A 43,125-nucleotide genomic window follows, 5' to 3' on the forward strand; every position below is an offset into this window, starting at 1 on the left:
GCTTTAGTAAACAAAGAATTTTATCTCGTTTATCAACCACAAATTGATACGACAACAAATAAAATTATCGGTGCTGAAGCTTTAATACGTTGGAAACCCCCACTATTAGGTGACATTTCACCATGTGAGTTTATTCCAATTGTAGAAGAGACGCCACAAGTAGTCCCACTTGGACATTGGGTATTACAAGAAGCTTGTCTCCAATTAAAAATATGGCATACCTTTGGCTACCAAAATTTAAAAATAAGTGTTAATTTATCCGCAAAAGAATTCCGGCAAGATCAATTAATCGAAAACATTTCACAAATATTAAACGACGTGCAAGTCGATCCAAAATATGTAACACTTGAGTTAACAGAAAGGATTGCAATGATTGACGAGAAAGAAACGTTATTGAGACTGAAGCAATTAAAAGAATACGGTATCCAAACTTCCATTGATGACTTCGGTACTGGGTATTCTTCTCTTGCTTATTTATCAATTTTTCCAATCGACACATTAAAAGTACCGAGAGAATTTACACAATTAGCTGATCATCGTCCTGAAGAACGAGCCATCGTTTCTACAATACTTTCCCTCGCAAATACTTTAAATCTTTCAGTCGTTGCCGAAGGAATTGAAACCGAAAAACAGCTTAAGTTTCTGCAAAAACATAACTGTAAATATATGCAAGGTTACTATTTCAGTAAACCACTTACTAGTAATCAGTTTATAAAATTTCTACAAAAAACCCCCAGTATGAACAAATAATTCATACTGGGGATTTTATAATGCTAAATATTTTTCTCATAATATTCTTCTGCGATCTCTTCGTAAAAAGCTGCAGATGTCGTATAGAAATATGGAATTAACCACAGGAATCCAATTCCTAATGTAATACAACTTAATATAAACCAGCCAATAAAACTTAAACATAAAATGAAATACTCCATCTTATGTCCATCCATCATACGACGACTTTCTGTAATAGCTTGGTTCAGTGAATACTCAGGATGATCGTTTATAATAAAGTATGTCATCGCATAAGAAAAAGATTTAATAATACCTGGAATAATGAACAATAACGTCCATAAGAAAAGATAAAGATTTACTAATAAATATAATAAAAATGATTTTAGAAATCTCTTTCCCTCTGAAAACCAAATGAATATATTACCAATACTAGCTTGCTTTTCACGAAGGATATTTAAACCAAGGTAATAGCCACCTAAAGTTAACGGTCCAGTAACAAAAAATGTAAGAATATTCGTTGAAAGTGAACCATTTGTTTTTTGCCAACCGAAAATTAAAGAAAATCCCCAATCAACACTAAAACTAAAAGCCGTGATAAGAATTGAAATGAGTAGTGTGGCTCCAACAGCTAATCCCCATTTCCCTTCTAATGAATCTAGTGCTTCTCCTTTTAAATCACTGATCATGCGTAGCCTCGCCTCCTATACACAATAATTCTATTAGTATAGCATGTTCCTATTGAAATTCACCTTTTGAAATATAGCGATAAAAGTGTGCTGTCGTCGTACTCATATACGGACTAAGCCAAAGAAATCCTATTCCAAAAGTAAGAAGCGCTAAAATAGCCCATCCTATGAAGCTCAGCCATAAAAGAAACAAATCTAACTTATGACCCTTCATAAGATTCTTACTTTCCTTCATCGCCTGCGAAACACTATATTCTGGATTTTCAATCATCACATAGTACGTCAGTGCATAAGAAAAATACATCACAATCATACCAACAATTGAAATTGCTAATAGTACAAAGAAAGCTATTGCAAATGACGTATTCCCTTCTTCACCTAACAATGCAAATAAGCCTATTAACAGCATCGGAATCCATGTACCTGTATATAACAAAATCGCAAGCATTGCCCACATTGTTTTCATCATTCTTTTAAAGCCACGAAATCCTTCAAATAAGTAATCTACTTTAGCATCTTCTCGTTTACTAATCTGTAAAAATACATTTGTATAACCATATGACGTGATCCCATACGATGCGTTACTCAAAATTATTATAATGCAATAAAAAATTCCAAAGGTAATACCTGCTCCAATTGACATCGTTTCCTCTTCAAATGATCCAGTTAAGCTTGCAACTGAGAGAAATATAATAATTCCTGGAATTAATAGTATAAGCATTGCAGCCATCGAAACGACATAACTTAAAATAAAATATAAAATTGTTGATCCAACACCTAGTCCCCATTTTCCCTTTAAAGAGTACAATGCTTCTCGCTTCATTTCACCAATCATTGATTCATCCCCTTTATGAAATATAAATTGTTGTACACTTCTACTTATACAAGCATCAATATAATTATACCAGTTTTGTAAAATTATCCATAAAATACACAAAAAAAATCCGTAAAGGCAAAGCCCTTACGGATTTTTTTACTTCATATCGGAAACGTTTAAACGGTTCACGGCACGTTGTAATGCCATTTCTGCACGTTTAAAGTCAACATGTGCTTGTTTATCTTGCAGACGTTGCTCAGCGCGACGCTTCGCTTCATTTGCGCGATGGATATCGATATGGTTTGCTTCTTCAGCAGATGATGATAATACAGTCACTTTATCTGGACGAACTTCGATAAAGCCACCGCTTACTGCTACATAATCAGTGTGTCCACCATTTTTCAGACGAACTGCACTAATTTTTAATGGTGCAACAGTTGGAATGTGACCTGGTAAGATCCCCATTTCCCCACTCTCTGCTTTTACACTTACCATTTCTACCTCTTTTTCGTAAACCGGTCCATCAGGAGTTACAATACTGACTGGAAATGTCTTCATACTTCGTCCCTCCTAAGGCCTTACGCCATCATTTTCTTCGCGTTTTCAATAACTTCTTCAATGCCACCTACTAAGCGGAATGCATCTTCTGGAAGGTCATCATATTTTCCTTCTAGAATTTCTTTGAAACCACTAACTGTATTCTTTACAGGTACGTAAGAACCTTTTTGACCTGTAAACTGCTCAGCTACGTGGAAGTTTTGAGATAAGAAGAATTGAATACGACGAGCACGATGTACAACTAACTTATCTTCTTCAGATAACTCATCCATACCTAAGATAGCGATGATATCTTGAAGCTCTTTATAACGTTGTAAAGTTTGCTGTACTTGACGAGCTACTTCATAATGTTCTTCTCCTACGATTTCTGGAGAAAGTGCACGAGATGTAGATGCTAATGGATCTACGGCTGGGTAAATACCCATTTGCGTTAAACGACGCTCTAAGTTTGTTGTTGCATCTAAGTGAGCGAACGTTGTAGCTGGTGCTGGGTCAGTATAGTCATCGGCTGGTACATATACCGCTTGGATAGACGTGATAGACCCTTTATTTGTAGATGTAATACGCTCTTGTAATTGACCCATTTCTGTTGCAAGTGTTGGTTGGTAACCTACCGCAGATGGCATACGACCAAGAAGGGCAGATACTTCAGAACCCGCTTGCGTGAAACGGAAGATGTTATCGATGAACAGAAGTACGTCTTGTCCTTGCTCATCACGGAAATGCTCAGCCATTGTTAAACCTGTTAATGCAACACGTTGACGTGCTCCAGGTGGCTCGTTCATTTGTCCGAATACCATCGCAGTTTTCTTGATTACGCCAGAATCGCTCATTTCGTGGTATAAGTCATTACCCTCACGAGTACGCTCACCTACACCAGCGAATACAGAGATACCACCGTGCTCTTGTGCGATGTTGTTAATTAATTCCTGAATTAATACTGTTTTACCTACGCCGGCACCACCGAATAGGCCAATCTTACCACCCTTAATGTAAGGAGCAAGTAAGTCTACTACTTTAATACCAGTTTCAAGAATTTCTACTTTAGTAGATAATTCTTCGAATGCAGGTGCTTGACGGTGAATTGGATCACGATGTACATCTGCAGGAACCTCACCATCTAAGTCAATTGCATCACCTAATACGTTAAATACGCGACCAAGTGTTACATCACCAACTGGTACAGAGATTGGTTTACCAGTATCTTCTACTTCTGTGCCACGAACAAGTCCATCTGTGGAAGACATTGCAACTGTACGAACTGTATCATCACCTAAATGAAGTGCAACTTCAAATGTTAAGTTAATACTTCCGTTTTCGTTGCTTTGTTTTACCGTAAGGGCGTTGTAGATTTCTGGTAGCTTTCCGCCATCAAACTTAACGTCTACAACCGGACCCATGATTTGCGTAACGCGCCCTTTATTCATCGGGTTCCCTCCTAGCTTTCTTTTAATTAGCCAACTTTCTACGAGCAGCTAGCTTTTAATTTTTTATTGGTTTATAGCTTACGCGACTCTTTTGACAGAGCCGCTTCCGCTTTTTATTTAATCTAGCTCCAGCGGTTAGAATGTTCGGTGGCTTCGCTTTTTCCTACGAGGCACAAATCGCCTCTACGTCAAAAGCTCCATCCCCCTCTCATTCTGAACGAACCGCTTCCGCCTTTTAATACTATTCTAACGCTGCTGCTCCACCAACGATTTCCATAATTTCTTGCGTAATCGCTGCCTGACGCGCACGGTTGAATGAAAGTGTAAGTGAATCGATAACTTCCATTGCGTTGTCTGTAGCACTCTTCATTGCTGTCATACGCGCTGCGTGTTCACTTGCTTTACCGTCTAGTAATGCACCGTACACTAAGCTTTCTGCGTATTGTGGCAATAGTACTTTTAAAATTTCTTCTTCAGAAGGTTCGAATTCATAAGCTGTCGTCGGTTTGTCAGACGCCACATCAGTAAGCGGTAAAATTTTATTTTCCGTTACCTCTTGTGAAATTTTACTTACGTAATGGTTGTAGTAGATGTACAGCTCATCATAAGCACCATCTGCGAACATCGCAATTGCTCGAGAAGCAAGGTCTTTAATATCAGTAAATGATGGATGGTCAGATAATCCAACTACTTCATCAATAATGTTAAAGCCGCGACGTTTTAAATAATCACGTCCTAGTCGTCCAAGCACAATAATAGAATATTGGTTTGAATCCATATTATGACGTTCACGAATTACGTTACTTACTGTACGTAATACGTTACTGTTATAACCACCTGCTAGTCCGCGATCAGACGTAATAACGATGTATCCTGTACGCTTTACAGGACGCGCATTTAGCATTGGATGATTAATCCCTTTGCTTCCTTGCGCAATGCTCGCTACTACTTCTTGAATCTTTTCCATATACGGAACGAAAGATTTAGCATTTTGCTCTGCACGGTTTAATTTAGATGCAGATACCATCTCCATCGCTTTCGTAATTTGACTCGTTTTCTTTGTCGAGTTAATCTTCGCTTTTATATCGCGTAAAGATGCCACAGGTTTTCACCACCTTTTTTCCGGAAGTTGGCACGATTAGTAAGAATCCTCTTCCTAATCTACGTTGCAAGATATTCTTGCTCATGATTGAAGGAAAAGAATAGGTGCACCTACTCTTTTCCTTTACATGACCTTTAGCAATCTCAGAGCCCGAGATGCCTTTTATATATACTATCTAGCTCCAGCGGCTTGAATGCTCGGTGGCTTCACTTCTTCCTACGAGGCAAACACCACCTCTTCGTCAGAAGCTCCATCCCCCTCACATTCAGAACGAGCCGCTTCCGCTTTTATTATTCAGAAGCTACAAATACTTTTTTAAATCCATTGATTGCTGCTGCAAATTTGTCGTCATCCGCAAGTTTCTTAGTTGTGCGGATTTCTTCTAATAAGTCAGTCGCATTAGAATCTAACCAAGCATGGAATTCTTCTTCAAAACGAGTGATATCTACTACTGGGATATCATCTAGGAATCCACGTGTTAAAGCGTAAAGAATGATAACTTGTTTCTCTACACGTAATGGTTTGTGTAATCCTTGTTTTAATACCTCAACAGTACGAGCACCACGGTTTAATTTCGCTTGAGTTGCTTTATCAAGGTCAGAACCGAACTGAGCGAACGCTTCTAACTCACGGTAAGATGCAAGGTCAAGACGAAGTGTACCTGATACTTTACTCATTGCTTTAATCTGAGCAGATCCACCTACACGAGATACAGAAGTACCCGCATCGATCGCTGGACGTACGCCAGAGAAGAATAGGTCAGATTGTAAGAAGATTTGTCCATCCGTAATAGAAATTACGTTTGTTGGGATGTATGCTGATACGTCCCCTGCTTGTGTTTCGATGAAAGGTAGTGCAGTTAAAGAACCGCCGCCTTTTGCATCACTTAATTTTGCTGCACGCTCTAATAAGCGAGAATGTAAGTAGAATACATCCCCTGGGTAAGCTTCACGACCTGGAGGACGACGTAATAGTAATGACAGCTCACGGTAAGCCGCTGCTTGTTTTGATAAGTCATCATATACTACTAATACGTGTTTACCATTGTACATGAACTCTTCACCCATTGTTACACCAGCGTAAGGAGCTAGGTATAATAATGGAGCTGGTTGAGAAGCAGATGCAGTTACAACGATTGTGTACTCTAATGCACCGTGCTTACGTAGTGTTTCTACTACGTTACGTACAGTTGATTCTTTTTGTCCAATTGCTACATAGATACAAATCATATCTTCATCTTTTTGGTTAATGATTGTATCAAGTGCAACCGCTGTTTTACCAGTTTGACGGTCACCGATGATTAACTCACGTTGACCACGGCCAATTGGTACAAGAGCATCGATCGCTTTAATACCTGTTTGAAGTGGCTCATGAACAGATTTACGATCCATTACACCTGGTGCTGGACTTTCAATTGGACGAGTGTTTGTTGTATTGATTGGGCCTAAACCATCAACTGGTTGACCTAATGGGTTTACAACACGACCAATTAGTTCTTTCCCTACCGGTACTTGCATGATGCGACCAGTACGACGAACTTCGTCACCTTCACGAATTTCTGTGTAAGGTCCTAAAATGATAATACCTACGTTGTTTTCCTCTAAGTTTTGTGCTAGTCCCATAACGCCGTTAGAGAACTCTACAAGTTCACCAGCCATAACGTTATCAAGACCATGAGCACGCGCGATACCGTCACCAACTTGGATAACTGTACCAACATCACTAACTTCGATTTCAGACTGATAGTTCTCGATTTGTTGCTTTATCAGTGCGCTAATTTCTTCAGCTCTGATGCTCATGTGCTTCACCCCTATCTATTCTTCATTAATTCACGCTGAATACGTGCTAATTTTCCTTGTAAACTTCCATCATAAATGCGATTTCCAATACGTACTTTAATGCCGCCTAGTAAATCTTCATCTACAACATTTTTCACGCGAATTGCATCTTTTCCTGTTCTCTTCGCAAATGCTTCTGCAATGTTAAGCTTCTCTTCTTCTGATAGAAGACGAGTAGAATATACAGTTGCGTCCGCTACGTTACGTTCTTCATTAGCAAGAACAACATATTCATCTGCAATTTCAGGTAAGATATCAATGCGTTTGTTATCAATTAAAATATATAACGTATTTAAAATAGATTCAGAAACAGATCCGAATACGTTTGCAAGAAACGTTTTCTTTTGTTCCTTTGAAATGTTCGGTTGCGTTAAAAAGCTATGTAGTTCTCCGTTCTTTACATAAACGTTTTGTACAAGGCGTAATTCCTCTTCAAACATTTCTAATACGTGTTTTTCTTTAGCAATTTTAAAAAGAGCGACAGCATAACGTTTTGCTACAATCCCATTGCTCATCGCGCTTCTCCTACTTCTTTAATATAATCGCGAATTAACTTCACTTGATCTTCTTCTTTTAACTCTTTTTCAATTACTTTAGAAGCAATTTGAACAGATAAAGAAGCAACTTGTTCTTGTAAAGCAGCAATTGCTTGCTCTTTTTCGCGTTGAATTTCTTGTACAGCAGATGCTTTAATTGATTCTGCTTCTTCTTTCGCAGCAGCAACAATAACATCTTTTTGATCTACAGCTTGCTTTTTCGCTCTTTCGATTAACTCTTGTGCTTCAACACGTGATTGTTTTAACATTTCACGTTGTTCTTCTACTAATTTCTTCGCCTCAGCATTACTTCTTTCTGCAGCGTCGATTTCATTAGTAACATGCTCTTCACGTTCTTTCATAATTCCCATTAAAGGACCCCACGCAAATTTGCGTAGCATTACTAATAGAAGTAAGAAAATGAACAATGTATAAGCAATCGTTCCAAATGGAATGGCAGCACCTAATAATAAAGTTGGCACAAGGATTCACTCCCTTCAAAATATCTAAATTGATCATATGAAAAAAAAAGACATACGTTTCATTCATAAAGCAATGGCGAAGAAAGTTCGGAAAAACACTCTTCGCCATCTATGTAAGGGGAGTCTCCCTTATTTGTTCATTACGATGAATGCAATAACTACACCGATGATTGGAAGTGCCTCAACTAAAGCAACCCCGATGAACATAATTGTTTGAAGTGCGCCTTTTAATTCTGGTTGACGAGCAACACCTTCGATTGTACGTGATACGATAAGACCGTTACCAATACCTGCACCTAATGCTGATAAACCAATTGCAATTGCAGCTGCGATTACACCTAAACTCATTTAATTTGTCCTCCTTTGTATTATAAAAAAATAAATTTTTTCTTACTTAAATTATATTAATGGTCATGGCTTACTTTATGAGCCATATAAACCATCGTTAACATAACGAAAATAAATGCTTGGATTGATCCAACGAATACACTGAATCCCATCCACGCTAACATTGGTACAAGCGCACCTACTGCCCCAAGGACTGATGCTCCGCCCAACTTAGCAAGTAATCCTAATAAGATCTCACCTGCATAAATGTTACCAAATAAACGAAGACCTAACGTTAATGTGTTAGCAAACTCCTCAATAACCTTTAATGGGAATAAGAATTTCATAGGTTGGAAATAACCTTTTACGTACTCTTTCGTACCCTTCATCTTAATTCCATAATAATGGGTGAGGGTAACTACCATCACGGCTAATGTTAATGTAACTGCTGGATCAGACGTTGGTGATCTCCACCATGCAATATGTTCGCCAGCTTCAGTTGCTGAATACATGAATGGTAAACCAAGGAAGTTCGATACGATGATAAACATGATAAGCGTAACGCCAAGCGTTAAGAAACGTCCACCTGTTTTCCAGTCCATCGTACTATTGATAATCCCTTTCACGAAGTCAAACACCCATTCCATGAAGTTTTGCATCCCGGTTGGGCGAAGAGCTAAGCTGCGAGTTCCGATAACAGCGATTAAGAAAACAATAACTGCTGCTACAGTAACCATCATAACTGATGACAAATCGAACGTTAAACCTAGAAATTCAACTAATTTACCGTGTTCCACTAGTAATTCACCTCTCTTCCCTGCTCTTATACTCTAAATAAAGAAAATCTATGATCATGACAAGGTATCCTGTCAGCAATCCTACACCTAGGCCCCACATCGCGATTAACTCTTGATATTTGGCTGCAAATAAAATTAATAACCCAATCGTGGCGAATCTTGAATATGTACTTACCGCTGTTGCCTTGAACTTCACGTTTTCTCCATTTGTTACGCGATCTAGCAGCTTGTCTGTTCTACGTGCAATGATGCGCAAACTAAGAAAACTGAAAATCGTCCCGATAATCAGTCCAAGAAATACATCCTTGTAAGAGGTAAATCCCCATCCTAGCACTAGAAGCGCAAGCAAGTAGTACATATATTTCTTTTGTCTTTGGACAAGTCCATGTACGTCTATCATCATTGCTCTCCCGAATAGTAATGTCGAATGAGTCGAATCATTGCGTATACCCCTGTTCCTAGTCCGAGTAATAACCCTATAATAAGAAACAACGGAAACGTTCCAACCTTATTATCAATCCACTGCCCACCAAAGATTCCAACAAGAATAGAACCGACTAATTGAGCAAGAATACCTGACATTAAAGCATAAGCTTTTATATGGCTGCGATCGTTTTTTTGCAAGGATTCATCCCTCCAATATGTAACCCTCATTCACGATGTGTTAATAATAACTCATTTTTTTGCATAAATCCTATACAAAACAAAAAGTTTACATTTTCGTCACGGAATAGATGTAATTTTGTCACTGAAAGCCCTACCATCTATCCCCGTTGTTAGCATACAATAGGGTATTAACAGTGTCAACGAGAAATCGTAAAAAATCTAAAAATTTGAGTATTAGGCATTTCCTCCCAAAAATGAAAACGTTCCCCTTCTAAATACTGGTTACATATATGCAATTTCTAACAGTTTTCTCTTTATAATAGAAGGAAATGTTCACAAGTTTGTCACTATTATATTTTCGAGATATAACGCTTTTCTTCCATAATATAGTGTTCCTCAGACGTAAGACTTCTATATTATATGTGAGGTGTATGCAACTTATGTTGTATATACGATGTATATTTATCCTCTCCCCCTCCCCTACTTGCTTACAGCAAAAAAGACGAGCTGGGGAATCTCCCCTGCTCGTCAGTTGTCTTACTTCGTTCCGAATAAACGGTCACCAGCATCACCAAGACCTGGCACTACATATCCGTGGTCATTTAATTTCTCATCTAATGCTGCTACATAAATATCAACATCAGGATGTTCTTCTTGTACTACTTTTACCCCTTCTGGAGCTGCAACGATACACATTAATTTAATTTGTTTCGCACCGCGCTTTTTCAGAGAGTTAATTGCTTCAGCCGCAGAACCACCTGTTGCTAGCATCGGATCTAGTACGATAAAGTCACGCTCTTCTACATCCGTTGGAAGTTTCACATAGTATTCTACCGGTTGCAATGTTTTAGGGTCACGGTATAAACCAACGTGTCCTACTTTTGCTGCTGGAATTAATTTCAGAATTCCATCAACCATTCCTAAACCTGCACGTAAAATCGGAATTAAACCAAGTTTTTTACCAGCGATCACTTTTGTTGTCGCTTTGCTTACAGGTGTTTCAATTTCAATGTCCTTAAGTGGAAGGTCGCGAGTAATTTCGAAAGCCATTAAGCTTGCTACTTCGTCCACTAATTCACGAAAATCTTTCGTACCTGTATTCTTATCGCGAATATATGTAATCTTATGTTGAATTAACGGGTGATCAAATACATACAGTTTTCCCATGTGAATCTCTCCTTTAGATGATATTCATGCGTTTGCACGCTTTTTTACACTATTTACGATTGTAAAGAAAACGCTACTAATATTCAAGGGCAAATTTGGCAAAATCATGATTTTATGATGAATCTATCTAGTATCTTTACCAATTATGGGAGCTGTATCCTTCATTATATCGCCAAAATTTATTCATCATTTGTATACATACTTTAAAAATAATATATGTCCATAAAAAAGACCGCCAAAACAATTAAGTCTCGGCAGTCTTCTTCAATCTATTATAGATTTGGATACATTGTGAATTTGCTAGTTAACGCTTCTACACGCTTACGTACTTCTTCTAATGCAGCTTCATTTTCATGATTTTTTAATGTATAAGCAATAAGTGACGCAATTTCATCCATTTCTTCTAAACCGAAACCACGAGATGTTACAGCTGCTGTACCGATACGTACACCACTTGTTACAAATGGGCTTGCTGTTTCAAATGGAATTGTATTTTTGTTCACTGTAATACCAACTTCATCTAATACGTGCTCTGCTACTTTACCTGTGATTTCTAAGTTACGAACATCAATCAAGATTAAGTGATTGTCTGTTCCGCCAGAAACAAGTGTAAGTCCTTCTTTTTGAAGACCTTCAGCTAAGCGGTTCGCATTGTTAATGATATTTTGTGCATATGTTTTGAAATCATCTTGAAGTGCTTCACCAAATGCAACAGCTTTTGCAGCGATTACGTGCATAAGTGGACCACCTTGAATACCAGGGAAGATTGATTTATCAATTTGTTTTGCAAATTGCTCTTCACATAAAATCATACCACCACGCGGACCACGTAACGTTTTATGTGTTGTCGTTGTAACGAAATGTGCATGTGGTACTGGATTTGGGTGTAAACCAGCAGCTACTAAACCAGCGATATGTGCCATATCAACCATTAAATAAGCGCCCACTTCATCTGCAATCTCACGGAATCGCTTGAAATCGATAACACGAGGGTATGCACTTGCACCTGCAACGATTAATTTTGGTTTATGTTCTTTCGCTTTTGCTAATACATCATCGTAATTAATACGGTGAGAGTCAGCATCCACGCCATATTCTACGAAATTATATTGTACTCCACTGAAGTTAACAGGGCTTCCGTGTGTTAAGTGACCACCATGAGATAAGTTCATACCAAGTACTGTATCGCCTTGCTCTAAAATCGTAAAGTATACTGCCATGTTCGCTTGTGCACCAGAGTGTGGTTGAACATTTACGTGCTCTGCGCCGAAAATTTCTTTCACGCGATCACGTGCGATATCTTCTACTACGTCTACGTGTTCACAGCCACCATAGTAACGTTTTCCAGGATATCCTTCAGCATACTTATTCGTTAAAACAGAACCTTGTGCCTCCATTACTGCTTCACTTACGAAGTTTTCCGAAGCAATTAACTCAATCTTTGAACGCTGTCTTCCTAGTTCTGCCTCAATTGCAGCAAATACCTTTTCATCTTGACGTTTTAAATGATCCACCAAAATCCCCCTTTTCTGAACGAATTACATCGATTCCCAACAGTTTTTTCTTATTTATTCAGAAAAAACGAAAATTCAGGTTGTAATTCTTTCGAACCTTCATGTTTTCAACTACATTCTAACATGACTTTCTATATCATAAAAGAAAAAAAAGACCGAAAATCGGTCTTTTCTTTCTTCTATTATAAAGTCAGACAACATACCTTTTATCTTATGATAAACAGTTACTATATGACTTCCTAATTTCTCATATTTAACGGCAAGTGGTAGTCTCTTCCACTGCCGCATAGACAGCACGCGCTCCACCAATTAGTTTTCCACGTGTTTTGGCCATCGTTACATGCGCACTTCCAATTGCCTTCACACTTGTACGAACCGGAACAGCTACATGCTTTAAATGCATACCGATAAATGTATCACCAATATCCATTCCTGCATCAGCTTTAATAAACTCAACTACTACCGGATCTTTCAAATTGTGATACGCGTATGTCCCCAATGCACCACCTGCTGATCTAACAGGCGTAACTGTTACAATTTCAAATTGATATTTTATCGCTACTTCTCTCTCAACTACTAAAGCACGGTTTAAATGCTCACAACATTGAAACGCTAATTCAATACCTGTTCGCTCTTGAAATTGTTTTAACTCAGAGAAAATCGCCTCTGCTACTTCCATCGTTCCTGATGTTCCAATTCTTTCGCCTAGCACTTCGCTCGTGCTACAACCCACTACAAAAATTTGACCGCTTTGTAATGAAGCTTGTTCTTGGAAATCAGAAAGCGACATTTGTAGCTGTTCTCTTACCTTTACGATTTCTGTCATTACGCCTCTTCCTTTCACAGGTTGGTTCACCAAATTATATTTCACACTACTGATAGTTAGAATCTATTACTTTGTTTCGTATGTTTTAATTTTTCCTACGCGGTTTTCGTGACGACCACCTTCATAGTCAGTTGTTAACCAGATTTTCGCGATATCACGCGCTAGACCAGCACCAATTACACGCTCGCCCATCGCTAGCATGTTAGTGTCATTATGCTCTCTCGTTGCTTTCGCGCTGAAAGTATCATGAACTAACGCACAACGGATACCATTTACTTTGTTTGCTGCGATTGACATACCAATGCCTGTCCCACAAACTAAAATACCACGATCTACTTCACCATTCGCTACCATTTCAGCTGCTGGAAACGCAAAGTCAGGGTAATCAACAGAACCAGCTTCACATTCACAACCTAAATCAATATATTCAATATTTAACTCTTCTAATAAACTTACAAGTTCTTTGCGGATATTCATACCGCCGTGATCAGATGCTATTACTACTTTCATTTTTACCCCTCCAAATTTTCAATCAATTATCTTCATTTCACACTCGCTACCTCACATAGGAAGAAGTGATCTCCAATATCGTATTATACACGAAACATCAACCTACTGAATGTTTTTTCAGTAAAGTTTGTACAAGTTTTTCCATCTCATCTAACGTTTCTTTATAAATAGAAAGCGAGCCTCCAAATGGATCTGAAATGTCCTTGCCTATACCTTCAGTTAATCCATATAACGTATTTAATTTCTTTTCAACGCTCGGATAATGCCCAAGTACAATTTGTTTATGGTTTTCTGTCATCGTTACAACAATATCAGCCCAATCAAGCAAAGTTTCATTTACTTGCTGCGCCGCATGATCAATTAAAATTCCTTTTTCAGCTAAAGCTTCCTTCGCATGTACCGATGCATCGCTCCCAGGATAGGCGAAAACACCAGCAGATTGCACTTCAAACTTATCTCCTCCGTGATGACGAAGCAACGCCTCAGCCATTGGACTACGACATGTATTGCCAGTACAAACAAATAACACTCGTTTCATTCAAACCCACCCCTATATTCGATTTCTTACCATTCATCATAACTTACATTAGAATAGAACAAAAGAAATGTGAATATACAAAAGGCGCATTTCTCTTATATTTTTTCTAAGAAAAATGCGCCTTATCCACATATATGTGAAACCCTATTTCCAAGTGCCTAGAGTATTTTAACATACATGCTGAACATGCAACAAAAATAAGGAATCCATTTCATACGAAACGGATTCCTCTTATATTGCAATTATTTCATTGTAACTTTCATTACTTCTGTTGAACCTTTTGTAGCTGCTACGCCTACAGTTGTCTTAATAGACTCAGCTGCATCTGTGTTTGTAATAACAATTGGAGTAATTGTGCTTTTCGCTTTTTCACGGATTAATTCTAAGTCGAATGAGATTAATTTATCTCCAGCTTTTACAGCTTGGCCTTCAGAAACGTGAGCTTCGAAACCTTCGCCTTCCATTTTTACAGTTTCTAATCCAACGTGGATTAAAATTTCTGTACCGTTTTTCGCTTTAATTCCGATAGCATGTTTTGTGTGGAATAATTGTACGACTTCACCATCAACTGGAGATACAACTACACCTTCAGTAGGATCGATTGCAACACCGTCACCCATCATACGACCAGCAAATACTGGATCTGGTACTTCTTCAATATTTTTCACTGCTCCAGTTAATGGAGCTACGATTGTTTCTTCATTTGTTTTTGAACCAAGACCGAATAATTTTTTAAACATAGGATAGTCCTCCTTATAATTTACCTAAAAGTTTATAGGGCAATCCCTAGTAAAGCTCGGGATACATGTAAGACTTCATACTTCGAATATTATACTGTAAAAACGCTTTCGAAATAAATTACGTCATTACTAATAGACTCTTATTGTAGCGCTTCACAAAATTCCAGTCAATTCTGATTGTCTGAATAACAATTAGAAGTTAACTTCTATTTATATTTTCTCTTTTTTCGCCCAACTTGTCTAGAGGTCTTTACTACATTTTATTTTTTGTTGTTAATTTGTAAAATTTAATTCAAACTTTTTTCGATATCCACTTGACTAAAGTAAGTAACTATTTTATTATTACTTACGTAAGGTAAGTTAATAACTTTTAGGAGGTTTTTAAAAATGATGGATTTCGGTCTACTTATTATTCGTCTTATTATAGGAATTACATTCATGGGTCATGGCGCTCAAAAATTATTTGGTTGGTTCGGCGGTTACGGTTTAAAAGGAACAGGTGGCTGGATGGAGTCAATCGGTTTACGTCCTGGTGTATTTATGGCATTTATGGCTGGCGCAACTGAATTACTAGGTGGTTTCTTATTTGCATCAGGTATTTTCATTGTAGTTGGTTCATTATTTATCGTTGGAACAATGTTAATGGCTATCTTCACTGTTCACGGAAAAAATGGTTACTGGGTAACACAAAACGGATATGAATATAACTTAATGTTAATCGCTGTCGCTGTTGGTGTAGCTTTAATCGGACCTGGCGCATACGTTTTACTTTAATTTTTATCTCAAATTTGAGATTCTTGAAAAAAGAACTTACTTCATTACAATTGAAGTAAGTTCTTTTTATGAAACAAAATATTATTTCCAGCAGGATTTTCTCATCGTTATCTTGTAAACAAACAATAAGTATTCATATTTAGAAAGGGGATTACAAGCATGTTATCCATTAATCCAAATGAACAAACTGAAAAAGATAATTACAAATTACTTACTGGAAGTATCATCCCTCGTCCTGTCGCATTCGTTACTTCTGTAACAAAAGAAGGCGTACTAAACGGAGCACCATATAGTTATTTCAATATTGTGGCTGCTAATCCACCACTTATCTCAGTATCTGTACAACGAAAAGCCGGAGAAAGAAAGGACACTTCCCGAAACGCAATTGAAAAAGGAGAATTTGTCGTACATATTTCTGACGAATCATATGTAGCAGCAATTAACGAAACAGCAGCTAACCTCCCGCCAAATGAAAGTGAAATTGAACTAGCAAAACTAACACCAATTGAAAGTGAAGTCATCTCTGTTCCAGGTGTAAAAGAAGCAAATATTCGAATGGAATGCGTATTAGAACGTGCAATTCCACTTGGCGGAACGGAAGACTCACCAGCTTGTGATCTACTAATTGGACGCGTCGTTCGTTTCCACGTTGCCGAACATCTATATGAAAAAGGGCGCATTCACGCCGAAGGACTCAAACCAATAAGCCGCCTAGCAGGACACAACTATGCAAAATTAGGAGAACAATTTGAATTGGTTAGGCCAGTTTAAAAGTGGAAGTGGCCCGTTTAGCTCTGACCAGCTAAGGTTCTCTCGCACAAAAGGTGCTTTTTACCTTTCGTGCGGGAGGTTCTTAGATGCGAAGAGCTGGCCACTGGAACTGGATAATATCTAAAAGCGGAAGCGGCTCGTTCAGAATCGCAGGACACTTCAAGCTCTTCGCATGAAGCGCTTTTTGCTTCATGCGAAGAGCTTGCCGCTGGAGCTGGATATATTTAAAAGCAAGGCGGCTAGATTCCTCCCATCACTCAAATATAAAATCCCCTGCTTTTTAGCAGGGGATTTTCTCATTGTAATTCTTCCTTCTTTTCCTCTAAAGTAGGCATTTTCTCTTTTTTCGTCTTCCCTAGCTTAATTACGAAGAAGTATAGGGAAAGCAATGTGATAAGAAAAACAATTAAAAACGGGTACGGAGAGTAAAAGGCACGCGCCGCCTCAGTCTTTCCCGCAACAAATTTCAATGACTCAATATCTAAAAACTCAGCAAACATTTGTACACCGAGCATACTAAACCAAAAAACAAAAAAACTAATAATAATACCAAAAACTTGCTTCAATCTCTTCATTCATCTCATCCTTTCTATATCTGTAATTTTTAGTGCAATAAATATAGTACAAACAAAATATTCACAGAAAGGAACTATCTCACCATTCACGAATTAACTTAATCCAACCTAACATCGAAATTTGCAAAATAATACCCCAAATTATAAGTCTTCTTAGCCATCGAGGATAGAAGGTCAAAAATTTAACATACCATTCCAATAGCTTGTTCATAATTCCCTCCTACATAAAATTATATAGGAAAAAGGATATATAATCCAAACCCAACCAAAATGATACCACCTACTATCTCACCATATGTACCGAGCATATCTTTCGCATGTCTCCCAATTAATAAACCCATCCACGCTAATAACATGCTAACAAATCCAAAAAGTAAAATCGTAATAATTGTTTGTGCTCCATAAATACCAAGACTAAGTCCTACTGAGAAACTATCTATACTGACGCCAAATGCAAATACGAATAAACTAATTCCAATAGGGGCTGTTCTAGTCTCTTCATTTTGTAAAATGCTCGAATATACGATATAAAACCCTAGTCCGATTAATAAAATAGCACCCGCAAAATGTGCGATATCTCCATACTTCTCTGATAAAAAACGACCTAGTACCATTCCTATAAACGGCATAATAATATGAAATATCCCTATCGTCATACCAATATACAGGATTTGTCTTAACTTTAGGGGTATCATCCCCATACCAAGACTCACCGAGAACGCATCCATCCCTAAGGCGAATGCCATAATTATTAAAGGTATTAGCTGTTCAAACGTCATTCATGCCCCTCCTTGGACGTGCTACTTCACAATATGCTTATCCAAGGAGAAATATTCTGTTTGCTAATCTTACCTTATCATTCAATAATAATATGATGTCCTGCCGCTTTTGTTAAACGATTCATAATTGCATTCCCTATTCCTTCATTAGGGAATGACTCACTAAAAATAACATCCACTTCACTTGCATCAAATGTTCTAAGTACATCATATAATTTAGTCGCAACACTAGCTAAGTCACTTCTAACACCACAAGATAATATAACATCAGCACTATATACATGCTGATACTCTTCTGTCGTTAATACGCCTACTTTAAATCCTTCTTCCTTTTTCTCATCCACAAGATGCTGAATAAACTCACGTGAGCCCTCAACAATACTAAGTGGTGCTTTCGGGGCATAATGTGTGTATTTCATTCCAGGCGATTTCGGTTTTTCCTTCTCATCCTTTAAAGCTGGATCTAAAGAAACAGTACCTATCACCGCTTCTAATTGTTCTTTCGTAATCCCACCTGGACGTAATATTGTTGGAACCGCGCTTGTACAATCAATTACAGTTGATTCAACGCCTACTCCAGTTGCACCACCATCAACAATACCTGCAATCTTCCCATTCAAATCTTCATATACGTGAGAAGCTAATGTTGGACTTGGACGCCCTGAACGATTCGCACTTGGTGCCGCAACAGGTACATTTGCCTCTTCAATAAGAGCAAGTGCAATTGGATGATCAGGCATTCTTACTCCAACCGTATTAAGTCCTGCCGTCACCTTCTCTGAAATCCCTTCTTTTCTCGGCAAAATAATTGTTAATGGTCCTGGCCAAAAATGCGCCATTAACTTCTCTGCAACTGGTGGAATTTCTTTCACAATCCCATCTAACTGAGATTTTGTACCTATATGGACAATGAGTGGATTATCACTCGGTCTTCCTTTCGCTTCGAAAATTTTCGCGATTGCTTCATCATCCATCGCATTTGCACCTAACCCATATACTGTTTCCGTAGGGAAAGCAACCGCCTCATTTTCTCTTAATAATTTTGCTGCTTCTTGTAACTGTGGATAATATTTTTTTCTTTCCACAACATTATCCACAACCCACATGTTTGTATGCATTTTTTTCCACGTCCTTTTCTACCCTTAAATACTTGTATATTTTTAGTTTACTATGAGATTTATCCAAAAGACAAACAAGGTTTATCCACAAAATGTGGATAAACCTAATTAATCCGTGGATAACTTTGTGAATAGCTGACAATTTAGTATTATTGCATTCTGCTCTTTTATATTTTTACAAAAATGTTCTAGTTGTTGAATTCCCTCTGGAACCTCATCCTTTTCTATAGTAAAAAAGTCAAAAAACTGAAAGATCGGTACAGATTGTGGATGATTTGTTAGTAAGTACAATTGTTGAACACTTTTTTCTTTCATATACTGCAAAAACATTTCAAAAAAATATAAGAAAGTCTGTTTATCCACATGAGGTGTGAATAAACAAGAACGAATAAGCACATCTTCCCCACTTTGTTCATAACCAATTACAGCTCGTATTTCTTCCGCCTCTTCCAAAATCATAAATTGTGCGTACAACTCATTTATTTTATCATCTTTTTTATTAGCTTGTCCGAAAAAAGAATGTAATCTTTCCACATCTGCTTTCGTAGCAAAATACACTTTCTTCATAATAAATCCCTCCTCATTTTTATATATGAAGAGGGATTTATTAATAGTACTATTTAGAGAATAAAGATGTAAAAGCTTCTACAATAAACAATTTAACTTCTGGCTTTTCTTCTTCCTCTTCTACTTTTACATACTCATTTTGCTTTTCTTGTTTTTTCTCCACAGGTTTCTCCACTTTTTCCACAGTTTTTATTTCTTCTTTACTTACAGGCTGCTCTTCGACTTTTGTTTCATTTTTTACTACTTTCTTTTCAGAAGCTGTTACTTTTTTTACTACTTCCTGCTTTACAGCTTTCGTTTCTTTTACCTTATCTACTTTCTTCTCTTCTTTATCTATTACTTCCTCATCTAGTTGTTTCACCTGCTCCTCTTCAGGAGATTCCGCCTTCACAACGTGCTCTTCTTTTCTTACAGCTGTCCCGCTCGAAAAATCTAAGAAACACATTGGTGGAAATAATACACACCACCAGTTCGCCCCTTCACCTTCTCCAATTGTGATTAATACTGCTTCATATTCTCCTGCTGGATAAATAAAATTCCCGTATACCTTTGTAGGAAACTTTACATTCTTACTAAATTTCACTTGAAATGAATCTTTACTTCCTTCTCTTTTTAACGTATTTTCCACCGTTTTCTCGATTTCTGGAATATGACTTTGAATTACTTTGCGTGCCTCTTCAAATGAAGTTAAATCCGCTACCCACCCATCAATTTGTGCTTTTACTTCATCACGCACTTTACGCTTTAATGCCTGGTCTTTATCTGAATCACTATTTGCTAAAATTCGTAATCGAACGGCCTCTTTCGGAATAACTGAAGGCCCTTTCGCATCAGCTTTCATATATCCAAACTGCACAAGTAACTGTGCACCAATTAATAGTATAAGAAGATAAGCAATAACTTGTTTTTTCATTTCCTCCACCGTCCCTTCTACAAACAGTGTGGACAGACTTTCATCTTTCTAAACTATTAAATTCAAAATCTATATGAATTTTTCCACAAAAAAATAGAGTAAGGTGTGAACCTTACTCCATCTCTGCAAATACCATACGATCTTTTCCGTTAATATCGAAAACAACCTCAACATGAGCATGTGGAAAAGCTTGTTGTAACAATCTTTTTACATCCTCACCTTGTCCTACTCCAATTTCAAACGCCACAATCGCTTTCTTCTGCAACACATTCGGCAATTCTTCCATAAAACGGCGATAGAAATCTAATCCGTCTTCACCACCAACAAGTGCTCTCTTCGGCTCATGCTCTTTCACAACAGGAGAAAGACCACGCCAATCCTCTTCCGGTATATATGGAGGATTTGAAACAACAACATCTAGCTTTTGACCCGTTTTATGAAATGGTGACAATAAATCACCGTGATAGAACGTTACTTCTGCACCTAAAGCTTTTGCATTTTCTTTTGCAACTTCAATCGACTCTTGTGCAATATCTACTGTATACACATGAAGATTTTCATTTTCTAAAGCAAGCGTAATAGAAATCGCCCCACTACCTGTACCTATATCTGCTACATGTAGTTTCTCATCACCAAAATGGCGCTCGATTCTTTCTAATACTCCCACTATAAGCTCTTCTGTTTCCGGTCTTGGTATTAATACTTCTTCATTCACAAAGAAAGACCGTCCATAAAACATTTCATAACCAATCATATATTGAATAGGAATACCTTCTACATGCTTGTGGATAAACTCCGTAAAGCTTTTCTCTTGATCCTCAGTTATTTCTTCACGCATATTCATAAGTAATCCTGTTCTGTTCACCTTTAATACATGACAAAGGACAATTTCTCCCGCATTTTCATCTCGTCCATTTTCCTGTAAAAAAGAAGAAGCCCATTTCAGGGCTTCATAGACACGCATTACTCAGCTGCCTCCATCTTTTGAGCCTGATCTTCCATCACTAAGGCATTGATGAAATCATCTAACTTACCTTGTAAGATTTGATCTAGCTTTTGAATCGTTAAACCGATTCGATGGTCTGTAACACGGTTTTGCGGGAAGTTATACGTACGAATACGCTCTGAACGATCTCCCGTACCAACAGCTTGTTTACGGTTTTGATCATACTCAGCTTGCGCTTCTTGTCTAAACTTATCATAAACACGTGCGCGTAATACTTTCATCGCTTTTTCTTTATTCTTGATCTGTGATTTCTCATCCTGACAAGATACAACTACACCAGTCGGTAAATGCGTTAAACGCACCGCTGACATCGTTGTATTAACGCTCTGTCCACCAGGTCCACTAGAAGCGAATGTATCAACACGAACATCTTTCTCGTGAATATCAATTTCTACTTCTTCTGCCTCTGGTAATACAGCTACAGTTGCTGTAGATGTATGAATACGTCCACCAGATTCCGTTTCAGGAACACGTTGTACACGGTGAGCACCATTCTCGAATTTCAGCTTCGCGAAAGCACCTTTACCATTAATCATAAAGATAATCTCTTTATATCCACCTAACTCTGTATAGCTAGCCTCAATAATCTCCGTTTTCCAGCCCTGTACCTCAGCGTAACGGCTATACATACGGTATAAGTCACCAGCAAATAAAGCTGCCTCGTCTCCACCAGCAGCTCCACGAACCTCAACGATAACGTTCTTATCATCATTAGGGTCTTTTGGAACAAGTAAAATTTTCAGACGCTCTGATAATGTTTTATCTTGTGATTCTAACTCAGAAACTTCTTCTTTTACCATTTCACGCATTTCTGCGTCTAACTTATCTTCTAACATTGCTTTCGCATCTTTTAATTGCTCACGAACATCCTTATACTCACGATACACCTCTACCGTTTCCTGTATATCAGACTGTTCCTTTGAATATTCACGAAGCTTATTTGAATCACTAATAATCGCTGGATCACTTAACAATTCATTTAACTTCTCATAACGATTTTCTACAGCTTGCAAACGATCTAACACATCATTCACCTCTACATCCTAGTATCTAATACAAATAGTATATGGTACTTACTCAAAAAAACGCAAATTATATTTAAAAGTGGCGGTGGCTCTTTCAGAATCGCAGGCCACTTTCAACTCTCGACCTTGAAGCGCTTTTTGCTTCAAGCGAGAGAGTGAAATCGCCGGAGATTCTAGCCGCTGAAGCTAGATAATATATTTAAAAGTGGCGGTGGCTCTTTCAGCTCTGATCAGCTAAGGTTCTTTCGACCTAAAGGTGCTTTTTACCTTTCGGGCGGAAGGTTCTTAGATGCGAAGAGCTAGCCACCAGAACTAGATATATTTAAAAGCGTAAGCGGCTCACACCGCTCATTCTCTCTATTTTGAAAAAAACCCGCCTTGCGCAGCGAGTTTTACTTATCTTTGTTTGCAGGTACTGCATGACAATGACGACAACGCGGTTCATACGATTCTGAAGCTCCAACTAAAATAATTGGATCATCAAATGCCGCTGGTTCTCCATCAATTAATCGTTGTGTACGACTTGCTGGAGATCCACATACAGAACATACTGCTTGTAGTTTTGTCACATGTTCAGCAATCGCCATCAGCTGAGGAACTTGTCCAAATGGTAGACCACGGAAATCTTGGTCTAAACCAGCTACAATGACACGATAGCCACGATTTGCCAATACTTGCACCACTTCCACAATGTCCCCATCAAAAAATTGCACCTCATCGATTGCAATAACATCCAGCTCTTCTGTAATATGTTCAAATATATCCTTTGAAGCTGAAACAGGAACTGCTTTTACCTTTAATCCGTTATGTGATACTACATCTTCTTCACTATATCGATTATCAATACATGGTTTAAATACAATTGCATGTTGTTTTGCAAATTGCGTACGGCGCACACGGCGGATTAGCTCTTCTGACTTGCCAGAAAACATACTACCGCAAATCACTTCAATCCAGCCATTTTGATTTATTAAGTACATGAAGCTCTCCTTTCATCTACTTTTCAGTTAAAAGTAGGGTAAAGGTATAATATTTTCGCAAAAAAAACAGACAAGCGAATACATACACTTGCCTGTTTTATGTTTTTATTACTTAAGACCGTATTTCTTATTGAAGCGGTCAACGCGTCCGTCTGCAGTAGCAAACTTCTGACGTCCAGTGTAGAATGGGTGAGAATCAGAACTGATCTCAACTTTTAGTAATGGATAAGTGTTACCATCTTCCCACTCAACAGTTTCGTTAGATCCTTTAGTAGATCCGCTTAAGAATTTGAAGCCTGTGTTTGTGTCCATGAATACAACTTTCTTGTAATCTGGGTGAATTCCTGCTTTCATTCTTTTCATCTCCTTCCGCCCTGAATCATTTTCGAAACAGAGTTTTTCATCTTCAGCTGCATACACAACTATATTGATGAAACACATATGATGAAATTATAACAAGGCTAACTTCATTTTGCAACTACCTGTTTTTGTCTTTTTAATTTTAAAAGCGCACGCGGCTCGTTCAGAATGGGAGGGGGATGGAGCTTCTGACGTAGAGGCGCTTTTTGCCTCGTAGGAAGACGCGAAGCCACCGACCATTCTAGCCGCTGGAGCTGGATATTAAATTGAAAGTGGAGGTGGCTCGCTCAGCTCTGACCAGCTAAGGTTCTTTCGCCCTAAAGGTGCTTTTTACCTTTTGGGCGGAAGGTTCTTAGATGCGAAGAGCTAGCCACCGGAACTGGATATTATCTTAAAGTGGAGACGGCTCGTTCAAAATCGCAGGCTATTTGGAGCTCTCGACCTTGAAGCGCTTTTTGCTTCGAGCGAGAGAGTGAAATGACCGGAGATTCTAACCGCTGGAGCTGGATATCACCTTAAAGCGCACGCGGCTCGTTTAGCTCTGACTGGCTAAGGTTCTCTCACTTATTTCTCTCTTTAATATCACCTAAACAGCATAAAAAACTCGCTTACTATAAAATAAGCGAGTCCTGATTTTTTCCCTTTACTTAGTTGTTACATACCTTTTTGAGTCTGCAACAATGTTTTGTAAAAACTCTTCATTTGTCTTCGTTTGACGAAGCTTACGTAAGAAACTTTCAACGAAGTCTGGTGTATCACGCATTGTTTTACGAATGCCCCATAACTTGTCTAAATGTTCTTTTGGAATTAATAGATCTTCTTTACGTGTACCAGAACGACGAATATCGATCGCCGGGAAGATACGACGTTCAGCTAATGAACGATCTAAGTGAAGTTCCATATTTCCAGTTCCTTTAAATTCCTCGTAAATAACATCGTCCATACGTGATCCTGTATCAACAAGGGCTGTCGCTAAAATTGTTAAGCTACCGCCTTCTTCAATATTACGCGCAGCTCCAAAGAAACGCTTCGGTCTATGGAAGGCAGCTGGATCGATACCACCTGATAATGTTCTACCACTTGGTGGAATAACGAGGTTGTAAGCTCGAGCTAAACGGGTAATACTATCCATTAAAATGATAACATCTTTCTTGTGCTCTACAAGACGCATCGCACGTTCTAACACAAGCTCAGCTACTTTAATATGATTTTCTGGCACTTCATCAAAAGTAGAACTTACAACATCTCCTTTAACAGAACGTTCAATGTCTGTTACTTCCTCTGGACGCTCATCAATTAAAAGTACAATTAATTCTGCTTCCGGATGATTTGTTGTAACACTATGCGCGATTTCTTTTAATAGACTTGTTTTACCAGCCTTTGGAGGCGCAACAATTAAACCACGTTGTCCAAATCCAACTGGTGCGATTAAATCCATGATGCGTGTCGGTAACTTTTTAGGTTCCGTTTCCAATTTCATTTGGCGATCTGGGTATAATGGTGTTAATGCAGGGAAATGCACACGCTCTTTTGCTGAATCTGGATCATCTCCGTTTACAGCTTCAACTTGTAATAACCCAAAATAGCGTTCATTTTCTTTCGGAGGTCGTACTTTACCAGAAACCTTATCTCCATTACGTAAATCGAAACGACGAATTTGCGAAGCTGAGATATAAATATCTTCTGAGCTTGGAGAATAGTTGATAGGACGTAGGAATCCAAATCCTTCTGATTGAATAATTTCTAATACGCCTTCCATGAAAAAGAAACCTTCTTTTTCTGCTCGAGCTTTCAAAATAGAAAAAATTAACTCTTTTTTCGTTAATTTGCTATAATACGAAATCTTAAATTCTTTCGCAAGCTCGTATAACTCTTTTAATTTCATGTTTTCTAATGCTGCAATTGACAAATTCATTCAGACACCACACTTTAACGTTATTCTCTTTTTTCATGGGTAAAGGGAAAAAATACGGAAGGCAAATAATTAATAATGAAAGGCAATAAGTTCAAGTAGGGTAATATTCACTATTGTAACCCTTTTATCTAGTTTTAATCAATACGTTGGAACACAAATACAAGAAGCGAAGACAAGAAAATTTGTCTTCGCTTCTTATTTAATTTAGTTCCAGCTCCGATAGTTAGAAAAGTCGACCATTTTAACCTTTCTGAACGAGCTGCTTACGCTTTTTATTTAATAACCAAGTTTGGTTTTTTATTCAAGCTATGACGTCCATCCACGAAGCGAACTGTGCCTGATTTTGCGCGCATAACAAGGGATTGCGTTGTTCCTACGCTACCTTTAAATTGAACACCGCGTAATAGTTCTCCATCTGTTACGCCTGTTGCTGCAAAGATTGCATCGTCACCTTTTACTAAGTCCTCCATACGAAGGATACGATTAATGTCTTCTATGCCCATTTTTTTACAACGTGCTAATTCAGCTTCGTTTTGTGGCAATAGTTTTCCGTGAATTTCTCCACCTAAACATTTTAAAGCAACTGCTGCTAATACACCTTCAGGTGCTCCACCAGATCCAAATAAAATATCTACACCTGTACGATCAAACGCTGTATTAATCGCTCCAGCTACATCTCCATCATTAATTAATTTAATGCGAGCACCAGCTTTACGAATTTCTTCGATAATTTCTTGATGACGTGGACGATTTAAAACTGTCGCTACAACATCTTCAATATCTTTATTTTTTGCTTTCGCAACTGCACGTAAGTTATCAATAATAGGCGCATCAATGTCGACCGCCCCGACTGCTTCTGGGCCAACCGCGATTTTATCCATGTACATGTCAGGGGCATGTAACAAATTACCGTGGTCTGCAATTGCAATAACAGCAAGAGCATTCCAACCACCAGCTGCTACGATGTTTGTCCCTTCTAAAGGATCAACCGCAACGTCTACACGTGGTCCATATCCTGTACCTAATTTCTCTCCGATATATAGCATTGGTGCTTCATCCATCTCACCTTCACCAATTACAACTGTACCTTTCATCGGAATTGTATCAAATACATCACGCATAGCTGATGTTGCTGCACCGTCTGCCTCGTCCTTTTTCCCGCGCCCCATCCAACGCGCTGATGATAAAGCTGCAGCCTCTGTTACACGTACTAACTCCATAGATAAACTTCTTTCCACGATAATCCCTCTCCTTTAAGTCTTTATATTTCTGCCGTATTTTGTGAACCGTGTTTTTCTATAAAGTGTACTTCCGCAAGTAGTGATGCTTCGCTTCCCCCTTGCGGAAGTATCACTTATGCGTTCTTCATTTCTTCAATTTCTTGCTTTGTCATTTGTTCTCGCCAAATGTTTGCTCCAAGCCCTTTAAGCTTGTCCACTATATTCTCATAACCTCGATCAATATGCTCAAGTCCTGTTACTTCTGTAATTCCATCTGCCATTAAACCTGCAATAACAAGTGCCGCTCCCGCTCGTAAATCACTCGCCTTCACTTTTGCACCTTGCAGTAACACAGGACCAGTTACAATTGCCGAACGACCCTCTACTTTAATTTGAGCATTCATACGACGTAATTCATCAATGTGTTTGAAACGGGCACCGTAAATTGTATCTGTTACAACTCCCGTCCCGTGCGCCTTTGTTAAAAGCGTCGTAAACGGCTGTTGTAAATCCGTTGGAAAACCTGGATATACAAGCGTTTTGATATCAACTACTTTTAACTTTCTATTACCGTTCACCGTAATTTGATCATCGTTCGTTTCAACTTGAACACCAGCTTCTCTTAGCTTTGCAGTAACTGATTCTAAATGCTGAGGAATAACGTTATCAACCGTTACTTCTCCTCCTGATGCAGCTCCTAGAATCATATACGTACCAGCTTCAATACGATCTGGGATGATAGTATGGTGACAACCATGTAAAGAGTCCACACCATCTATTCGGATTACATCTGTACCAGCACCTTTAATACGTGCCCCCATGCTTGTTAACAATGTAGCTACATCAATAATCTCGGGCTCTTTCGCTGCATTTTCAATAACAGTTCTACCTTTTGCTCGTACAGCTGCTAGCATAATATTAATCGTAGCTCCTACACTAACAACATCTAAATAAATACGTGCCCCGCGTAGCTCATCTGCTCTTAAATAGATGGCACCTTGTTCATTCGTAACATGTGCACCTAGCGCTTCAAACCCTTTAATATGCTGATCAATCGGCCTCGGTCCTAAATGACATCCACCCGGAAGCCCAATAACAGCTTTTTTAAAACGGCCAAGCATTGCACCCATTAAATAATAAGAAGCGCGCAATTTTTTCACTTTTCCATTTGGCAAAGGCATTGCAACCATGTTAGAAGGATCGACTACCATCTCTTCCTCCTGTCCATAAGTTACTTTCCCTCCAATTTCCTCTAGTAAGTCTCCTAACATTTTTACGTCCGAAATATTAGGGACACCACCAATAGTTACTGGAGTATCTGCTAAAATTGTCGCTGGAATTAATGCAACGGCGCTGTTCTTTGCACCACTTACTCGAATTGTTCCATTTAAAGCTCTTCCGCCTTCAATTAGCAATTTTTCCATATTGAGCTCCCTTCTTGTGAATGTATTTACTTTCTATCTTTTTATAGAAAGCTCCCCTTAAGAATCTCAATTACTCTTTCCATCCCAAAACTCAATAAATAGGAAACCATTATCTTCATTTCTCCTATAGCACGAATAGATAAAGATCAACTATTCATCGAATTCACTTTATCAATTTAGATACGTTATCACATTTATTAATAGGACTATGCACATTATTTTCTATTTAAAAACAAAAATGATAAAATCTTTAGACTTGTTCACGCTTTCATTATACAACGAAAGGAAACCGTCTAAAAGACTAGACGGTTTCCAAAACGGAATTTTATTCTTACGCTTTACCGTTAGAACCGAATTCGCGAATTTTACCAATAACAGTTGCTTTGATAGCGTCGCGGCCAGGTCCGATAAATTTACGAGGATCGTAAACTTCTTGGTCTTTGTTTAATACTTCACGAACAGCTTTTGTAAACTCGATTTGGTTCTCAGTGTTTACGTTGATTTTTGAAGTACCTAAAGAGATAGCTTTTTCGATATCAGCAGTTGGGATACCAGTACCACCATGTAATACTAAAGGTACGCCAGTGAAGTCACGAACTTGTTCCATTTCAGCGAATCCTAAGTTAGGCTCACCTTTGTAAGGACCGTGTACAGAACCTAAAGCTGGAGCTAGGCAATCGATACCTGTTGCTTCAACAAGGTGCTTACACTCTGCTGGGTCAGCGTAAATTACGCCTTCAGCGATTACGTCGTCTTCTTGTCCGCCAACTGTTCCAAGCTCAGCTTCAACAGATACGTTACGAGCGTGTGCGTATTCTACTACTTGTTTAGTAGTTTCAACGTTTTCTTCGAATGGGTGGTGAGAAGCGTCGATCATTACAGATGTGAAACCTGCATCGATTGCTTCTTTACATTTTTCGAAGCTTGAACCATGATCAAGGTGAATCGCTACAGGAACAGTGATGTTCATTTCTTCGATTAAAGCTTTAACCATAGCTACAACTGTTTTGAAACCAGTCATATGACGAGCTGCACCCTCAGATACACCTAGGATTACAGGAGATTTTTCTTCTTCCGCAGCAGCTAAGATAGCTTGAGTCCACTCTAAGTTGTTCATGTTGAATTGACCAACTGCGTATTTTCCTTCTAGTGCTTTGTTTAGCATTTCTTTCATAGAAACTAAAGGCATGGTGAATCCTCCTAAAAAACGTTTTTTGTATCCGATAAGTTCTTATCGCTGGTAGTATGACCAGAATAAGGTAAAATATGTATATCTACATACCGGACTTTTTTCTACACTCAATAGGATAACAACTTGTACTCAAAAACTCAACCGTATTCACCTGCACAATAGTCCATGTAAACGCTTTTTTCCATATTTTTTATAAAAAATTCATTTTTACGCCTCTACAGCGAGCTCATTTCTCACAGCTTGACGAATTTCATCAATATCAAATGGTTTAGCAAAATGCATTAAAGCACCTAAATCTTTTGCTTCTTGGATCATATCAAGCTCTCCATAAGCAGTCATTAAAATTACTTTAATACTCTCATCAATTTCTTTTACATGCTTTAAAATCTCTATACCATCCATGCCTGGAATTTTCATATCTAACACTACTAAATCTGGATTATCTTTTTTCACGATATCTAAAGCTTGAAATCCATTTGCTGCTTGGAATGTCTGATAACCTTCTTTTTGGAACACTTCATGTAATAGCACACGAATCCCATATTGATCATCAACGATTAAAATTTTACCTTCCATAATTCCCAACCTTTCTGTGTAAGTACAAGATTTAAAGCTTCTTATATCTTAACGATTTATTTTCGCTATTCTTTGGCAAATTCCTTCCTATTCTTTCTTATTTTACCGTTTCCTATTTTGTTATGCTACCCTACGATTTCACCTTTCTAAAAAAATAAACTATAATGAAAGCCGGCAAACACGTACGAAGGGAGTAACATTATGTTAAAAATTTTTTCAACTCAATTAAGTGGTTATTTCTCCAGAGTTTCTCAAAAAGAAGAAATGAATATAGAAGATAGTGCTCGTTTACTTGCTCAAGCACTAGTTGGCGATGGTTTCATTTATTTACATGGTACAAATGAAATGGAAGGCGTTGTTGCCGAGGCACTATTCGGTGCTGAACCAATGAAGCAAGCAAAACGCTTATTTGAAAATGGTAAAGAAGCAGAAGTAACCTCTGCGGATCGTGTACTTCTTATTAGCCGTTTTTCAACAGATGAAGCAGTTGTAGAAATTGCAAAAAAACTACAAGAAGAGGGACACTCTATTGTCGGCATTTCTGCTCTTCAAGAAGGTACGGAATCACTCGAACGATATACAGACGTACATATTGATACAAAACTGTTAAAAGGTCTTATTCCAGACGATGAAGGTAATCGCTACGGATTCCCAAGTTTAATAGTAGCTTTATTTGCTTATCACGGAATCAAATTTACAATCGATGAAATGTTAAATGAATATTAAAAAAAAGCGCCTTATTTCAGGCGCTTTTTTTATTACTTGCTCTCTTTATTCGTAATAGAAGCTCTTACGAAGTCATGGAACAATGGTTGTGGACGGTTTGGACGAGAAACAAGTTCTGGGTGGAACTGTGCTGCCACGAACCAAGGGTGGTCTTTTAATTCAATGATTTCAACTAGACGGCCGTCTGGGCTTGTACCAGAGAATACAAATCCTTCTTTTTCCATATCAGGACGGAACTGGTTGTTGAACTCATAACGATGACGATGACGCTCATATACAACCGGCTCATTATAAGCATTGTAAGCATTTGTTTCTTCAGCAAGCTTACATGGGTATAGACCAAGACGAAGTGTACCACCTAGGTCCTCTACATCTTTTTGTTCTGGTAATAAGTCGATGATTGCATATGGTGTGTCAGGGTTGATTTCAGAAGAGTTAGCACCTTCTAAACCTAATACATTACGTGCGAATTCGATTGATGCAAGTTGCATACCTAAGCAAATTCCTAAGAATGGAACTTTGTTTTCACGAGCATATTGAATCGCAACGATTTTACCTTCTACACCACGATCGCCGAAGCCACCTGGTACAAGGATACCATCTGTATCGCCAACTAATTCTTTTACGTTTTCTGCTGTTACGTGCTCAGCATTTACCCATTTTACTTCTACATCTGTGTCGAATGAGTAACCAGCATGACGAAGTGCTTCTACAACAGAAATATAAGCATCTTGAAGTTCTACATATTTACCAACAAGAGCGATTTTTGTTTTCTTAGAAAGATTACGCACTTTGTTAACTAGCGCAGTCCACTCTGTCATATCTGCAGCTGGATTGTCTAATTTTAAGTGGTCACAAACGATTTGGTCCATGTTTTGTTCTTGAAGAGATAATGGAACCGCATATAAAGTATCTGCATCGCGAGCTTCGATAACTGCTTTTGTATCGATGTCACAGAATAATGCAAGCTTGTCTTTCATATCTTGAGAAACAGGCATTTCTGTACGAACAACGATAATGTTTGGTTGAATACCTAAGCTACGAAGTTCTTTAACACTATGTTGTGTTGGTTTTGTCTTCATTTCACCCGCTGCTTTTAAGTACGGGATTAACGTACAGTGAATGTACATTACATTGTCACGACCGATGTCGCTCTTAATTTGACGGATTGCTTCTAAGAATGGTAGAGACTCGATGTCACCAACAGTTCCACCGATTTCTGTAATAACAACATCCGCATTTGTTTCACGACCAGAACGATATACGCGTTCTTTAATTTCGTTAGTAATATGAGGAATAACTTGAACTGTTCCTCCTAAATATTCACCGCGACGCTCTTTTTGAAGAACTGAAGAGTAAATTTTACCTGTTGTTACGTTGCTGTATTTGTTTAAGTTAATGTCGATGAAACGCTCATAGTGACCAAGGTCTAAGTCAGTTTCTGCGCCATCATCTGTTACGAATACCTCACCGTGTTGGTATGGGCTCATAGTCCCTGGGTCTACGTTAATGTATGGATCAAACTTTTGAATCGTTACGTTTAAACCACGATTTTTTAAAAGTCTTCCAAGAGATGCTGCTGTAATACCTTTTCCTAAAGACGATACTACACCGCCTGTTACAAAAATATACTTAGTCATGAAAAAGCTCCCTTCTATTTTGCTGTTATATAATCACCGTTGCAAAGCGCAACGTATGTAGATAACACTGTATCCATCTTATTGTTAGACTCTTTTTATTTTCTAAACAAAAAACAAAAAAGAAAATTGCTCCCCTCATCACAAAAAGTAATAAGTAGGGAGCAATTTTCTTTTATATTTACACTTTAAAAGTATTATCGTCCTTTTTTAAAGAGCCCAAAAATGATTCTACATGGACGATAATGAAAAGTCAAGAACTACAGTTCTTCCTCTTCTTCTTCTTCAGTTTCATCATACTCAAGTTCTTCTTCAGCGAAGTCGTCGTCATCTTCGTCTAAATCATCAAGATCGTCGTCATCTCCTTCTTCTTCTTCAAGAACCTTGTCCAAATCTTCTACATCGTCTTCATCTTCACTTACGTCTGCATCGTCGAAGTCATCTTCGTCTTCTTCAATGTAGTCGTCAAAACCGTCTTCTTCAACTTTACGTTTCTTCTTCGGTTTTGGTTGAGGCAAGATTTCTTCATCAATTTGCTCATATGGGTACCAGCTGCGTAGTCCCCAACGATTTTCTCCTAAATTAATGAAACGTCCATCGATGTTTAAGTCTGTATAAAATTGTGCGATTTTCGCATTAACTTGCTCTTGAGATAGTCCCAGCACTTGAGCGATTTCTTGAACCAACTCGTTGAATGTCGTTGCTTGTTTTTTATCCCCTAAAACGCTATGTACAACTTCAATCATTGAACATTCTTTTAGCTCTTCTGGTGAATATTGCTTAAAATCCACTTATGCGGCACTTCCTTTCATCAAATATAACCTTATATATAACGGCCTGCTTAAAAAAATCCATACTATTCATTATAAACAAAAGTCGCACAAATATGCTACAAAAAAAACGGGAAACTTTTATAGGGTAGTAAAATTATAATTTGTCTGTTCCTTATTTCGGAAGCATATGGGCCCCTTGCAATACATACCTAATTTGCATTTCTGTATATTCTTCGAGCGTATACAGTTTTTGCAGCGCCCAGCGTCTAAATCCCCACATCTGTCCTTGTATAAAAATATTATGCGCAAGAAGCTGTATTTCTTTTTTATTTAATGTAAATGTTCCATTTTCCGTACACTGTTCTAAAATATTCTCGAACATTCCTACCATTTGAAACTCCTTTTCTAATACATACGGAAGTGATTCTTTCGGTAAAAAGCGTACCTCTTGATACATTATCAATACTTCTTCCTGTAATTCGTCCATCACTTTAAAGTAATTCGTTATTGCTATCTTTAAACTTTCTATACTCCCTTTTTCTGTACACACTACTTCCTCTAATCTTTCTTTTACATGTTCATATATACTATCACAAACTAAATATAAAACATCATCTTTGGTACGAATGTACTCATAAAGTGTCCCTATACTAAACCCAGCCGCTTTTGCAATCTCTCTCGTTGTTGTACGCGGAAATCCTTTTTGTTTAAACAGTTGCACCGCACCTTTAATCATTTGTTCACGTCTTAACGCAACTAATTTTTCATCTTTCACCGATGCATGCACATTATGTTTAACCATTCCCTTCACCTCTCTCTATTATTTTTTGGAAGGAAAAAGCGTAGGAAAATACCTACGCTTTCGTTCCTACTTCGTTAACATACGAGAAATTACAAGCCTCTGAATCTCTTGTGTTCCTTCATATATTTGTGTAATCTTTGCATCTCGCATATAACGCTCTACTGGATAATCTTTCGTATAACCGTAACCACCAAATACTTGCACCGCTTCAGTCGTCACCTTCATCGCTGCATCGCCTGCAAATACTTTTGACATCGCTGATTCTTTTCCATACGGAAGCCCTTCTGATTCAAGCCAAGCCGCTTGATATGTTAAAAGGCGTGCTGCTTCTACATCTGTTGCCATATCCGCAAGTTTAAAGCCAATCCCTTGCTGCGCCGCAATTGGTTTTCCAAACTGATGGCGCTCCCTTGCATATTCTACAGAAGCATCTAAAGCCCCTTGTGCAATCCCAACAGCTTGCGCCGCAATACCGTTACGACCTCCATCTAATGTTTGCATCGCAACTTTAAACCCTTGCCCCTCTCCTCCAAGTAGATTCTCTACAGGAATACGGCAATCTTCAAACATAATTTCAGTCGTTGGTGAAGAGCGAATCCCTAGCTTGCTCTCCTTCTTCCCAACTGAAAATCCCGGTGTATCACTTTCTACAATAAATGCACTCGTACCGCGCTGCTTCGATTCAGGATCAGTTAGCGCAAAAACAACATAAATATCAGCAATACCGCCATTTGTAATGAAAATTTTTGATCCATTTAAAATATAATGATCGCCATCTCTCTTTGCGATTGTCTTCATTCCACCAGCATCCGATCCAGATCCTGGTTCCGTTAAGCCGTATGCACCAATTTTCTTCCCTTCAGCCATCGGCCGTAAAAACTTTTGCTTTTGCTCTTCCGTCCCAAATTTAAAAATTGGCCATCCCGCAAGTGAAGTATGCGCAGACAGTGTTACACCTGTTGAAGCACAAACGCGAGATAATTCTTCAATAGCGATTACGTATGCTAAGTAATCGCTTCCAATTCCACCGTACTCTTCAGGCCATGGAATACCAGTTAAACCAAGCTCTGCCATTTGATCAAATAACTCTCGATCAAATCGCTCTTCTTCATCACGCTCAGCTGCTGTTGGTGCCACTTCATTTTTAGCAAAATCTCGAACCATTTTTCTTATCATTTCATGTTCTTCTGATAGTTTAAAATGCATCTCCGTCTCCCCCTCGCCCTTTTATAAAGCACGGCTAATAACAAGTTTCTGTATTTCACTTGTTCCTTCATATATTTGCGTAATTTTCGCATCACGGAAAAATCGTTCTACTGGATAGTCTTTCGTATAACCGTAACCACCAAATACTTGCACCGCCTCAATCGCGACTTCAACCGCTGTCTTAGAAGCAAATAATTTCGCAATAGATGCTTCTTTACCGCATGGTAATTCTTGTGCCCTAAGAGATGCCGCTCTATATACGAGTAACCTTGCTGCCTCGACACTTGTTGCCATATCTGCAAGCTTGAAGCCAATCCCTTGCTGCGCCGCAATTGGCTTCCCGAATTGCTCTCTTTCTTTTGCATAATCAATTGCACAGCCAAGCGCCGCTTCAGCAATTCCTAAAGCCTGCGCACCGATTCCAATTCGCCCAACATCTAAATTCGCCATCGCCACTTTGAATCCTTGTCCTTCTTCCCCAAGTAAATTCTCAGCTGGCACTTTCATATCTTCAAAAGTAAGTTGTACTGTACGAGAACCGAGAAGTCCCATCTTATGTTCATCTTTTCCAATGATTAAACCAGGTGTATCTTTCTCTACTATAAATGCAGAAATACCACTTTTTCCTGCCTCTGGATTTGTAGAAGCGAATACAATGTATGTACTTGCTTCACCACCATTTGTAATAAACACTTTCGATCCATTAATAATATAATGATCACCTTTTTTCACAGCTCTTGATTTCAAACTCCCTGCATCTGATCCTGCATTTGGCTCTGTTAAAGCAAATGCACCTAAATATTCCCCGGTTGCAAGTTTAGAAACATATTTTTTCTTCTGTTCTTCTGTTCCAAAATATAAAATCGGATTCATTCCAACTGACGTATGTACAGCTAAAATTACACCAACTGTTGCACTTACCTTTGAGATTTCCTCAATTGCTAGAATGTAAGAAATAAAGTCCATTTCTGCCCCGCCGTATTTTGCAGGCGCTGGAATACCCATTAATCCAAGCTCACCCATCTTTTGCAAAATCTCTTTCGGGAACACCCCTTGTTCCATACTAGGAACAAAGGGAGCTATTTCCTTCTGTGCAAAATCCCGAACCATTTTCCTCATCATTTGCTGCTCTTCATTAAAACGAAAGTTCATATATTCAGCCTCCATTTGCTATATATCCTTTAAATAATTTGGTAAGACCACTATGTTGTAACAAAGGGGGCATTTATTCGTAAACGTAGAATCCACGACCTGTTTTACGCCCTAACCATCCTGCATTCACATACTTACGTAATAATGGACATGGGCGATATTTACTATCTCCTAATCCTTCATGCAACACTTCCATAATGTATAAACACGTATCTAAACCGATAAAATCAGCGAGTGTCAAAGGCCCCATCGGATGGTTCATACCAAGCTTCATGACTTCATCAATTGCTTCTTTCGTCGCTACACCTTCATATAACGTATAAATTGCTTCGTTAATCATCGGTAGTAAAATGCGGTTTGATACAAAACCTGGGAAATCATTCACTTCAACTGGTACTTTCCCAATTTTTTTCGTAATATCTTCAATTGCTTCATATACCGCATCATCGGTAGCCAAACCACGAATAATCTCAACAAGCTTCATAACTGGAACTGGATTCATAAAGTGCATACCGATTACTTTTTCCGGACGCTTCGTTACCGCTGCAATTTCTGTAATTGGCAGAGATGACGTATTCGTCGCTAAAATTGCGTGTTCTGGAGCAATTTCATCTAGATTCGCAAAGATTTTCTTTTTAATATCCATTTTCTCAACAGCTGCTTCAATAATAAGATCCGCTTCTTTCACACAATCTAAATCAAGCGTTACTGTAAGACGATTTAATGTCGCTTCCTTCTCTTCTTCCTTCATGCGTCCTTTTTCTACTTGGCGCGCTAAGTTTTTCGTAATGATAGCCATTCCTCTATCTAATTGCTCTTGCTTTAAATCTTGTACCTTCACGTCATATCCTGCCATTGCACATACTTGTGCAATTCCTGATCCCATTTGCCCTGCACCAATTACAACAATGTTTTGTACACCCATTTTTTCTTCCCCCTTAATTGTTAATAAATTTTATACCCTCGAACTTTAATTAGTGAACTTCAATCATCACTGCGTCCCCTTGACCGCCACCGCTACAAATCGAAGCAATTCCAATTCCGCCGCCGCGCTGCTTAAGTGCATGGATTAGTGTAACGATAATGCGCGCTCCGCTTGCTCCAATTGGATGTCCCATCGCTACCGCGCCGCCATTTACATTCAATTTTTCCGGATCAATTCCTGCGATTTCTGTACTTGCAATTGCTACCGCTGCAAATGCTTCATTAATCTCGAATAAATCGATGTCTTCAATTTTCTTTCCTGTTTTTTCAAGCAATGCGTTAATTGCATAACCTGGCGTTCTTGGGAAATCTTTAGATTCCACTGCAATTGCTGTATGTGCCAAAATTGTCGCTAATGGCTTTCTTCCTTCTTGCTTCGCTCTGTCTTCGCTCATTAATACAAGTGCGGCACCACCATCATTTAGTCCCGGCGCATTACCAGCTGTCACCGTCGCTGTCTTATCAAATACAGGTTTTAACTTTGCTAACTTTTCAATCGTTGTATCTTCACGTGGCGCCTCATCCTTTGCAACGACAATAGGATCGCCTTTTCTTTGCGGAATCGTTACTGGCACGATTTCCTCTTCAAAACGCCCTTCTTTATGCGCTGAAACCGCACGCTGATGGCTACGATATGCCCATTCATCTTGCGCTTCGCGAGAAATTCCATCTTCCTTCGCAACTTCTCCGCCATAAACGCCCATGTGTGTACCTGAAAATGCGCATGTTAAACCGTCAGCAACGTTTAAATCAACAACTTCGTTATTGCCCATTCTGTATCCCCATCTTGCTCCGCGTAAAATGTAAGGACTGTTACTCATCGACTCCATACCGCCAGCTACAATTAGTGATTGATCGCCAGTACGAATAATCTGATCCGCCAACGTAACCGCACGAAGTCCTGATGCACAAACTTTATTCACTGTTTCCGTCTGCACTTCCCATGGGATTCCAGCAGCCCTCGCAGCTTGGCGCGATGGAATTTGCCCCTGTCCACCTTGAATAACCGTTCCAAATATAACTTCTTCAACATCACTAGCCTCAACATTTGCTCTTTCAAGCGCTGCTTTAATTGCAATTCCTCCAAGTTCCGTCGCTTTTACATCTTTTAAAGATCCTCCAAATTTTCCAACTGGTGTTCTTGCAGCACTTAAAATAACTGTTTTATTCATGTTTCTTTCCCCCATTTCATTTTTTAACACTGAGCGCTCGCTCGGTATCCCTACGTTGAGAAGAGGTGCAATCATTGCACCTCTTTCTAAAGTTGTATACATTCTTACAAACTACATCGCTTCTTTTTTCTGTCCGATAACAGATCGTTCTAAAATCTCTGTCACATCAAGAGTTTGAACCTTCTCTTCTACCTCTTTCGCTTTCGTTCCATCACTGATCATCGTTAAGCAATATGGACAACCTGTACCGATAATGGATGGCTGTACAGCTAATGCTTGTTCTGTACGAGCAACGTTAATACGTGAACCTGTTGTTTCTTCCATCCACATTAAGCCACCACCTGCGCCACAGCACATTCCCGTTTCACGGTTACGTGCCATTTCTACAAGATTCACTCCAGGAATCGCTTTCAAAACGTCACGTGGCGCTTCATACACTTCGTTGTATCTTCCTAAATAACAGGAATCATGGTACGTAACTGTTTCTTCAATAGCGTGAACAGGCTTTAAGCGCCCTTCTTTCACCCACTGAGCTAACAATTCTGTATGATGATAGACTTCTGCTTGCAAGCCAAAGTCCGGATACTCATTTTTAAATGTGTTATAAGCATGAGGATCAATCGTAACGATTTTCTTCACTCCTGCCTTGTCAAATTCTTCGATATTCTTTGTCGCCATCTCTTGGAATACAAATTCATTTCCAAGGCGGCGTGGTGTATCTCCAGAATTCTTTTCTTTATTACCGAGAATTGCGAATGAAATGCCTGCTTCGTTCATTAACTTCGCAAACGATATCGCAATCTTCTGACTACGATTGTCGTATGATCCCATTGAACCAACCCAGAATAAATACTCGAATTCCTCCCCAGCTTTTGATTTTTCTTTTACAGTTGGAACTGTTACTTCGTCATCACCTTGGCGCCATGTTTCACGCTCTTTACGGTTCAGCCCCCACGGATTTCCTTGACGCTCGATATTTGTCATCGCGCGTTGTGCTTCCGCGTCCATTTTTCCTTCAGTCAAAACGAGATATCGACGTAAGTCAATAATTTTGTCAACATGCTCATTCATAACTGGGCATTGATCTTCACAGTTACGGCACGTTGTACATGCCCAGATCTCTTCTTCTGTAATAACATCTCCGATTAAACTCGGATCGTAAGCGAGCGTTGTAGACGCTGATTCTTGTTGCCCTTTTCCAGCTGCCATCATCGCTAACTGATTTCCTTGTGTATTATTGAAGGCAACTACTGGAACCCACGGTGCTTTTGATGTTACCGCAGCTCCTTTATCAGTTAAATGATCGCGAAGTTTTAAAATTAAGTCCATCGGTGATAACATTTTTCCTGTTCCTGTTGCCGGACACATATTTGTACAACGGCCACACTCTACACAAGCGTATAAGTCAATAAGTTGATTTTGTCTAAAGTCTTCAATTTTACCAACACCAAATGTTTCTTGCGTTTCATCTTCAAAATCAATCTTTTCAAGCTTCCCTGGGTTTGAAAGACGACCGAAGAATACATTAGCTGGTCCTGCAATTAAATGCGCATGTTTTGATTGTGGAACATACACTAAAAACGTTAACAAAATTAGTAAATGCACCCACCAAGAAAAATAGAACACTGAAATGGCTACGGTTTCATTTATCCCGCTAAAAACGTAAGCGATTGCAGAAGCAATTGGTTCACTCCATGAAAGCTCCTCGCCATGCCATATAAGTCCCATACCGTTACCAAGTAGCACAGAAATCATTAAACCACCGATAAAAATAAGAACAAGACCTGATTTGAAGTTACGTTTTAAACGAACAAGCTTTTCTACATAACGTCTATGAAAAGCCCAAAATACTGCAATTAAAATAACAAGTGTGACAATTTCCTGGAAGAATGTAAATGCAGGGTATAGTGGTCCAAGTGGAAGATGTGATCCTGGTGCGAGTCCTTTCCAAACGAAGTCAATTGCTCCAAATTGGACAAGAATAAATCCGTAAAAGAACATAACGTGAATGATGCCGCTTTTCTTATCTTTCAGCAGCTTTTTCTGACCGAAAACATTGACCTTAAGGAGATCCCAACGCTCTTTAAAACGACGGTCAAACTCAATTTTTTTTCCTAATTGTATGTAGGCCATTCTCGTCCGTATAAGATATACAAACAAATATCCTGCATAAGCAATAACAGCAATGGCAGCCAGCCAATTAATAATCAGTAAGCTATTCATTTTTATGCTACCCCTCTCTTTGTAAGCCCTCTTTCTTTTTGAATCTTCAAAAATATATAATTTTCTGAATTATATCCCCTATCCCCATTATATAATGAGTGAGCATTCAGTCAACAGTTTTTTGTTATAGAACAACACATTTTTTCATAAAGCTGTTTATTTCGGTGAAACTATAAAGTGAAACTTTAATCAGTAGGGGTGGTTCATCCCCCACTGATTATTAGTTGAACCAATCGGGCTTTTACGGGCAGTTGATTTCCTAACTAACTTCTACTTATCCAACAGTTTTTGAGGTGAAAGGCTTACTGCCCGTTAAAGCAGGATAAAGTGAAACTTTAATTAGTACAACATCTATCCTCTAAAGAAATTTATAATAACAGCCGTGCTACCCGTATCATTTGTAACATACTGAAGGTGAAAAGAATGCGAAGGAGGGAATTCACTGATGCTCTACTTATCTCTTTTGTTAATATCCGTTGCTCTTTGGATTACAATTGACCTTTCATACGGGAGACTTCTTCATTTAAAACGGGTAAGCTCTCGCACTTTCCCTTTACGTCAAAGTGATTTTCACCTTTATACATATGGGAAAGATTTATATGACGCTTTATTTACTGATATAAAACAAGCACAGCACCACATTCATATTTTATTCTTCATTGTAAAAAACGATAAAATCAGTCGTGAATTTTTAAATTTGCTGATTGATAAGGCTCAGGAAGGAATTGAAGTACGACTTTTACTTGATCGATTTGGCAGCCATTCTTTATCAAACGAAGCTATTCGCTCCCTGCAAAAACATGGTGTATCTTTTTCATTTTGTCATAAGGTAAAATTTCCTCTTCCTTTCTTTTCTGCCAATCAAAGAAATCATAGAAAAATTACAGTGATTGATGGGAAAACCGGCTATATCGGGGGATTTAATATTGGCGAAGAGTATCTAGGGCATAATGAACACTTAGGATTATGGCGAGACTATCATTTACGTCTTACAGGAGAAGGGGTTCAAGATTTACAAAAGCAATTTTTGCATGATTGGTTTGATGATACGAAACAGAATTTATTGGATGCTTCTCTTTATTTTCCAAAACAACAACCAGGTACCATCTTGCATCAATTTATTCCGACTGATGGTGCTTATTTACAGCATACTTTTTTACATTTAATTAACGGAGCAAAAAAAGAAATCTGTATCGGTACGCCATATTTCATTCCTGGAAAAAAAATTATGAATGCCTTATTAAAAGCAAGAGAAAGAGGGGTTCAAATCACAATTCTTGTTCCAGAAAAAGCTGATCACCCTCTCGTTCGGGAAGCAAAATTCCCGTACTGCCGAAAATTAATACAGGCTGGTTGCAATATTTATGCATTTCAACAAGGGTTTTTTCACGCCAAAATTATTATAGTGGACGATGATATTTGTGATATCGGAACTGCAAACTTTGATATGAGAAGTTTATATATTAACCATGAAATAAACTGCCTGTTATATAATAAACATTTCATTCAAACAGTAAAAAATAAATTTCATGAAGATCTAGAGAATGCATCCGTACTTTCATATAGCGATGTAAACCCGCCTTCTCTTATCAATAGAGGAAAGGAATGGATTGGAACAGTACTTGCTTTCTTTTTATAGGAAAAACAATGAATAAAAGAGGTGTATCTCATATGATTATACGGTTTGGATATGTCTCACATGCAATGGCACTCTGGGACTGTTCTCCTGCCAAAACAATGACGTTTACAAGTTTTAAGAAACTTAGCAAGCAAGAACGAGAAGACAAACTGTACCATGTTATAAAGCAAAATTTAGAGCACACAATACGTATCCTTCATTACAATATAGCGCATGAAATCCCACTATATCGCCTATCGTCTTCCATCGTCCCACTTGCAACACATCCCGAAGTCGAGTTTGACTATATTGGGGTATTCACACATGCCCATCAACTTAAAAGTGTTAACTATCCCCAAAAGTAAAAAATGCCATCCTTTCTTTATATTCGTGATAGAATATAAAGAAATTGAATGTTTTTTCTTAATATTAGG

47 protein-coding genes and 1 pseudogene (1 of these 48 cut by a window edge) are annotated in these 43,125 nt (G+C 38.5%); 6 read left to right on the forward strand and 42 right to left on the reverse strand.

Annotation, left to right across the window (positions count from 1 at the left end; all coding sequences use genetic code 11):
• Nucleotides 1–750, forward strand: partial view of an EAL domain-containing protein gene (locus tag ACS2CR_RS11890; RefSeq protein ID WP_153602556.1) — the 3' end only. It extends 1,980 nt beyond the left edge of the window; only the last 750 of its 2,730 coding nucleotides appear in the window; the start codon falls outside the window, past its left edge; the stop codon is at nucleotides 748–750.
• Between the two features lie 23 nt (nucleotides 751–773).
• Here ACS2CR_RS11890 and ACS2CR_RS11895 read toward each other — a convergent pair whose 3' ends face one another.
• The 19 genes from ACS2CR_RS11895 to ACS2CR_RS11985 form a co-directional block, all read right to left on the reverse strand.
• Complete coding sequence (locus ACS2CR_RS11895; RefSeq protein ID WP_000622463.1) at nucleotides 774–1,418, reverse strand: DUF975 family protein; 645 nt, start codon at nucleotides 1,416–1,418, stop codon at nucleotides 774–776.
• 49 nt (nucleotides 1,419–1,467) lie between these two features.
• Nucleotides 1,468–2,253: a DUF975 family protein gene (locus ACS2CR_RS11900; protein ID WP_000578830.1), complete on the reverse strand. Its 786-nt coding sequence runs from the start codon at nucleotides 2,251–2,253 to the stop codon at nucleotides 1,468–1,470.
• A gap of 138 nt (nucleotides 2,254–2,391) precedes the next feature.
• The gene (atpC, locus tag ACS2CR_RS11905; RefSeq protein ID WP_000847211.1) at nucleotides 2,392–2,793 is read right to left on the reverse strand and encodes a F0F1 ATP synthase subunit epsilon; all 402 of its coding nucleotides are present in this window, start codon (nucleotides 2,791–2,793) and stop codon (nucleotides 2,392–2,394) included.
• A gap of 20 nt (nucleotides 2,794–2,813) precedes the next feature.
• Complete coding sequence (gene atpD / locus ACS2CR_RS11910; RefSeq protein ID WP_001032593.1) at nucleotides 2,814–4,220, reverse strand: F0F1 ATP synthase subunit beta; 1,407 nt, start codon at nucleotides 4,218–4,220, stop codon at nucleotides 2,814–2,816.
• Between the two features lie 241 nt (nucleotides 4,221–4,461).
• A complete protein-coding gene (gene atpG / locus ACS2CR_RS11915) occupies nucleotides 4,462–5,322 on the reverse strand; it encodes a F0F1 ATP synthase subunit gamma (protein WP_309567684.1) in 861 nt (286 codons plus the stop codon).
• A 290-nt stretch (nucleotides 5,323–5,612) separates the two neighbouring features.
• Nucleotides 5,613–7,121: a F0F1 ATP synthase subunit alpha gene (gene atpA, locus ACS2CR_RS11920; protein WP_000027518.1), complete on the reverse strand. Its 1,509-nt coding sequence runs from the start codon at nucleotides 7,119–7,121 to the stop codon at nucleotides 5,613–5,615.
• 11 nt (nucleotides 7,122–7,132) lie between these two features.
• A complete protein-coding gene (gene atpH, locus ACS2CR_RS11925; protein WP_000064683.1) occupies nucleotides 7,133–7,675 on the reverse strand; it encodes a F0F1 ATP synthase subunit delta in 543 nt (180 codons plus the stop codon).
• The gene (atpF, locus tag ACS2CR_RS11930) at nucleotides 7,672–8,178 is read right to left on the reverse strand and encodes a F0F1 ATP synthase subunit B (protein WP_001142618.1); all 507 of its coding nucleotides are present in this window, start codon (nucleotides 8,176–8,178) and stop codon (nucleotides 7,672–7,674) included. The genes atpH and atpF overlap by 4 nt, the downstream gene beginning before the upstream one ends.
• A gap of 129 nt (nucleotides 8,179–8,307) precedes the next feature.
• On the reverse strand, nucleotides 8,308–8,526 hold the full coding sequence (gene atpE / locus ACS2CR_RS11935; protein WP_000052064.1) for a F0F1 ATP synthase subunit C: 219 nt from the start codon (nucleotides 8,524–8,526) through the stop codon (nucleotides 8,308–8,310).
• Between the two features lie 56 nt (nucleotides 8,527–8,582).
• Complete coding sequence (atpB, locus tag ACS2CR_RS11940) at nucleotides 8,583–9,302, reverse strand: F0F1 ATP synthase subunit A (protein ID WP_000399872.1); 720 nt, start codon at nucleotides 9,300–9,302, stop codon at nucleotides 8,583–8,585.
• Nucleotides 9,303–9,309: 7 nt separating this feature from the next.
• Nucleotides 9,310–9,702 (reverse strand): ATP synthase subunit I, encoded by a 393-nt coding sequence (locus ACS2CR_RS11945; protein WP_000567600.1) that lies wholly within the window; start codon nucleotides 9,700–9,702, stop codon nucleotides 9,310–9,312.
• Nucleotides 9,702–9,926, reverse strand: a complete 225-nt coding sequence (locus ACS2CR_RS11950; protein ID WP_001171223.1) for an AtpZ/AtpI family protein — start codon at nucleotides 9,924–9,926, stop codon at nucleotides 9,702–9,704. Before ACS2CR_RS11950 ends, ACS2CR_RS11945 begins: the two co-directional genes overlap by 1 nt.
• 26 nt (nucleotides 9,927–9,952) lie before the next feature.
• Nucleotides 9,953–10,066: a DUF4024 domain-containing protein gene (locus ACS2CR_RS11955; RefSeq protein ID WP_000232962.1), complete on the reverse strand. Its 114-nt coding sequence runs from the start codon at nucleotides 10,064–10,066 to the stop codon at nucleotides 9,953–9,955.
• Nucleotides 10,067–10,445: 379 nt separating this feature from the next.
• A complete protein-coding gene (upp, locus tag ACS2CR_RS11960; protein ID WP_000517539.1) occupies nucleotides 10,446–11,075 on the reverse strand; it encodes a uracil phosphoribosyltransferase in 630 nt (209 codons plus the stop codon).
• Nucleotides 11,076–11,347: 272 nt separating this feature from the next.
• Nucleotides 11,348–12,589, reverse strand: coding sequence for a serine hydroxymethyltransferase (gene glyA, locus ACS2CR_RS11965; protein WP_000349807.1), 1,242 nt, complete (start codon nucleotides 12,587–12,589; stop codon nucleotides 11,348–11,350).
• A gap of 253 nt (nucleotides 12,590–12,842) precedes the next feature.
• A complete protein-coding gene (locus ACS2CR_RS11970) occupies nucleotides 12,843–13,415 on the reverse strand; it encodes a TIGR01440 family protein (protein ID WP_000136381.1) in 573 nt (190 codons plus the stop codon).
• Nucleotides 13,416–13,481: 66 nt separating this feature from the next.
• Nucleotides 13,482–13,925, reverse strand: a complete 444-nt coding sequence (gene rpiB, locus ACS2CR_RS11975; RefSeq protein ID WP_000869542.1) for a ribose 5-phosphate isomerase B — start codon at nucleotides 13,923–13,925, stop codon at nucleotides 13,482–13,484.
• A 97-nt stretch (nucleotides 13,926–14,022) separates the two neighbouring features.
• A complete protein-coding gene (locus tag ACS2CR_RS11980) occupies nucleotides 14,023–14,463 on the reverse strand; it encodes a low molecular weight protein arginine phosphatase (RefSeq protein WP_000832369.1) in 441 nt (146 codons plus the stop codon).
• A 242-nt stretch (nucleotides 14,464–14,705) separates the two neighbouring features.
• Nucleotides 14,706–15,203 carry a PTS sugar transporter subunit IIA gene (locus ACS2CR_RS11985; protein ID WP_016111024.1) on the reverse strand — a complete coding sequence of 166 codons (498 nt, stop codon included), beginning with the start codon at nucleotides 15,201–15,203 and terminating at the stop codon, nucleotides 14,706–14,708.
• 387 nt (nucleotides 15,204–15,590) lie between these two features.
• On the opposite strand from ACS2CR_RS11985, the gene ACS2CR_RS11990 reads away from it, so the two are divergent.
• Both ACS2CR_RS11990 and ACS2CR_RS11995 read left to right on the forward strand, forming a co-directional pair.
• Nucleotides 15,591–15,977 (forward strand): DoxX family protein, encoded by a 387-nt coding sequence (locus ACS2CR_RS11990; RefSeq protein ID WP_000968616.1) that lies wholly within the window; start codon nucleotides 15,591–15,593, stop codon nucleotides 15,975–15,977.
• A 159-nt stretch (nucleotides 15,978–16,136) separates the two neighbouring features.
• Nucleotides 16,137–16,748: a flavin reductase family protein gene (locus ACS2CR_RS11995; RefSeq protein WP_000949055.1), complete on the forward strand. Its 612-nt coding sequence runs from the start codon at nucleotides 16,137–16,139 to the stop codon at nucleotides 16,746–16,748.
• A gap of 296 nt (nucleotides 16,749–17,044) precedes the next feature.
• Here the strand turns inward: ACS2CR_RS11995 and ACS2CR_RS12000 are convergent, their stop codons facing one another.
• The 15 genes from ACS2CR_RS12000 to spo0F all read right to left on the reverse strand — a co-directional run bounded on the left by ACS2CR_RS12000 (nucleotide 17,045) and on the right by spo0F (nucleotide 30,398).
• Nucleotides 17,045–17,323 (reverse strand): DUF3935 domain-containing protein, encoded by a 279-nt coding sequence (locus ACS2CR_RS12000; RefSeq protein WP_053513738.1) that lies wholly within the window; start codon nucleotides 17,321–17,323, stop codon nucleotides 17,045–17,047.
• A 79-nt stretch (nucleotides 17,324–17,402) separates the two neighbouring features.
• Nucleotides 17,403–17,534: a hypothetical protein gene (locus tag ACS2CR_RS12005; protein WP_001037636.1), complete on the reverse strand. Its 132-nt coding sequence runs from the start codon at nucleotides 17,532–17,534 to the stop codon at nucleotides 17,403–17,405.
• A 19-nt stretch (nucleotides 17,535–17,553) separates the two neighbouring features.
• Nucleotides 17,554–18,102 (reverse strand): manganese efflux pump MntP, encoded by a 549-nt coding sequence (locus ACS2CR_RS12010; protein WP_000142463.1) that lies wholly within the window; start codon nucleotides 18,100–18,102, stop codon nucleotides 17,554–17,556.
• 77 nt (nucleotides 18,103–18,179) lie between these two features.
• Complete coding sequence (locus tag ACS2CR_RS12015) at nucleotides 18,180–19,220, reverse strand: L-threonylcarbamoyladenylate synthase (protein ID WP_000557351.1); 1,041 nt, start codon at nucleotides 19,218–19,220, stop codon at nucleotides 18,180–18,182.
• A 108-nt stretch (nucleotides 19,221–19,328) separates the two neighbouring features.
• Entirely contained in the window at nucleotides 19,329–19,787 is a 459-nt protein-coding gene (locus ACS2CR_RS12020) for a mechanosensitive ion channel protein (RefSeq protein WP_000758437.1), read from the reverse strand.
• A gap of 49 nt (nucleotides 19,788–19,836) precedes the next feature.
• Nucleotides 19,837–20,700 (reverse strand): stage II sporulation protein R, encoded by an 864-nt coding sequence (gene spoIIR / locus ACS2CR_RS12025; RefSeq protein WP_000745063.1) that lies wholly within the window; start codon nucleotides 20,698–20,700, stop codon nucleotides 19,837–19,839.
• 112 nt (nucleotides 20,701–20,812) lie between these two features.
• On the reverse strand, nucleotides 20,813–21,664 hold the full coding sequence (prmC, locus tag ACS2CR_RS12030) for a peptide chain release factor N(5)-glutamine methyltransferase (protein WP_001267055.1): 852 nt from the start codon (nucleotides 21,662–21,664) through the stop codon (nucleotides 20,813–20,815).
• A complete protein-coding gene (prfA, locus tag ACS2CR_RS12035; protein ID WP_000887064.1) occupies nucleotides 21,664–22,731 on the reverse strand; it encodes a peptide chain release factor 1 in 1,068 nt (355 codons plus the stop codon). Before prfA ends, prmC begins: the two co-directional genes overlap by 1 nt.
• 392 nt (nucleotides 22,732–23,123) lie before the next feature.
• Nucleotides 23,124–23,711: a thymidine kinase gene (locus ACS2CR_RS12040; protein ID WP_000280859.1), complete on the reverse strand. Its 588-nt coding sequence runs from the start codon at nucleotides 23,709–23,711 to the stop codon at nucleotides 23,124–23,126.
• A 108-nt stretch (nucleotides 23,712–23,819) separates the two neighbouring features.
• The gene (locus tag ACS2CR_RS12045) at nucleotides 23,820–24,065 is read right to left on the reverse strand and encodes a type B 50S ribosomal protein L31 (RefSeq protein WP_000643433.1); all 246 of its coding nucleotides are present in this window, start codon (nucleotides 24,063–24,065) and stop codon (nucleotides 23,820–23,822) included.
• Nucleotides 24,066–24,714: 649 nt separating this feature from the next.
• Nucleotides 24,715–25,986, reverse strand: a complete 1,272-nt coding sequence (rho, locus tag ACS2CR_RS12050) for a transcription termination factor Rho (RefSeq protein WP_001053903.1) — start codon at nucleotides 25,984–25,986, stop codon at nucleotides 24,715–24,717.
• 272 nt (nucleotides 25,987–26,258) lie between these two features.
• The gene (glpX, locus tag ACS2CR_RS12055; protein ID WP_000442340.1) at nucleotides 26,259–27,224 is read right to left on the reverse strand and encodes a class II fructose-bisphosphatase; all 966 of its coding nucleotides are present in this window, start codon (nucleotides 27,222–27,224) and stop codon (nucleotides 26,259–26,261) included.
• 116 nt (nucleotides 27,225–27,340) lie between these two features.
• On the reverse strand, nucleotides 27,341–28,630 hold the full coding sequence (gene murA, locus ACS2CR_RS12060; RefSeq protein ID WP_000413254.1) for a UDP-N-acetylglucosamine 1-carboxyvinyltransferase: 1,290 nt from the start codon (nucleotides 28,628–28,630) through the stop codon (nucleotides 27,341–27,343).
• 331 nt (nucleotides 28,631–28,961) lie between these two features.
• A complete protein-coding gene (locus ACS2CR_RS12065; protein ID WP_001131855.1) occupies nucleotides 28,962–29,819 on the reverse strand; it encodes a class II fructose-bisphosphate aldolase in 858 nt (285 codons plus the stop codon).
• A gap of 210 nt (nucleotides 29,820–30,029) precedes the next feature.
• Nucleotides 30,030–30,398, reverse strand: a complete 369-nt coding sequence (spo0F, locus tag ACS2CR_RS12070) for a sporulation initiation phosphotransferase Spo0F (protein ID WP_000398594.1) — start codon at nucleotides 30,396–30,398, stop codon at nucleotides 30,030–30,032.
• A gap of 201 nt (nucleotides 30,399–30,599) precedes the next feature.
• On the opposite strand from spo0F, the gene ACS2CR_RS12075 reads away from it, so the two are divergent.
• On the forward strand, nucleotides 30,600–31,124 hold the full coding sequence (locus tag ACS2CR_RS12075; protein ID WP_000912402.1) for a DUF2529 domain-containing protein: 525 nt from the start codon (nucleotides 30,600–30,602) through the stop codon (nucleotides 31,122–31,124).
• A gap of 32 nt (nucleotides 31,125–31,156) precedes the next feature.
• Here the strand turns inward: ACS2CR_RS12075 and pyrG are convergent, their stop codons facing one another.
• The 8 genes from pyrG to ACS2CR_RS12115 all read right to left on the reverse strand — a co-directional run bounded on the left by pyrG (nucleotide 31,157) and on the right by ACS2CR_RS12115 (nucleotide 41,073).
• Entirely contained in the window at nucleotides 31,157–32,764 is a 1,608-nt protein-coding gene (gene pyrG / locus ACS2CR_RS12080) for a CTP synthase (RefSeq protein WP_000170460.1), read from the reverse strand.
• A gap of 257 nt (nucleotides 32,765–33,021) precedes the next feature.
• On the reverse strand, nucleotides 33,022–33,552 hold the full coding sequence (gene rpoE, locus ACS2CR_RS12085) for a DNA-directed RNA polymerase subunit delta (protein ID WP_309567685.1): 531 nt from the start codon (nucleotides 33,550–33,552) through the stop codon (nucleotides 33,022–33,024).
• A gap of 154 nt (nucleotides 33,553–33,706) precedes the next feature.
• Nucleotides 33,707–34,336 carry a TetR/AcrR family transcriptional regulator gene (locus ACS2CR_RS12090; protein ID WP_000238599.1) on the reverse strand — a complete coding sequence of 210 codons (630 nt, stop codon included), beginning with the start codon at nucleotides 34,334–34,336 and terminating at the stop codon, nucleotides 33,707–33,709.
• A gap of 66 nt (nucleotides 34,337–34,402) precedes the next feature.
• Nucleotides 34,403–35,542 (reverse strand): acyl-CoA dehydrogenase AcdA, encoded by a 1,140-nt coding sequence (gene acdA / locus ACS2CR_RS12095; RefSeq protein WP_000545545.1) that lies wholly within the window; start codon nucleotides 35,540–35,542, stop codon nucleotides 34,403–34,405.
• A 21-nt stretch (nucleotides 35,543–35,563) separates the two neighbouring features.
• Entirely contained in the window at nucleotides 35,564–36,694 is a 1,131-nt protein-coding gene (locus ACS2CR_RS12100) for an acyl-CoA dehydrogenase (protein WP_001011177.1), read from the reverse strand.
• A gap of 73 nt (nucleotides 36,695–36,767) precedes the next feature.
• The gene (locus tag ACS2CR_RS12105; RefSeq protein ID WP_000538880.1) at nucleotides 36,768–37,619 is read right to left on the reverse strand and encodes a 3-hydroxybutyryl-CoA dehydrogenase; all 852 of its coding nucleotides are present in this window, start codon (nucleotides 37,617–37,619) and stop codon (nucleotides 36,768–36,770) included.
• 49 nt (nucleotides 37,620–37,668) lie between these two features.
• On the reverse strand, nucleotides 37,669–38,952 hold the full coding sequence (locus tag ACS2CR_RS12110) for an acetyl-CoA C-acetyltransferase (protein WP_100240226.1): 1,284 nt from the start codon (nucleotides 38,950–38,952) through the stop codon (nucleotides 37,669–37,671).
• Between the two features lie 9 nt (nucleotides 38,953–38,961).
• Nucleotides 38,962–41,073, reverse strand: coding sequence for a heterodisulfide reductase-related iron-sulfur binding cluster (locus ACS2CR_RS12115; RefSeq protein ID WP_053513740.1), 2,112 nt, complete (start codon nucleotides 41,071–41,073; stop codon nucleotides 38,962–38,964).
• Nucleotides 41,074–41,518: 445 nt separating this feature from the next.
• On the opposite strand from ACS2CR_RS12115, the gene cls reads away from it, so the two are divergent.
• Both cls and uvsE read left to right on the forward strand, forming a co-directional pair.
• Entirely contained in the window at nucleotides 41,519–42,712 is a 1,194-nt protein-coding gene (gene cls / locus ACS2CR_RS12120; protein WP_053513742.1) for a cardiolipin synthase, read from the forward strand.
• A 32-nt stretch (nucleotides 42,713–42,744) separates the two neighbouring features.
• Nucleotides 42,745–43,014, forward strand: a pseudogene (uvsE, locus tag ACS2CR_RS12125) (UV DNA damage repair endonuclease UvsE); the annotation flags it as partial.
• Between the last annotated feature and the right edge of the window lie 111 nt (nucleotides 43,015–43,125).

It is taken from the genome of Bacillus cereus group sp. BceL291, from assembly GCF_051776705.1.
In the GTDB taxonomy this organism is placed as follows: domain Bacteria; phylum Bacillota; class Bacilli; order Bacillales; family Bacillaceae_G; genus Bacillus_A; species Bacillus_A cereus.

What these genes read in the sequence shown, in the direction of transcription:
- ACS2CR_RS12000 (WP_053513738.1), bottom strand. Translation starts at nt 17,323, where the DNA reads ATGAAGAGATTGAAGCAAGTTTTTGGTATTATTATTAGTTTTTTTGTT.
- upp (WP_000517539.1), bottom strand. Translation starts at nt 11,075, where the DNA reads ATGGGAAAACTGTATGTATTTGATCACCCGTTAATTCAACATAAGATT.
- ACS2CR_RS12010 (WP_000142463.1), bottom strand. Translation starts at nt 18,102, where the DNA reads ATGACGTTTGAACAGCTAATACCTTTAATAATTATGGCATTCGCCTTA.
- atpA (WP_000027518.1), bottom strand. Translation starts at nt 7,121, where the DNA reads ATGAGCATCAGAGCTGAAGAAATTAGCGCACTGATAAAGCAACAAATC.
- rho (WP_001053903.1), bottom strand. Translation starts at nt 25,986, where the DNA reads ATGAATTTGTCAATTGCAGCATTAGAAAACATGAAATTAAAAGAGTTA.
- ACS2CR_RS11980 (WP_000832369.1), bottom strand. Translation starts at nt 14,463, where the DNA reads ATGAAACGAGTGTTATTTGTTTGTACTGGCAATACATGTCGTAGTCCA.
- ACS2CR_RS12065 (WP_001131855.1), bottom strand. Translation starts at nt 29,819, where the DNA reads ATGCCTTTAGTTTCTATGAAAGAAATGCTAAACAAAGCACTAGAAGGA.
- cls (WP_053513742.1), top strand. Translation starts at nt 41,519, where the DNA reads ATGCTCTACTTATCTCTTTTGTTAATATCCGTTGCTCTTTGGATTACA.
- acdA (WP_000545545.1), bottom strand. Translation starts at nt 35,542, where the DNA reads ATGCATTTTAAACTATCAGAAGAACATGAAATGATAAGAAAAATGGTT.
- ACS2CR_RS12115 (WP_053513740.1), bottom strand. Translation starts at nt 41,073, where the DNA reads ATGAATAGCTTACTGATTATTAATTGGCTGGCTGCCATTGCTGTTATT.
- ACS2CR_RS11995 (WP_000949055.1), top strand. Translation starts at nt 16,137, where the DNA reads ATGTTATCCATTAATCCAAATGAACAAACTGAAAAAGATAATTACAAA.
- ACS2CR_RS11970 (WP_000136381.1), bottom strand. Translation starts at nt 13,415, where the DNA reads ATGACAGAAATCGTAAAGGTAAGAGAACAGCTACAAATGTCGCTTTCT.
- ACS2CR_RS11945 (WP_000567600.1), bottom strand. Translation starts at nt 9,702, where the DNA reads ATGATAGACGTACATGGACTTGTCCAAAGACAAAAGAAATATATGTAC.
- ACS2CR_RS11990 (WP_000968616.1), top strand. Translation starts at nt 15,591, where the DNA reads ATGATGGATTTCGGTCTACTTATTATTCGTCTTATTATAGGAATTACA.
- atpC (WP_000847211.1), bottom strand. Translation starts at nt 2,793, where the DNA reads ATGAAGACATTTCCAGTCAGTATTGTAACTCCTGATGGACCGGTTTAC.
- murA (WP_000413254.1), bottom strand. Translation starts at nt 28,630, where the DNA reads ATGGAAAAATTGCTAATTGAAGGCGGAAGAGCTTTAAATGGAACAATT.
- ACS2CR_RS12090 (WP_000238599.1), bottom strand. Translation starts at nt 34,336, where the DNA reads ATGGTTAAACATAATGTGCATGCATCGGTGAAAGATGAAAAATTAGTT.
- atpE (WP_000052064.1), bottom strand. Translation starts at nt 8,526, where the DNA reads ATGAGTTTAGGTGTAATCGCAGCTGCAATTGCAATTGGTTTATCAGCA.
- atpH (WP_000064683.1), bottom strand. Translation starts at nt 7,675, where the DNA reads ATGAGCAATGGGATTGTAGCAAAACGTTATGCTGTCGCTCTTTTTAAA.
- spoIIR (WP_000745063.1), bottom strand. Translation starts at nt 20,700, where the DNA reads ATGAAAAAACAAGTTATTGCTTATCTTCTTATACTATTAATTGGTGCA.
- ACS2CR_RS12075 (WP_000912402.1), top strand. Translation starts at nt 30,600, where the DNA reads ATGTTAAAAATTTTTTCAACTCAATTAAGTGGTTATTTCTCCAGAGTT.
- ACS2CR_RS12015 (WP_000557351.1), bottom strand. Translation starts at nt 19,220, where the DNA reads ATGCATACAAACATGTGGGTTGTGGATAATGTTGTGGAAAGAAAAAAA.
- pyrG (WP_000170460.1), bottom strand. Translation starts at nt 32,764, where the DNA reads ATGACTAAGTATATTTTTGTAACAGGCGGTGTAGTATCGTCTTTAGGA.
- ACS2CR_RS11900 (WP_000578830.1), bottom strand. Translation starts at nt 2,253, where the DNA reads ATGATTGGTGAAATGAAGCGAGAAGCATTGTACTCTTTAAAGGGAAAA.
- atpD (WP_001032593.1), bottom strand. Translation starts at nt 4,220, where the DNA reads ATGAATAAAGGGCGCGTTACGCAAATCATGGGTCCGGTTGTAGACGTT.
- ACS2CR_RS12105 (WP_000538880.1), bottom strand. Translation starts at nt 37,619, where the DNA reads ATGGGTGTACAAAACATTGTTGTAATTGGTGCAGGGCAAATGGGATCA.
- ACS2CR_RS12110 (WP_100240226.1), bottom strand. Translation starts at nt 38,952, where the DNA reads ATGTATACAACTTTAGAAAGAGGTGCAATGATTGCACCTCTTCTCAAC.
- ACS2CR_RS12005 (WP_001037636.1), bottom strand. Translation starts at nt 17,534, where the DNA reads ATGAACAAGCTATTGGAATGGTATGTTAAATTTTTGACCTTCTATCCT.
- ACS2CR_RS11955 (WP_000232962.1), bottom strand. Translation starts at nt 10,066, where the DNA reads ATGGTAGGGCTTTCAGTGACAAAATTACATCTATTCCGTGACGAAAAT.
- prmC (WP_001267055.1), bottom strand. Translation starts at nt 21,664, where the DNA reads ATGCGTGTCTATGAAGCCCTGAAATGGGCTTCTTCTTTTTTACAGGAA.
- ACS2CR_RS12020 (WP_000758437.1), bottom strand. Translation starts at nt 19,787, where the DNA reads ATGAAGAAAGTGTATTTTGCTACGAAAGCAGATGTGGAAAGATTACAT.
- ACS2CR_RS12040 (WP_000280859.1), bottom strand. Translation starts at nt 23,711, where the DNA reads ATGTACTTAATAAATCAAAATGGCTGGATTGAAGTGATTTGCGGTAGT.
- rpiB (WP_000869542.1), bottom strand. Translation starts at nt 13,925, where the DNA reads ATGAAAGTAGTAATAGCATCTGATCACGGCGGTATGAATATCCGCAAA.
- ACS2CR_RS12045 (WP_000643433.1), bottom strand. Translation starts at nt 24,065, where the DNA reads ATGAAAGCAGGAATTCACCCAGATTACAAGAAAGTTGTATTCATGGAC.
- ACS2CR_RS11895 (WP_000622463.1), bottom strand. Translation starts at nt 1,418, where the DNA reads ATGATCAGTGATTTAAAAGGAGAAGCACTAGATTCATTAGAAGGGAAA.
- spo0F (WP_000398594.1), bottom strand. Translation starts at nt 30,398, where the DNA reads ATGGAAGGTAAAATTTTAATCGTTGATGATCAATATGGGATTCGTGTG.
- ACS2CR_RS12100 (WP_001011177.1), bottom strand. Translation starts at nt 36,694, where the DNA reads ATGAACTTTCGTTTTAATGAAGAGCAGCAAATGATGAGGAAAATGGTT.
- ACS2CR_RS11985 (WP_016111024.1), bottom strand. Translation starts at nt 15,203, where the DNA reads ATGTTTAAAAAATTATTCGGTCTTGGTTCAAAAACAAATGAAGAAACA.